The sequence below is a fragment of the Streptomyces olivaceus genome (assembly GCF_000721235.1).
Lineage (GTDB): Bacteria > Actinomycetota > Actinomycetes > Streptomycetales > Streptomycetaceae > Streptomyces > Streptomyces olivaceus.
In genome coordinates this window covers 114455-172125 of record NZ_JOFH01000023.1, presented here as the reverse complement: position 1 = coordinate 172125, position 57671 = coordinate 114455, and the positions used below count along the sequence as shown (strand labels likewise).

Annotated in this window: 51 protein-coding genes (2 of these 51 running past the window's edge); 38 read left to right on the top strand and 13 right to left on the bottom strand. The window is 73.8% G+C overall.

Features of this window, described 5'->3' with window-relative positions:
* Positions 1-201 carry the 3' end of a phosphoglucosamine mutase gene (glmM, locus tag IG94_RS0125235; protein ID WP_031041499.1) on the top strand. Its footprint begins 1158 nt before the window's first position, so only the last 201 of its 1359 coding nucleotides appear in the window; its start codon lies beyond the left edge, outside the window; its stop codon occupies positions 199-201.
* Positions 202-346: 145 nt separating this feature from the next.
* Here glmM and IG94_RS0125230 read toward each other — a convergent pair whose 3' ends face one another.
* Both IG94_RS0125230 and coaA read right to left on the bottom strand, forming a co-directional pair.
* Positions 347-1297, bottom strand: a complete 951-nt coding sequence (locus tag IG94_RS0125230) for a DUF389 domain-containing protein (RefSeq protein ID WP_031041496.1) — start codon at positions 1295-1297, stop codon at positions 347-349.
* Positions 1298-1329: 32 nt separating this feature from the next.
* Entirely contained in the window at positions 1330-2298 is a 969-nt protein-coding gene (gene coaA / locus IG94_RS0125225; protein WP_051159400.1) for a type I pantothenate kinase, read from the bottom strand.
* A 246-nt stretch (positions 2299-2544) separates the two neighbouring features.
* Here coaA and IG94_RS0125220 point away from each other — a divergent pair, with 246 nt between their 5' ends.
* Together IG94_RS0125220 and glmS are read left to right on the top strand one after the other, a co-directional pair.
* Positions 2545-3351: a hypothetical protein gene (locus tag IG94_RS0125220; protein ID WP_031041490.1), complete on the top strand. Its 807-nt coding sequence runs from the start codon at positions 2545-2547 to the stop codon at positions 3349-3351.
* A 109-nt stretch (positions 3352-3460) separates the two neighbouring features.
* The gene (gene glmS / locus IG94_RS0125215; protein ID WP_031041487.1) at positions 3461-5308 is read left to right on the top strand and encodes a glutamine--fructose-6-phosphate transaminase (isomerizing); all 1848 of its coding nucleotides are present in this window, start codon (positions 3461-3463) and stop codon (positions 5306-5308) included.
* Here the strand turns inward: glmS and IG94_RS0125210 are convergent.
* Positions 5269-5490, bottom strand: coding sequence for a DUF397 domain-containing protein (locus IG94_RS0125210; RefSeq protein ID WP_031041485.1), 222 nt, complete (start codon positions 5488-5490; stop codon positions 5269-5271). The two genes, glmS and IG94_RS0125210, sit on opposite strands and share 40 nt — an antisense overlap.
* 7 nt (positions 5491-5497) lie before the next feature.
* Positions 5498-6340, bottom strand: a complete 843-nt coding sequence (locus IG94_RS0125205; protein WP_031041483.1) for a helix-turn-helix domain-containing protein — start codon at positions 6338-6340, stop codon at positions 5498-5500.
* A 212-nt stretch (positions 6341-6552) separates the two neighbouring features.
* Here IG94_RS0125205 and IG94_RS0125200 point away from each other — a divergent pair, with 212 nt between their 5' ends.
* From IG94_RS0125200 to IG94_RS0125190, 3 genes are all read left to right on the top strand, one after another.
* Complete coding sequence (locus IG94_RS0125200; protein ID WP_031041481.1) at positions 6553-6975, top strand: ATP-binding protein; 423 nt, start codon at positions 6553-6555, stop codon at positions 6973-6975.
* A gap of 80 nt (positions 6976-7055) precedes the next feature.
* Entirely contained in the window at positions 7056-7979 is a 924-nt protein-coding gene (locus IG94_RS0125195; protein ID WP_031041476.1) for an RpnC/YadD family protein, read from the top strand.
* A gap of 64 nt (positions 7980-8043) precedes the next feature.
* Positions 8044-8394, top strand: coding sequence for a hypothetical protein (locus tag IG94_RS0125190; protein ID WP_063763409.1), 351 nt, complete (start codon positions 8044-8046; stop codon positions 8392-8394).
* Positions 8395-8435: 41 nt separating this feature from the next.
* Here the strand turns inward: IG94_RS0125190 and IG94_RS0125185 are convergent, their stop codons facing one another.
* Positions 8436-9884, bottom strand: coding sequence for an NAD(P)H-hydrate dehydratase (locus IG94_RS0125185; RefSeq protein ID WP_031041469.1), 1449 nt, complete (start codon positions 9882-9884; stop codon positions 8436-8438).
* A gap of 79 nt (positions 9885-9963) precedes the next feature.
* On the opposite strand from IG94_RS0125185, the gene IG94_RS0125180 reads away from it, so the two are divergent.
* Positions 9964-10572, top strand: coding sequence for a helix-turn-helix domain-containing protein (locus IG94_RS0125180; protein ID WP_031041466.1), 609 nt, complete (start codon positions 9964-9966; stop codon positions 10570-10572).
* A gap of 159 nt (positions 10573-10731) precedes the next feature.
* Here IG94_RS0125180 and IG94_RS0125175 read toward each other — a convergent pair whose 3' ends face one another.
* On the bottom strand, positions 10732-11103 hold the full coding sequence (locus IG94_RS0125175) for a holo-ACP synthase (RefSeq protein ID WP_031041463.1): 372 nt from the start codon (positions 11101-11103) through the stop codon (positions 10732-10734).
* 72 nt (positions 11104-11175) lie between these two features.
* On the opposite strand from IG94_RS0125175, the gene alr reads away from it, so the two are divergent.
* The 4 genes from alr (at position 11176) to IG94_RS0125155 (ending at position 14656) form a co-directional block, all read left to right on the top strand.
* Complete coding sequence (alr, locus tag IG94_RS0125170) at positions 11176-12342, top strand: alanine racemase (RefSeq protein WP_031041459.1); 1167 nt, start codon at positions 11176-11178, stop codon at positions 12340-12342.
* Positions 12343-12461: 119 nt separating this feature from the next.
* Positions 12462-13745 (top strand): alpha/beta fold hydrolase, encoded by a 1284-nt coding sequence (locus IG94_RS0125165; protein ID WP_031041456.1) that lies wholly within the window; start codon positions 12462-12464, stop codon positions 13743-13745.
* Entirely contained in the window at positions 13711-14310 is a 600-nt protein-coding gene (gene tsaE / locus IG94_RS0125160) for a tRNA (adenosine(37)-N6)-threonylcarbamoyltransferase complex ATPase subunit type 1 TsaE (protein ID WP_031041453.1), read from the top strand. The genes IG94_RS0125165 and tsaE overlap by 35 nt, the downstream gene beginning before the upstream one ends.
* Before the next feature lie 157 nt (positions 14311-14467).
* A complete protein-coding gene (locus IG94_RS0125155; RefSeq protein ID WP_031041450.1) occupies positions 14468-14656 on the top strand; it encodes a hypothetical protein in 189 nt (62 codons plus the stop codon).
* Positions 14657-14698: 42 nt separating this feature from the next.
* Here IG94_RS0125155 and IG94_RS0125150 read toward each other — a convergent pair whose 3' ends face one another.
* Positions 14699-15262 (bottom strand): hypothetical protein, encoded by a 564-nt coding sequence (locus tag IG94_RS0125150; RefSeq protein WP_031041447.1) that lies wholly within the window; start codon positions 15260-15262, stop codon positions 14699-14701.
* A 182-nt stretch (positions 15263-15444) separates the two neighbouring features.
* Between IG94_RS0125150 and tsaB the strand changes: the two genes are divergently transcribed.
* The 12 genes from tsaB (at position 15445) to IG94_RS0125090 (ending at position 29291) form a co-directional block, all read left to right on the top strand.
* Positions 15445-16098 (top strand): tRNA (adenosine(37)-N6)-threonylcarbamoyltransferase complex dimerization subunit type 1 TsaB, encoded by a 654-nt coding sequence (gene tsaB / locus IG94_RS0125145; RefSeq protein WP_031041443.1) that lies wholly within the window; start codon positions 15445-15447, stop codon positions 16096-16098.
* A complete protein-coding gene (gene rimI / locus IG94_RS0125140) occupies positions 16095-16652 on the top strand; it encodes a ribosomal protein S18-alanine N-acetyltransferase (RefSeq protein ID WP_031041441.1) in 558 nt (185 codons plus the stop codon). The genes tsaB and rimI overlap by 4 nt, the downstream gene beginning before the upstream one ends.
* A complete protein-coding gene (gene tsaD, locus IG94_RS0125135; protein ID WP_031041438.1) occupies positions 16645-17742 on the top strand; it encodes a tRNA (adenosine(37)-N6)-threonylcarbamoyltransferase complex transferase subunit TsaD in 1098 nt (365 codons plus the stop codon). The genes rimI and tsaD overlap by 8 nt, the downstream gene beginning before the upstream one ends.
* Positions 17739-17993, top strand: a complete 255-nt coding sequence (locus IG94_RS0125130) for a hypothetical protein (RefSeq protein WP_031041435.1) — start codon at positions 17739-17741, stop codon at positions 17991-17993. Before tsaD ends, IG94_RS0125130 begins: the two co-directional genes overlap by 4 nt.
* A gap of 81 nt (positions 17994-18074) precedes the next feature.
* Positions 18075-18503: a CU044_2847 family protein gene (locus IG94_RS0125125; protein WP_051159398.1), complete on the top strand. Its 429-nt coding sequence runs from the start codon at positions 18075-18077 to the stop codon at positions 18501-18503.
* 3 nt (positions 18504-18506) lie between these two features.
* Positions 18507-20651 (top strand): VMAP-C domain-containing protein, encoded by a 2145-nt coding sequence (locus tag IG94_RS0125120; RefSeq protein WP_031041428.1) that lies wholly within the window; start codon positions 18507-18509, stop codon positions 20649-20651.
* Positions 20648-21607 carry an AAA family ATPase gene (locus tag IG94_RS0125115; RefSeq protein ID WP_031041425.1) on the top strand — a complete coding sequence of 320 codons (960 nt, stop codon included), beginning with the start codon at positions 20648-20650 and terminating at the stop codon, positions 21605-21607. Before IG94_RS0125120 ends, IG94_RS0125115 begins: the two co-directional genes overlap by 4 nt.
* Positions 21608-21609: 2 nt before the next feature.
* Positions 21610-25056 carry an SAV_2336 N-terminal domain-related protein gene (locus IG94_RS0125110; RefSeq protein ID WP_157852305.1) on the top strand — a complete coding sequence of 1149 codons (3447 nt, stop codon included), beginning with the start codon at positions 21610-21612 and terminating at the stop codon, positions 25054-25056.
* A gap of 106 nt (positions 25057-25162) precedes the next feature.
* Entirely contained in the window at positions 25163-26224 is a 1062-nt protein-coding gene (locus IG94_RS0125105) for a LacI family DNA-binding transcriptional regulator (RefSeq protein WP_031041418.1), read from the top strand.
* Positions 26225-26414: 190 nt separating this feature from the next.
* Complete coding sequence (locus tag IG94_RS0125100; protein WP_031041414.1) at positions 26415-27452, top strand: LCP family protein; 1038 nt, start codon at positions 26415-26417, stop codon at positions 27450-27452.
* Between the two features lie 109 nt (positions 27453-27561).
* Complete coding sequence (locus IG94_RS0125095; RefSeq protein ID WP_031041412.1) at positions 27562-27918, top strand: YciI family protein; 357 nt, start codon at positions 27562-27564, stop codon at positions 27916-27918.
* 116 nt (positions 27919-28034) lie between these two features.
* A complete protein-coding gene (locus tag IG94_RS0125090; protein ID WP_031041407.1) occupies positions 28035-29291 on the top strand; it encodes an RNA polymerase sigma factor in 1257 nt (418 codons plus the stop codon).
* Here the strand turns inward: IG94_RS0125090 and IG94_RS0125085 are convergent.
* Positions 29288-30460, bottom strand: a complete 1173-nt coding sequence (locus IG94_RS0125085) for a class I SAM-dependent methyltransferase (protein ID WP_031041405.1) — start codon at positions 30458-30460, stop codon at positions 29288-29290. The genes IG94_RS0125090 and IG94_RS0125085 overlap by 4 nt on opposite strands.
* A 90-nt stretch (positions 30461-30550) precedes the next feature.
* On the opposite strand from IG94_RS0125085, the gene IG94_RS0125080 reads away from it, so the two are divergent.
* The 4 genes from IG94_RS0125080 (at position 30551) to groL (ending at position 34684) form a co-directional block, all read left to right on the top strand.
* Positions 30551-31525 carry a polysaccharide deacetylase family protein gene (locus IG94_RS0125080; protein WP_031041401.1) on the top strand — a complete coding sequence of 325 codons (975 nt, stop codon included), beginning with the start codon at positions 30551-30553 and terminating at the stop codon, positions 31523-31525.
* On the top strand, positions 31522-32250 hold the full coding sequence (locus tag IG94_RS0125075) for a polysaccharide deacetylase family protein (RefSeq protein ID WP_031041399.1): 729 nt from the start codon (positions 31522-31524) through the stop codon (positions 32248-32250). Before IG94_RS0125080 ends, IG94_RS0125075 begins: the two co-directional genes overlap by 4 nt.
* 379 nt (positions 32251-32629) lie before the next feature.
* Positions 32630-32938 carry a co-chaperone GroES gene (gene groES / locus IG94_RS0125070; RefSeq protein WP_014178834.1) on the top strand — a complete coding sequence of 103 codons (309 nt, stop codon included), beginning with the start codon at positions 32630-32632 and terminating at the stop codon, positions 32936-32938.
* Between the two features lie 120 nt (positions 32939-33058).
* On the top strand, positions 33059-34684 hold the full coding sequence (groL, locus tag IG94_RS0125065) for a chaperonin GroEL (protein ID WP_031041395.1): 1626 nt from the start codon (positions 33059-33061) through the stop codon (positions 34682-34684).
* A 99-nt stretch (positions 34685-34783) separates the two neighbouring features.
* Here groL and IG94_RS0125060 read toward each other — a convergent pair whose 3' ends face one another.
* From IG94_RS0125060 to IG94_RS0125050, 3 genes are all read right to left on the bottom strand, one after another.
* Complete coding sequence (locus IG94_RS0125060; protein WP_031041391.1) at positions 34784-36091, bottom strand: hypothetical protein; 1308 nt, start codon at positions 36089-36091, stop codon at positions 34784-34786.
* A 126-nt stretch (positions 36092-36217) separates the two neighbouring features.
* Entirely contained in the window at positions 36218-36991 is a 774-nt protein-coding gene (locus IG94_RS0125055; RefSeq protein ID WP_031041389.1) for an SDR family NAD(P)-dependent oxidoreductase, read from the bottom strand.
* 116 nt (positions 36992-37107) lie between these two features.
* The gene (locus IG94_RS0125050; protein ID WP_031041386.1) at positions 37108-37776 is read right to left on the bottom strand and encodes an MOSC domain-containing protein; all 669 of its coding nucleotides are present in this window, start codon (positions 37774-37776) and stop codon (positions 37108-37110) included.
* A 97-nt stretch (positions 37777-37873) separates the two neighbouring features.
* Here IG94_RS0125050 and IG94_RS0125045 point away from each other — a divergent pair, with 97 nt between their 5' ends.
* On the top strand, positions 37874-38794 hold the full coding sequence (locus tag IG94_RS0125045; RefSeq protein WP_031041383.1) for a LysR family transcriptional regulator: 921 nt from the start codon (positions 37874-37876) through the stop codon (positions 38792-38794).
* Between the two features lie 66 nt (positions 38795-38860).
* On the opposite strand, the gene IG94_RS0125040 is transcribed toward IG94_RS0125045, so the two are convergent.
* On the bottom strand, positions 38861-39205 hold the full coding sequence (locus tag IG94_RS0125040) for a WhiB family transcriptional regulator (RefSeq protein WP_031041381.1): 345 nt from the start codon (positions 39203-39205) through the stop codon (positions 38861-38863).
* A 389-nt stretch (positions 39206-39594) separates the two neighbouring features.
* On the opposite strand from IG94_RS0125040, the gene IG94_RS0125035 reads away from it, so the two are divergent.
* The 4 genes from IG94_RS0125035 to IG94_RS0125020 all read left to right on the top strand — a co-directional run bounded on the left by IG94_RS0125035 (position 39595) and on the right by IG94_RS0125020 (position 43998).
* Positions 39595-40206: a response regulator transcription factor gene (locus IG94_RS0125035; RefSeq protein WP_003948568.1), complete on the top strand. Its 612-nt coding sequence runs from the start codon at positions 39595-39597 to the stop codon at positions 40204-40206.
* A 277-nt stretch (positions 40207-40483) separates the two neighbouring features.
* Positions 40484-41071, top strand: coding sequence for a sigma-70 family RNA polymerase sigma factor (locus tag IG94_RS0125030; RefSeq protein WP_030400271.1), 588 nt, complete (start codon positions 40484-40486; stop codon positions 41069-41071).
* 173 nt (positions 41072-41244) lie between these two features.
* The gene (gene guaB, locus IG94_RS0125025; RefSeq protein WP_031041378.1) at positions 41245-42750 is read left to right on the top strand and encodes an IMP dehydrogenase; all 1506 of its coding nucleotides are present in this window, start codon (positions 41245-41247) and stop codon (positions 42748-42750) included.
* Positions 42751-42873: 123 nt separating this feature from the next.
* Complete coding sequence (locus tag IG94_RS0125020; protein ID WP_031041375.1) at positions 42874-43998, top strand: GuaB3 family IMP dehydrogenase-related protein; 1125 nt, start codon at positions 42874-42876, stop codon at positions 43996-43998.
* 545 nt (positions 43999-44543) lie between these two features.
* On the opposite strand, the gene IG94_RS0125010 is transcribed toward IG94_RS0125020, so the two are convergent.
* A complete protein-coding gene (locus tag IG94_RS0125010; RefSeq protein WP_031041372.1) occupies positions 44544-45752 on the bottom strand; it encodes a nucleotide sugar dehydrogenase in 1209 nt (402 codons plus the stop codon).
* 358 nt (positions 45753-46110) lie between these two features.
* Between IG94_RS0125010 and IG94_RS0125005 the strand changes: the two genes are divergently transcribed.
* The 6 genes from IG94_RS0125005 to IG94_RS0124980 form a co-directional block, all read left to right on the top strand.
* Positions 46111-47817: a glycerol-3-phosphate dehydrogenase/oxidase gene (locus IG94_RS0125005; RefSeq protein WP_031041369.1), complete on the top strand. Its 1707-nt coding sequence runs from the start codon at positions 46111-46113 to the stop codon at positions 47815-47817.
* Positions 47818-48094: 277 nt separating this feature from the next.
* Complete coding sequence (locus tag IG94_RS0125000; RefSeq protein ID WP_031041366.1) at positions 48095-50224, top strand: serine/threonine-protein kinase; 2130 nt, start codon at positions 48095-48097, stop codon at positions 50222-50224.
* A gap of 173 nt (positions 50225-50397) precedes the next feature.
* On the top strand, positions 50398-53196 hold the full coding sequence (locus IG94_RS0124995) for a protein kinase (RefSeq protein WP_031041363.1): 2799 nt from the start codon (positions 50398-50400) through the stop codon (positions 53194-53196).
* A 145-nt stretch (positions 53197-53341) separates the two neighbouring features.
* Positions 53342-55222, top strand: a complete 1881-nt coding sequence (locus IG94_RS0124990) for a serine/threonine-protein kinase (protein ID WP_031041361.1) — start codon at positions 53342-53344, stop codon at positions 55220-55222.
* A 154-nt stretch (positions 55223-55376) separates the two neighbouring features.
* Entirely contained in the window at positions 55377-56471 is a 1095-nt protein-coding gene (locus IG94_RS0124985; RefSeq protein WP_052410850.1) for a serine/threonine-protein kinase, read from the top strand.
* A gap of 81 nt (positions 56472-56552) precedes the next feature.
* Positions 56553-57671: the 5' portion of a serine/threonine-protein kinase gene (locus tag IG94_RS0124980; protein WP_043484467.1), read on the top strand. 705 nt of this gene lie beyond the right edge of the window; only the first 1119 of its 1824 coding nucleotides appear in the window; it begins with the start codon at positions 56553-56555; the stop codon falls past the right edge of the window.

Genomic DNA, 57671 nt, shown 5'->3' with positions numbered 1-57671 from the left:
AAGTCGCGGGTGACGAGCTCTGCCGAGCTGGCGACCGCCGTGGCCGAGGCGGAGCGGGAGCTGGGCAGCACCGGGCGGGTGCTGCTGCGGTCCTCGGGGACCGAGCCGCTCGTGCGGGTCATGGTGGAGGCCGCGGACATCGAGCAGGCTCGGTCTGTCGCCGGGCGGCTGGCCGATGTCGTGAAGTCTGCGTTGGGGTAGTTCGGCGGGATCGGGTCGGGGCCGGGCCGGGCCGGGTCGGGGACGGGGGTTCTGTGCTTCGCGGGCTGCGGGTTCGTCGTGGCTGGTCGCGTCCGCGCGGCGGAGCCGCACATCAGCAGCGCCCCGCGCCCCTGGGTTGGTGCCCTCACCCGGAGTCGTCGGGTTTGGTCAGTCGGTTGCGCCGGGTCGACCAGAGTGCCTTCTGGGCCAGCAGCGTCAGGGTGCCGGCCAGGACGATGCCGGCCAGGTTGAGGAGGAGCTGTTCGGTGGAGCCCACCGTCTGCTTCGTGTCGCCGAGGCTCAGGGCCACGGCCGCGTTCGCGGCGGCCGGGACCGTGGTGACCGAGATGGCGACGCCCACCAGGGCACCGGACTTCGCCGAGGTCAGGGAGAGCGTGCCCGCGACGCCGGCCAGGACCGCCACCACGAAGGAGAAGGCGTCCGGCGCGTAGACGAAGCCGGTGTTGGGCCGCTCGCCCTCCAGCTTGGCCTCGCTGAAGAGGCCGAACGCCGCCATGATCCAGCTGAAGCCCACCGTCACCGCCATCGCCGCCGCGAACCCCACCAGCAGGGCCGTCAGGGAGCGCAGGGCGAGGCGCGGGGCGCGCTGGACGATCGCCGTGCAGATGCCGGCGAGGGGGCCGAACTCCGGGCCGACCGCCATCGCGCCCACGATCAGGATGGCGTTGTCGAGGACGACACCGCAGGCCGCGATCATCGTGGCCAGCGTGATGAAGGCGACGTAGGTGACGGAGAGGGTCGACTCCTCGTGCGTCGCCTCCTCCAGCTGCTCCCACAGCACCGCGTCGGCCGCCTCGCCGGGCGCGTCCCGTTCCGCCCGGTCGGCGCGCTCCGACAGGGACAGGGCGATGTTCTCGGCGGTGATGGCGCCGCAGCTCTCCAGGCCAAGCCCGCGCAGGCCGTTGATGAGTTCGTCGCCGGCCTCGCGGGCCACGTCGCACATGACGACGTCGCCCTCGGGGTCGCGGGCGGCGCCCGGCAGGACGACGAGGTGGGTGGTGCCGACCGTGCGGCCGATCAGGTGGACCACCTCGTCGGTGCGGTCGGCCGGGGCGATCACGCGCAGCTGCAGCATCCGGTATTTCTACCGCCGGGGGGCGGCTCGCGTCACAACTTCCGCAGGCTGAGGCGCTGCACCTTGTGGTCCGGGCCCTTGCGCAGCACCAGGGTGGCCCGGCCCCGGGTGGGGGCCACGTTCTCCACCAGGTTCACCTTGTTGATGGTGCGCCAGGTGGTGCGGGCGTAGTCGAGGGCCTCCTCCTCCGACACCTGGGTGTACTTGCGGAAGTACGAGGACGGGTTCTGGAAGGCGGTCGCACGCAGCTTGCGGAAGCGGCTGAGGTACCAGCGCTCGATGTCCTCGGTGCGCGCGTCGACGTACACGCTGAAGTCGAAGTAGTCGGCGAGGCCGACCCTGGTGCGGCCGTCCTTGCCGGGCAGGGCGGGCTGGAGGACGTTGAGGCCCTCGACGATCAGGATGTCGGGGCGGCGGACGACGAGCCGCTGGTCCGGGACGATGTCGTAGATGAGGTGGGAGTAGACGGGCGCGGTCACCTCCGCCTTGCCCGCCTTGATGTCGGCGACGAAGCGGGTCAGGGCCCGGCGGTCGTACGACTCGGGGAACCCCTTCCGCGACATCAGGCCGCGCGCCTCCAGCTCCCGCGTCGGCAGCAGGAAGCCGTCGGTCGTGACCAGCTCCACGCGCGGGTGCTCGGGCCAGCGGGAGAGCAGCGCCTGGAGCAGGCGGGCGACGGTGGACTTGCCGACCGCGACCGAGCCGGCGACCCCTATCACGAAGGGGGTGCCGGACTGGGAGCCCTGCGCGCCGAGGAAGGTGTTCAGGGCGCCGCGCAGGCCGTCGGTGGCGCCGACGTAGAGGTTGAGGAGCCGGGAGAGCGGGAGGTAGATGTCCCGCACCTCGTCGAGGTCGATGACGTCGCCGAGGCCGCGCAGCTTCTCGACCTCCTCGGCGGTCAGCGGCAGCGGCGTCTTGTCGCGCAGCGCGCTCCACTCGGGGCGGGTGAGGTCGACGTAGGGAGTCGCCTCCGGCCGTTGCCGGTGGGCGCTCCGGGGCATCGAGGGGACCGGAGAGATCACAGTCCATTGTTAACGGGATTTGAACGGGGCGGCAGGTGGGCTGCGTCACGCCCGCCGGAGCGGACCCCGGACCCCGGAACCGATCACGGGATGGTCACGTCCGTGTACCGGCCGACTGATTATCGATCACCTGTGTGATTTCTGTGCGTACGGTTTACAAGATCGCGCGGAGCCCGGACCCGGGCCCCGGCGCCGTACCGGAACCCCTGATGAAAGAGTGCCGACGTGAGTTCGACCGCTGTCCGCCGCACCGCCCTCGCGGCGTCCGCCGCCGCCCTGGCCCTGCTTGCCACCGCCTGCGGCGGTTCGTCCGACGACGACGCCAAGGCCGGTGACGACAAGCCGGGGGCGGGTCAGTCGGCGTCCACGGGTGAGTCCGGCCGGTCCGCTCCGGCGGGCAAGGCCCTCACCGCGGCCGAACTGGAGAAGGTCGCTCTCGCGCAGGCCGACGTCAAGGACGGCGAGGTCACCACCGAGATCCCGGCGGAGGACGACGTCGCGAAGGACCAGATATCGACGAGCGACGAGGCCTGCGTACCGCTCGTGCACGCCCAGGGCGCGGTGGCCCAGGGCGAACCGGCGGCGGACGTGAAGCGCTCCTGGACGGGCCAGACGGAGGCGCCCTCCGAGAGCAAGGGCCCGGACGGGCAGGACATGACCACGCTCGACGTGAACCAGGTCATGCTGAACGTCGCCTCCTACGAGGACGGCGGCGCCGAGCAGGCGCTGAAGACGCTGAACGCCGCCGCCGAGAAGTGCGCGGGCGGCTTCGACGCCACCGTGGGCGGCGACAAGATGCGGGTCGCCGAGGTCACCGAGTCGGCCGCTCCCCAGGGTGGCGACGAGGGGTTCGCCGCCACCGTCGGCGTGGCCACCGGCCAGGACGCCAACGGGCTCATGAAGCTCGTCGTGATCCGCAAGGGCGCCACCGTCGCCTCCTTCGGCGTCGTCAACCTCTCCTCCGTGATGACCGGCGAGGACTTCGACGTCCCCTCGGACGTCATCGACGCGCAGGTCGCCAAGCTCGGCTGACGGCGGGGCGCGCAGGATGTTCGTACCCTGGTGGTAATTTCCGATTTCGGGCAGGGAACGCCCGCTTCGTACCCGCTTCACGGTCGATCTTGCTCGTAGGCTGCCGCTTATGTGCGGAATCGTGGGATACGTAGGGTCTCAGTCGGCGCTCGATGTCGTGATGGCCGGACTGAAGCGGCTCGAATACCGGGGCTACGACTCGGCGGGCGTCGCCGTGCCGGCGGACGGCGGCCTCGCCACCGCCAAGCGCGCCGGGAAGCTGGTCAACCTCGACAAGGAACTGTCCGAACACCCGCTGCCGGCCGCCGCGACCGGCATCGGCCACACCCGGTGGGCCACGCACGGAGGGCCCACCGACGCCAACGCCCACCCCCACCTCGACAACGCGGGCCGGGTGGCCGTGGTCCACAACGGCATCATCGAGAACTTCGCGCCGCTGCGGGCCGAACTCGCCGAGCGCGGCCACGACCTGCCCTCCGAGACCGACACCGAGGTCGTCGCCCACCTGCTCGCCGAGGAGTTCTCGGGCTGCGCCGACCTCGCCCAGGCGATGCGGCTGGTGTGCCGGCGCCTGGAGGGCGCGTTCACGCTGGTCGCGGTGCACGCCGACGCGCCGGACGTGGTCGTGGGCGCGCGCCGCAACTCGCCGCTCGTGGTGGGCGTGGGGGAGGGGGAGTACTTCCTCGCCTCCGACGTGGCGGCCTTCATCGCCCACACCCGGGACGCCGTCGAGCTGGGCCAGGACCAGGTCGTCGAGCTGAGCAGGGACGGCGTGACGGTCACCGGCTTCGACGGCACCCCGGCCGACGTGCGCTCCTACCACGTCGACTGGGACGCCTCGGCCGCCGAGAAGGCCGGCTACGCCTCCTTCATGCTCAAGGAGATCGCCGAGCAGCCGAAGGCCGTCGCCGACACCCTGCTCGGCCGCGTCGACGGCTCCGGCACGCTGAGCCTGGACGAGGTGCGCATCCCGCCGGGGGTGCTCCGGGAGACGAACAAGGTCGTCGTCATCGCCTGCGGTACGGCGTACCACGCGGGACTGATCGCCAAGTACGCCATCGAGCACTGGACGCGGATCCCCTGCGAGGTGGAGCTGGCCAGCGAGTTCCGCTACCGCGACCCCATCCTCGACCAGCAGACCCTGGTCGTCGCGATCTCCCAGTCCGGCGAGACCATGGACACCCTCATGGCCCTGCGCCACGCCCGTGAACAGGGCGCCAGGGTCCTGGCCATCTGCAACACCAACGGCTCGACGATCCCCCGCGAGTCCGACGCGGTCCTCTACACCCATGCCGGACCTGAGGTCGCCGTCGCCTCCACCAAGGCCTTCCTCACCCAACTGGTGGCCTGCTACCTGGTCGCCCTGTACCTCGGCCAGGCGCGCGGCACGAAGTACGGCGACGAGATCCGCGACGTCGTCCGCGACCTGGCGGGCATCTCCGGCGCCGTCGAGCGGGTCCTCGGGACCATGGAGCCGGTACGGGAACTGGCCCGCTCCCTCGCCCACAAGGACACGGTGCTCTTCCTCGGCCGGCACGTCGGCCACCCCGTCGCCCTCGAAGGCGCCCTGAAGCTCAAGGAACTGGCGTACATGCACGCCGAGGGCTTCGCGGCGGGCGAGCTGAAGCACGGGCCGATCGCGCTGATCGAGGAGGACCTGCCGGTCGTGGTCGTGGCGCCGTCCCCGCGCGGCCGCTCCGTCCTGCACGGCAAGATCGTGTCCAACATCCAGGAGATCCGCGCCCGCGGCGCCCGCACCGTCGTCATCGCCGAGGAGGGCGACGAGGCGGTCGTCCCGTACGCCGACCACCTGATCCGCGTCCCGGCCACCCCGACCCTGCTCCAGCCCCTGGTGGCCACGGTGCCCCTGCAGGTCTTCGCCTGCGAACTGGCGACGGCCCGCGGCAACGAGGTCGATCAGCCGCGCAACCTGGCGAAGTCGGTGACGGTGGAGTGAGCGGGCTTCAGGGCGTCGAGGAAGGTGATGAAGGCGGCGGGCGGGAAGGTGAGCGTCGCCGTCGCCGGGGTCTTGGAATCGCGGACGAAGGCGTGCGTGGGGGACTGGGCTATCTCCACGCAGGAATTGCCGTCGCCGGGACCTGAGTAGGACGACTTCCGCCAGTTGCCGGGGGTGTCCATGCGTATCTCACCGCTCCTTCGTCAATCTGTGGATGAAGTCGCGCGACTGGTCCGGGTCGAGCGACGCATCCTCCACCTTACGGAAGAGCGTTCGAAAAGCGCTGAGTTGATCCTCGGAGTCGATGAACGCCGTGCCGTGCGGTGCGTCGCGCGCGACCGTGTCCAGTCTCGGCACGGTGCCTCCCGCGTACACCATGGCGCTGGCGGCACCGGCGAACCCCTCAAGGTCGAGGGGAATGACCCGAACCGTGATGTTGTCCGCGTCCGCCAGATGCAGAAGGTGGTCGAGTTGCGCTCGTGAGGCGGCTCGATCGCTGACCATGATGCGCAGAGCGGCCTCGTGGACGACGGCCTCGTACGGGGTTTCGCGGAGGCACTCCTTCCTGCGCATGCGGTGCTGAACACGCAGCTCCAGTTCCTTCGGCGGCAACTCGGGGACGCGGTAGGAGAACACGGCGCGCGCGTAGTCCTCGGTCTGGAGAGGGCCGGGGACGAACAGGAACCCCACCTCCCGCAAGAAGGTGGCGTGATGTTCCAGTTCGGCGAGGTCGAGGAACGGGGTGGGCAGCAGCCAGCGGTACTCCTCCCACCAGCCGCGCGTCCGGTCGGTCGCCAACCTGACCAAAGCGTCGATCAAGTCCTCGTCCGTGCACCTGTAGTGGCCGGCGAGGCGGCGCAGACGGGCCTCGCTCACTCCCGCCAGGGCGATCTCGATCTGGCTGATCTGCACGGAGCTGACCCCGAGCAGCTCCCCAGCCTCGCGGGCCTTCAGCCCGGCGGCGTCGCGCAGCCTGCGCAGTTCGGTGCCCAACCGCTTCTGGCGTTCTGTTGGTTCGCGCCTCAGGGGCATCGACGGCTCCTCTCAACGCGCCTCGTTCGGGGTCAGATTACGCGATCCGCTTGCCCCGTATTGAAATAAAGGTCTACCGTCGGTGACGCATCGCACACTCTGCGAGACATCGGGGTGCCGGAAGCGCACCGCCCCGTCGTGCCCTGACGGCCGCGGCACTGCCACCCGCCCCGCGCGCACTCAACCACTTACTGCCGACGAGGAGTTGCCGCATGCCCGAAAGCGACCCGTGGGAGTACTCCCTCTATATCCCGAACGACCTCCGCGCCGTCACCGTCAGCCGCCGCACCCTCCGGCTCATCCTCACGATGCACGGCCTGATCGGCATGGTCGACCTCGCGGAACTCCTCGCCACGGAGCTGGTCGCCAACGCCGTACGGCACACCAAGGGCCCGGCCGCACTGCGGGTCCGCTGGACCGGCAACGGCGTACTCCGTATCGGCGCGTGGGACGCGGACCCGTCGCCGCCCGAACCGCCGCGGCCGTTCGACCGGGGGCCGAACGCGGAGGAGGGACGGGGGCTGGCGCTGGTGCGGGCCTGCGCCGATGTGTGGGGGTGGCAGCCGCTGGTCCGGGAGGGAAACCGGGGCAAGTACGTCTGGTGCGAACTCGGCTCTGCGGGGCCGGCGGCGTGAACGTTTCGTCGCCGCTCGAAAGAGTGAACGCATCGCGATCACCCGACAATCCGGTCCTCCTTCAGAAATAGATTGCGCGCATGGTCACATCCACCCACGAGACCTCGCACCGGATCTTCCAGGATCATCCGGAGGTTCTCGCCCCGATCTTCGAGGCGTTGGGGCTGCCGCCGCCCGCCAAGGCGGACATCGTGCCGCTGACCCCAGACGCCACGGAGCTCAAGCCGCTGGAGCGCCGTGTGGACACGGTGCTGCGGGTCGAGCCGTCGGAAGGGGAGCCGCCCTTCCTCCTGGCCGTCGAGGCCCAGACCCGCAGGGCGCCGGACAAGGGCGTCAACTGGGCGTACTACGTCGCCTACCTGCGGGCGAAGTTCGAGCTGCCGGTGCTGCTCGTGGCCGTCTGCCGCAGCAGGAAAACGGCACGCTGGGCCGCAGGTCCCTTCGAGTGCAAGGTCGGGCCCTGGTCGAGCCAGATCACCCGGCCCTTCGTCCTCGGCCCGGACAGTGTTCCGGAGATCACCGACGAGACGCTGGTGGCGGAGCAGCCGGCGCTGGCGACGTTCTCGGCGATCGTGCACAGCGAGAGCCGCGGAATCGACGCCATACTGAGTCTGCTGGCCCACGGAATGCGGGCGTTCGACGTGGCCACGGCCAAGTACTGGTCGGAAATGCTGGAAGTGGGCCTGGCGAACACCCCGGCCCGAGACAGGTGGAGGGAGCTGGAGAAGGTGGTTATTTCTTACTTCCCGGGCCGTGGAACGGTCTTCGAGGAGGCGTATTACGACGGGGAGGCCGCGGGCATGGCTGCGGGCAAGGCCGACGGCGTCCTGCGTGTCCTGGAGGGGCGTGGTCTCGCCGTTTCCGACGACGCGCGCACCCGCGTCAGCGACTGCACGGACCTCGACCGCCTCGACTTCTGGCTCGACCGGGCCGGGACGGTCGAGCAGGTGGAGGAGTTGTTCGACGGAATGCCGGACGAGCCGCAGGAAGAGCAGGGCTCGTAGCGAGCCGCTCGTCGGCCGAGTACAGCGCACTCCGACATCGGGTGTGCGGAGGGAGTCGGAGAAGGTGGTTATTTCTTACTTCCCGGGTCGTGGGACGGTCTTCGAAGAGGCCTACTACGACGGGGAAGCCAACGGGAAGGCCGCAGGGCTGACCCAGGGAATGGCCCAGGGCCTGGCCGAGGGGCTCGCCGAAGGCATGGTCAAGGGCATGGCCAGGGGCATGGCCGCGAGCATCGTGCGCGTCCTTGAAGCGCGCGGGCTCACCGTCTCCCACGAGGTGCGGGCCCGGGTCGTCGGGTGCACCGATCTCGCTCGCCTCGACTTCTGGCTCGGCCGCGTGGGGACGGTCGAGCAGGCGGAAGGGCTGTTCGCGATGCGGCCGGGCGAGCCGCCGGAGAAGCCCGCGTTGGAGTGAGCGGGGGGACTTCGTCCCCACCCACCGTTGGTCACCGTCGGTCAGTCCCCCCGTACGTCCCGCCAAGCCGCCGGGATTGCCTTCGCCACGTCGTGTGCCCCCGCGGGTGCGCCCCGGGCCGCCAGGCGGCCCGCCAGGCCGTGGAGGTACGCCGCCGTGCTCCCGGCGTCCAGGGCCGACAGGCCCGTCGCCAGCAGGGAGCCCGCGAGACCGGAGAGGACGTCCCCGCTTCCGGCGGTGGCCAGCCAGGACGTGCCCGTGGCGTTGACGCGGACCGGGCCTCCGTCCGGGGACGCGACCACCGTCGTCGAGCCCTTCAGCAGCACCGCCGCCCCGTACCGCGCCGCCAGTTCGCGGGCCGAGGACAGGCGGGCGCCCTCGACCTCCTCCCGGCTCACCCCCAGCAGCGCCGCCGCCTCGCCCGCGTGCGGGGTCATCAGGGTCGGGGCCGTGCGCGAGCGGACCGCCTCCGGATCGGCCAGGCGGAGGCCGTCCGCGTCGATCAGTACGGGTACCTCGGCCGCCAGGACCTCCGCCACCGTCGACGCGTCGTCACCGGCGCCCGGCCCGACCACCCACGCCTGCACCCGCCCCGCCCGCTTCGGACCCTCGTCGGACACCAGCGTCTCCGGGAAGCGGGCGATCACCGCGTCCCCCGCCGGACCGACATACCGCACCGCCCCCGCACCGCCCCGCAGCGCACCCGCGACGGCGAGCACGGCCGCGCCCGGATAACGGGCCGAACCGGCGGCGACGCCGACGACCCCGCGCCGGTACTTGTCGCTCTCCGCCCCCGGCACCGGCAGCAGCAGCGCCACGTCCGCGTGCTGCAACGCCTCCGCCTCGGCCGCCTCGGCGGGCAGGGCCAGGCCGATGTCCACCAGCCGCACCGCACCCGCGTACTCCCGCGCCGGATCGATCAGCAGCCCCGGCTTGTGTGCGCCGAACGTCACCGTCAGGTCGGCCCGGACCACCGCGCCCCGCACCTCCCCGGTGTCCGCGTCGACCCCGCTCGGCAGGTCGACGGCGACCACGGCGGCCCGCGAGCGCGCGGCGGCGTCCGCCAGCGGCACCGCCGCCTCCCGCAGCCCGCCCTTGCCGCCGATACCGACGATGCCGTCGAGGACGAGGTCGGCCCGCGCGATGTCCGCCGGCGCCGACTCGCCGCTCATCGTCCGGCCGCCCGCGCGGCGCAGCGCCGCCAGGCCGCCGCCGTGCGCCCGGTCCGGGGCGAGCAGCACCGCCGTCACGCCCGCCCCGCGCCGGGCCAGCCGCGCCCCGGCGTACAGGGCGTCGCCGCCGTTGTCACCGCTGCCGACCAGCAGCACGACCCGGCTGCCGTAGACCCGCCCGGCGACCCTTCCCAGCACCTGGGCGCAGGCGGCGGCCAGTCCGGCGGCCGCCCGTTGCATCAGCGCCCCCTCCGGCAGCCGGGCCATCAGCTCCCGTTCGGCGTTCCTGACCGTCTCCACGCTGTACGCAGTCCGCATGCCGTCGAGTCTTCCCCGTACGCCCGGAACACGCACGGCCCGCCGGACCCCGGGTCCGGGGATGGGGGACAGTTGACCCATGAGCGGCGGTGACGACGAGACGGCGCAGGTGATGACCTCGCTCGGGGCCCGCCTGCGCGCCATCCGGCAGGCCCGCGGGCTCACCCTGGCCCAGCTCGCCGCCGCCACCGGCATCTCCGTGAGCACGCTGTCCCGGCTGGAGTCGGGGCAGCGCGAGCCGGGGCTGCGCCACCTGCTGCCGCTCGCGCGGGCGCACCGGCTGCCGCTGGACGAACTCGTCGGCTCCCGGACCGGCGACCCCCGGGTCCACCCGCGGCCCTTCACCCGGCACGGGCAGACGTGGGTGCCGCTGACCCGGAACCCCAACGACGGGTTGCACGCCTACAAGCAGATCCTGCCCGCGCCCGCCGCTCCCCGGACCGAGCGGACGCCGCGCCCCGAGCAGGGGTCGCACGAGGGGCACGAGTGGCTGTACGTCCTCTCCGGCCGGCTGCTGCTCGCCCTCGGCGAGCACGACCTCGTCCTGACGGCCGGGCAGACGGCGGAGTTCGACACCCGCGTCCCGCACGGCATCGCCAACGCGGGGGACCGGCCCGTCGAGTGGCTCGCGCTGTACGGCGCCCAGGGCGAACGGATGCACATCCGGGTGCGGCCGACCGGCGGCTGACCGCCGTCGGACGCCGCGCCGGCCTCCGTGGGGTCCGACGGCCGTGCCTACGCGGCGGCCGTCCGGTGCGGCCGACCATCGTGCGGTCCGGTGTGCCCGGCCACCGGTTGCCCGGCGTTCACCGGCCGGCCGGCGATCGGCCGGCCTCCGCCCCGGGTGCTACCCCTCCGCGATCACCACCGCCGACGCGATCCCCGCGTCGTGGCTCAGCGACACGTGCCAGGACGCCACCCCCAGCTCCGCCGCCCGCTCCGCCACCGTCCCCGTCACCCGGAGCCTCGGCCGCCCGCCGTCCTCGACGTACACCTCGGCGTCCGTCCACAGCAGGCCGGCCGGTGCGCCCAGCGCCTTGGCCAGCGCCTCCTTCGCCGCGAAGCGGGCCGCGAGCGAGGCGGTGCCCCGGCGCTCCCCGCTCGGCAGCAGCAGCTCGCCCGGCAGGAAGAGCCGCCCCGCCAGCGCCGGTGTGCGCTCCAGCGACGCCCCGAACCGCTCGACCTCGGCCACGTCGATCCCGACCCCGATGATGCTCATGCCGGGAACCCTAGCCACCGCCGGGCGGCGCGGGGCGGGGGCGGGCGGGTGCTCTGAGAGACTGGGGGCACGATGAGTGAGACAGCTGCTCGGCGGGACGAGGTACTGCGCGCCCGGGCCGAGATCGACCTGGCCGCCCTGCGGGCCAACGTGCGCGTCCTGCGCGAACGGGCCCCCGGGGCGGCTCTCATGGCCGTCGTCAAGGCGGACGGCTACGGCCACGGCGCGATCCCCTGCGCCCGCGCGGCCGTCGGGGCCGGTGCGAGCTGGCTCGGTACCGCGACCCCGCAGGAGGCCCTCGCCCTGCGCGCCGGGGCCGGGCTGCCGGACGACGTACGGATCATGTGCTGGCTGTGGACGCCGGGCGGCCCCTGGCGGGAGGCGGTCGAGGCACGTCTCGACGTGTCCGTCAGCGGGATGTGGGCCATGGCGGAGGTCACCGCGGCGGCACGGGCGGCCGGGATGCCCGCACGGGTGCAGCTCAAGGCCGACACCGGGCTCGGCCGGGGCGGCTGCCAGCCCGGCGCGGACTGGGAGGAACTGGTCGGGGCCGCGCTGCGGGCCGAGGGGGAGGGGCTGCTGCGCGTCACCGGGCTCTGGTCCCACTTCGCCCGCGCCGACGAACCCGGCCACCCCTCCGTCGCCGCCCAGCTCACCCGCTTCCGGGAGATGACGGCCCGCGCCGAGCAGCGGGGCCTGCGCCCCGACGTGCGGCACATCGCCAACTCGCCGGCCACCCTCACCCTCCCCGACGCCCACTTCGACCTCGTACGCCCCGGCATCGCGATGTACGGCGTCTCGCCCAGCCCCGAGACCGGCACCTCCGCCGACTTCGGACTCCGCCCCGTGATGACGCTGGCCGCCTCCCTGGCCCTGGTCAAGCAGGTCCCCGGCGGCCACGGCGTCAGCTACGGGCACCACTACACGACCCCCGGCGAGACCACCCTCGGCCTCGTCCCGCTCGGCTACGCGGACGGCGTCCCGCGCCACGCCTCCTCCACCGGGCCCGTCCTCGTCGACGGCAAGTGGCGTACGGTCGCGGGACGGATCGCGATGGACCAGTTCGTCGTCGACCTGGGCGGGGACCGGCCCGAGCCCGGCGCGGAGGCGGTGCTGTTCGGACCCGGCGACCGCGGCGAGCCCACCGCCGAGGACTGGGCGCAGGCGGCGGGCACCATCGCGTACGAGATCGTCACCCGGATCGGCAGCCGCGTCCCGCGCGTCTACGTCAACGAGTGAGGCGTCGGTGGCGGGTGACGCGTCCGCGGCGATGCGCGTCCGGCTGAGACAGTGACCGGCATCGGGCATCCGTACGGCGACCCGGCCGCAGGCCGGCCCGGCGAAGAGGAGCGGGGTACGTGAGCGAGAGCAACGCGGAGGCCGTCGCGTCGGCCGTCGCCGCGGGCGGCTGGCGCCGCGCGACCGGCATCGCCGGTGTCGCGATAGGCGTGGTCGCGGCGGGCGCCGCGGCCGGTGTGGCGATAGAGCGGCTCACCGTCGGCCGCGGCATGCGCCAGAAGGCCCGGCTCGCCCTCGACTCGGCGGGCCCGTACGGCGGACTGCGCGGCACCCCCGGCACGGCGTACGCCGACGACGGCACCGAGCTGTACTACGAGGTCGACGACGCAGACGGTGGGGACGACGGGGACGGCGGTCCGGGCGGGGGCGGCGGAGACGGCGGGGGCACGGCGGGCCGGGCCGCGCTCACCGGGCGCCGCCGGCGGCTCTTCGGGCGCAGGGCACCCGCTCCCGTCACCGTCGTCTTCAGCCACGGTTACTGCCTCAACCAGGACTCCTGGCACTTCCAGCGGGCCGCCCTCAGGGGCGTCGTCCGCACCGTCCACTGGGACCAGCGCAGCCACGGCCGGTCCGGGCGGGGCGTGACCCAGGTGCGGGACGGCAGCCCCGTCACCATCGGGGAACTGGGCCGCGACCTGAAGGCCGTCATCGACGCCGCCGCGCCCGAGGGCCCGATCGTGCTGGTCGGGCACTCCATGGGCGGCATGACCGTGATGGCCCTCGCGGACGCGTTCCCCGAGCTGGTCCGCGAGCGGGTCGTCGGCGTCGCCCTCGTCGGCACGTCCTCCGGGCGGCTCGGCGAGGTCAACTTCGGGCTGCCGGTGGCCGGCGTCAACGCGGTGCGGCGAGTGCTGCCGGGCGTGCTCAAGGCGCTGGGGCAGCGGGCCGAACTGGTGGAGAAGGGGCGGCGGGCGACGGCCGACCTGTTCGCCGGAATCATCAAGCGGTACTCGTTCGCCTCCCGGGACGTCGATCCGGCCGTGGCCCGGTTCGCCGAGCGGATGATCGAGTCGACGCCGATCGACGTGGTCGCCGAGTACTACCCGGCGTTCAACGACCACGACAAGACCGACGCCCTCGCCGAGTTCGCCGACCTGCCGGTCCTCGTACTGGCGGGGGTGCGGGACCTGGTCACGCCGAGCGAGCACAGCGAGGAGATCGCCGGTCTGCTGCCGGACGCGGAGCTGGTGCTGGTGCCCGACGCGGGGCACCTGGTGATGCTGGAGCACCCGGAGCTGGTCACCGACCGGCTCGCCGACCTGCTCGCCCGCGCGGGCGCGGTGCCCGCAGCGACTACCGTGGGCGGCTATGGAAGCACCAGCAGCAGCGCGGGGCCCGGCTGAGCCCCCCTCCGGTTCCGTCTCGCCCGCCGACCACCCCGGTTCCGCCCCCGGCACCGGAATCACCGTCGCCTCTCCCGAGCGGATGCGGGACCTGGGCCGCCGGCTCGCCGGACTGCTGCGCGCCGGTGACCTGGTGATGCTCAGCGGCGAGCTGGGCGCGGGCAAGACGACGCTGACCCGCGGTCTCGGCGAGGGCCTGGGCGTGCGGGGCGCAGTTACCTCACCGACCTTCGTGATCGCCCGCGTGCACCCCTCGCTCGGCGACGGCCCGCCGCTCGTCCACGTGGACGCCTACCGGCTGTCCGGCGGCCTGGACGAGATGGAGGACCTCGACCTCGACGTCTCCCTGTCCGACTCGGTGATCGTGGTCGAGTGGGGCGAGGGGAAGGTCGAGGAGCTGACGGAGGACCGGCTGCAGCTCCGGATCGACCGGGCCGTGGGCGGGACCGGCCGGGCCGGGGACGACACCGCCGCCGGCGACACCACCGACGAGGTGCGGCACGTGACGCTGACCGGCTTCGGCGAGCGCTGGGCCGGGGCCGACCTGAGCGCCCTCGCGGGCTGAGCGCGGACGCCCGCGTCCCGTGGATTGTTCCGACAAGGCGTCGGCAAGATATTGCTTTCGGGGTCTTGCGCGTGGTCACATGGTATCCAGCTCGTAGTTAGGCATGCCTTACTAGGCTTGTATGGCTGCGCCCGCCCCCGACCTTCAGGAGGCGTCCATGTCGGAAGAGACCCGGCCGCAGGTCCGCCCCCGGCCCCACGCGCCCATGCCCGCCGGGGTGTCGATGCGCGACCTGCTCGCGTCCTGCGCCGCGGCGGCGGCCGTCTCGACGCCGCCGCGCGCGCCCGAGCCGCAGACCCCGCGGGCGGCCCGGCCCGTCGAACAGGAACACCGCGAGGCCGCCTGACCCCCGCGCTCGCCGACCGGGGCGCTCGGGTGCCCCAATCGGTCAGGGCACGACGACGACCTGCTGGCCGATCGTCGCGAACTGCCACATCGCGTCGCCGTCCGCCCGCGACTCCCGGATGCCGCCGGTGCGCTCGCCCGGATCCGGCTTGGCCGTCGAACCGTCCACCGCCGCGCTGAAGCCGACGGCCACGCCCTCACGGCCGGCGAAGCGCACGACGTGCTCGATCGGCACGCCGTCGGACCCGGTGACCCGGTTGGACCTGGACGTGACGGTGTAGGTGCCCGGCAGCGGGTCGACGGTGCTCGGTGTGACCCGGAAGGTGCGCCGCACCTCGCCGCCCGCGCCGACCAGCCACACCCGGTCGTCGTCCACCGAGTACACCACCCGTTCGCCCCGGCCCGACCCGGTGGGCAGCGCCTCCGGGTGCCGCCGGTCGCGCGGTGCCTTGGAGGCGCCCGGGGCACCGGGTGCGGGTGAGCCGGTCGCGTGGGTGCGGCCGAGATCGTGCGGGACGTGCGTCGATGCCTGGTGGGCGAGGACGCCGATGGCCGCGAGTGCCGCCGTGGTGAGGCCGGCGACGAAACCGGCGCTGCTGCTTGCCACTGGCGACCACCTCGTCGTCGTACGTCGTGCCGCGGGTCCCGGTCCCGCCCCGGCGACGGTAGCAGTACGTGAGCGGATGGATGCGGTGAGCGACACGGGGGTGGAGGCCGGGCGGCCGTCCACGGACCCGGGACTCGGGCCGGGCGTCCGGCCGGGGCCCGGCGGCGCCGTAGGCTGTTCGCGTGCTCTTGCTCGCTCTGGATACCGCCACGCCCGCCGTGACCGTCGCGCTGCACGACGGCACGGACGTCATCGCCTCGTCGAGCCAGGTGGACGCACGCCGCCACGGCGAGCTGCTGCTGCCCGCCGTCGACCGGGTGCTCGCGGAGGCCGGTCTGCGCCTCGACGCGGTCACCGGCATCGTCGCCGGCACCGGCCCCGGCCCGTACACGGGGCTGCGCGTGGGGCTGATGACCGCGGACACCTTCGGGCTCGCCCTCGGCGTGCCGGTGTACGGCGTGTGCACGCTGGACGGCCTCGCCCTCGCCGCCGACCTGGAGGAACCCTTCGTGGTGGCGACCGACGCCCGCCGCAAGGAGGTCTACTGGGCCCGGTACGCCGACTCCCGCACCCGTCTCACCGACCCGGCGGTCGACCGGCCCGCCGACATCGCCGGGCAGGTGGCCGGGGTCCCGGCCGTCGGCGCGGGCGCCCTGCTCTACCCGGACACCTTCCCCCGGGCCCACGGGCCCGAGCACGGGTCCGCCGCCGCCCTGGCCCGGCTGGCCGCCGAACGGCTCGCGGCGGGCGAGGAGCTGCCCGCACCCCGGCCGCTGTACCTGCGCCGCCCCGACGCCCAGGTCCCCAAGAACTACAAGGTGGTCACCCCCAAGTGACGGAGTCAGCCACTTCAGCCACTTCCGTGCTGCGCGAGATGCGCTGGTGGGACATCGACCCCGTGCTGCGCATGGAGCGGGAGCTGTTCCCGGAGGACGCCTGGTCGCGCGGCATGTTCTGGTCCGAGCTGGCCCACGCGCGCGGGCCCGGGGCGAGCAGGCGCTACCTCGTCGCCGAGCAGGACGGCCGCGTCGTCGGCTACGCCGGGCTCGTCGCCTCCGGCGAGCAGGCCGACGTGCAGACCATCGCCGTCGCCCGCGACCACTGGGGCACCGGGCTCGGCGCACGGCTGCTGACGGAGCTGCTGCGGGCGGCGACCGCCTTCGAGTGCACCGAGGTGCTGCTGGAGTGCCGCGTCGACAACACCCGCGCCCAGCGCCTGTACGAGCGCTTCGGCTTCGAGCCCATCGGCTTCCGGCGCGGCTACTACCAGCCGGGCAACGTCGACGCCCTGGTGATGCGCCTGACCGACCCTGCCACCCCCGTACCGGACACGTCCGCACCGGACCCCTCCGTACCGGGCACCGAACGAGGAACCGACAACCATGCCTGACGAACCTCTGGTCCTGGGGATCGAGACGTCCTGCGACGAGACCGGTGTCGGTGTCGTGCGGGGCACCACCCTGCTGGCCGACGCCGTCGCGTCCAGCGTCGACGAGCACGCCCGCTTCGGCGGCGTCGTACCCGAGGTGGCGAGCCGCGCCCACCTGGAGGCGATGGTCCCCACCATCGACCGCGCGCTGAAGGAGGCGGGCGTCGCCGCCCGCGACCTCGACGGCATCTCCGTCACCGCCGGCCCCGGCCTCGCCGGTGCCCTGCTGGTCGGCGTCTCGGCGGCCAAGGCGTACGCCTACGCCCTCGGCAAGCCCCTGTACGGCGTCAACCACCTGGCCTCGCACATCTGCGTCGACCAGCTGGAGCACGGGCCGCTGCCCGAGCCGACGATGGCCCTGCTGGTCTCCGGCGGGCACTCCTCCCTGCTGCTGTCCTCGGACATCACCTCCGACGTCCGCCCGCTGGGCGCCACCATCGACGACGCGGCCGGCGAGGCCTTCGACAAGATCGCCCGCGTGCTGAACCTGGGCTTCCCCGGCGGCCCGGTCATCGACCGCTACGCGCGCGAGGGCGACCCGGGCGCGATCGCCTTCCCGCGCGGCCTCACCGGTCCGCGCGACCCGGCGTACGACTTCTCCTTCTCCGGTCTGAAGACGGCCGTGGCCCGCTGGATCGAGGCCAGGCGCGCGGCGGGGGAGGAGGTGCCGGTGCGCGACGTGTCGGCGTCCTTCCAGGAGGCGGTCGTGGACGTACTGACCCGCAAGGCGGTACGGGCCTGCAAGGACGAGGGCGTGGACCACCTCATGATCGGCGGCGGTGTCGCCGCCAACTCCCGGCTGCGGGCCCTGGCCCAGGAGCGGTGCGAGGCGGCCGGCATCCGGCTGCGGGTGCCGCGTCCCAAGTTGTGCACGGACAACGGTGCGATGGTGGCCGCGCTCGGCGCCGAGATGGTGGCGCGGAACCGGGCCGCCTCCGACTGGGACCTGTCGGCGGACTCCTCGCTGCCGGTGACCGACCCGCACGTCCCCGGCCACGGCCACTCGCACGACCACGTCCACGAGGTCAGCAAGGAGAACCTGTACTCGTGACCGTCGCGCTGATGTGGGAGGCGCGGGCGCTCCCCGGCCGGGGCGAGGAGCTGCTGGCCTGGGCCCGCGCCCAGCCGCTCGCCGGTGCCCCGGTCCGCCGGGAGACCCTGCGGGCCCCGCAGGACCGGGTCCTCGTCATCACCTGGTGGGACGCCGCGTACGACGCCGAACTGCCGGAGCTGCCCGAACCCGACGGGGACCTGATCGCGCGGGCGGTGCACCGGTGGCGGTTCGAGTCGGTCGATGACTGATCCGATACGCAATGCGTCGATTGCGTAACCGAGTTGGCTAAGATCGATGTCAGAACGGGCGCGGCCCAAGACAATAGGGGCGTGTCCACTCCACCTGACGTCGCACTCGACGACGGCACCCCGGTCCGGTTCCTGCTCGCCCCCGCGGACGGCACGTTCCCGGCGCCCTCCGACGACGACCTGCCCGAGGGCATGGGCCGGGCGGTGCCCGTGGCACGGGGGTCCGGTTCCGTCGCCCGGTTCGCCACCGGAGCCCTGCGCGGTGCGCTGAGCCCGCTGGGACCGCTGATCCAGGAGGTCCACGACGCGGCCACGGCGGTACCCGATCCGCCCACCGAACTGAGCGTCACCTTCGGGGTCCAGGTCGGCCAGGACCTCAAGCTCGGGATCGTGGGCGGCACGGGCGCCGCCCACCTCACCGTCACCGCGAGCTGGAGCCCGGCCGCGCCCGGCCCCGCACCCGCGGGAGGCCCGGACCCGGCTCCCGCCCCCGCATCCTCGGGAGGATGACGCGTGGGATGGTTCGGAACCGCGGGGGACGGTGCCGGCGATCCCGCCCGCCATGTCGTGACCGTACGCGGCGCCGAGAACGGCAGGACCGTCGGCGCCGGCTTCGTACTCGGCGGCGACACCGTGCTGACCTGCGCCCACGTGGTCAACGCCGCTCTGGACAGACCCCTGCTGGAGGCACGGACACCCGCCCTGGACGAGGTCGTCGTCGAGATCGCCGACGACGCGGGCGGCGCACGGCGCTTCTTCGCCCGCGTCGCCCACTGGATCGCCCCGCGCGCCCCCGGCGGCGGTCCGGTGCCGCCGGAAGCCGGCGAATGGCTCGGCGACCTCGCCGTGCTCCGGGTCGACGGCCCGCCCGGTGGACTGCCCGCCGGCCCCCGGCTCACGGGCATGGCGGCGGGCCAGCAGGTGGTGGCCTGGCACGGCAGCGCCGAGGCGGCCACCTACGCCCGCCTCACCGTCCACGAGCCCGTCGGCGCCCGGGCCTACCTGGACGGCGCCCCCACCGGCATGGCGGTCGGCCCCGGCTACAGCGGTGGCCCGCTGTGGTGCGGCGCGGAGCACGCCGTGGTCGGACTGGTCGTGGCCCACTTCATGCCGCCCCGGCGCCGGGACAACGGCGCCCCGCTCCCGTACAGCCCCCAGCACCTGGTGCGGCGCAGCTGGGGCGTGCCCTGGCAGCGCGTCCAGGACGAACTGCGCCCACTGGGCCTGCTGGACGGCGCCGCACCGGCGTCGCCCGACCCGGACGACCCCGCCCTCCTGCTGCTGACGGAGGCGATCGAGGACATCTTCCCGTCGCCGAGCAGCCGCGTGGCGGGCGCCCAGCGGCTGGCCCGGTCCTGCGGGGTCGGGTCCGGCAGCGCCGTCACCCCGCCCACGCCGGACGAGTTCGCGACGTTCCTCCTCACCCACCCCAGGGCCCTCGCGGCGCTGGCGGGGAACCTGCGGCGCAGCGCCCCGCAGGAAGCCGACCGGGTGCTGGCCGCGGGCGGGCTGTCCCGCGTTCCCAAACTGCTGTCCCCGCAGGAGCACACGGCCCTGCGCAAGCACCTGCGCATGATGGAGCCCGCAGTGCTCGCACGGTTCCCCGAGGCGGTACGGGCCGCCCTCCCGCACCTGGCGGCCATGCCCGGCGGAGACACCCCGGAGGCCCTCCTCGACCACCTGGAGGCGCTGCCCGGCGACGGCCACGCGGCCGGCGGCGAGCGCAGGGTCCCGGCGCTGCTGCGGGTGATGGAGTACGTCGGCGCCCTGTGCGGTCCCCGACGGGCCGAGCTGCGGCTGTGGGCGGACGGCGTGGCGACCCGGCTCGGCATCGAACGCGCCGCGCTCGGCGAACGCCGCTCCGACGCCCAGGAGTGGATGCGGGCGCTGCGGGCTCGGGCGGCCCGCGTCCGTGTGCTGGTCCAGGTCAACCCCGCCGGACAGGGCCGCCACCGGCTGCGGATCTGGTGCGACGAGGGTGCCGGGCCGCGCCAGGTCTCCACGGACAGCGTGCGCTCGTACTCCGCGGCGGAGGCGGCCCGCGAGGTGCTGCGGGTGCTCGACTCCCTCACCCCGCCCGCCGAGGACGAACGCCCGCCCCTCGTCGAGGTCCTGGTGGACCGGGCCGGCCTCAACCTCCCCGTCGACGAGTGGACCGCGCGCGACCCGGACGCGCTGGTGCCCGGTGTCCTCGGCGTCGAGTTCCCCCTGGTCGTGCACTGCCCCGAACTCCTGCGCAGACACGGCCGTTTCACGAAGCACTGGCGCAGCCGCTGGAACCGGCTCGACTCGGGCAAGACCTTCGTCGTCTCCGAGACCATGGACCGGGACACCATCTACTCCCGGCTGGTCAACCAACTCGACACCGTGCGCGTCTGTGTGGACGTACCGCCCGGCACGCGGGACGGCATCGTGCAGACCTGCCTCGCGCTGGGCATACCGGTAGTGGTGTGGGACCGGGGCCGCGACGGTGCCGCACACACCGTCCGCCACCTGGCGGAGGTGGCCACCCGCGAGATGCCCGACGGCGTACGCGACTACCGCGCGGGCGCCAAGGCCAGCCCGCCCGACTACCCCGGACGCCCGGTACTCGCCTGGGCGGACGCCGACCGCACCGTGCCCCGCCTGCACCTGACCGAGCCCCAGGAGAGCACATGACATCCGCTGCCGACGCAGACAACGCGGAGTGGCGCCTGTTCCGCGGCGACGGCACGCCCCGGCCCGTCGCCCTCCCCTCGGCACCACCGTGGCGGCGCTTCGTCCCCACGCGGTCGCTGCGCCCGGAACTGCCCTACGTCATCGCCCCGCAGCACGCCGACGTCGTCAACGCGGCGCTGCACCTGCGCCGTCCGCTGCTGGTGACCGGGCCGGCCGGCACCGGCAAGTCCTCCCTCGCCCGCGCCGTCACCCACGAACTGAGCCTGGGCGAGCTGCTGCGCTGGCCCGTCAACAGCCGCTCCACCGTCAAGGACGCGCTGTACCAGTACGACGCCATCGGCCGGCTGCGCGAGACCACCCTCAGCCGGGACCGCGGCGAACGCGAGCCGTCCATCGGCACCTTCGTCCGGCTCGGCCCGCTCGGCACCGCCCTGGTGCCCTCGACCGTCCCCCGCTGCCTGCTCATCGACGAGATGGACAAGGGCGACGTCGACCTGCCGAACGACCTGCTCACCGTCTTCGAAGAGGGCTTCTTCGACATCCCCGAACTGACCCGGCTGCCCGAGGACATGGCCGACGTCGACGTGCAGACCCACGACCACCGGGGCACCGTGCACGTGCACCAGGGGCTCGTGCAGTGCGCCGAGTTCCCGGTCGTCGTCATCACCAGCAACGGCGAGCGCGACTTCCCGCCCGCCTTCCTCCGCCGCTGCCTGCGGCTCGACCTGCCGCTGCCCGACGAGGACCGGCTGCGCACCATCGTCGCCGCCCACCTCGGCGAGGAGGCGATGCGGGAGGCGGACGACCTGATAGAGGCGTTCCTGCGGCGCCGCGCCCTGGGTGAACTCGCCACCGACCAGCTGCTCAACGCGGTGTTCCTGCGCACCGGCGGCGTCGACCTGGACGCGGAGGGGCTGCTGGACGCCGTACTGCACCAGCTCACCGGGGCGATGTGACCGTGCCGGTCGGGGGAGAGGGGTTCACGGAGGGCGAGCGGCCCGCCGGGGGTGAACGGCCGGTCGGGGGCGAGCAGTTCGCCGAGGGAGGTGCGCCCTCCGGAGGCCGGCGGCCCGGCGGAGGCGAGCGACTCGGCGAGGTGCTGCGGCTGCTCGGCGGGTGCCGGGTGGATCTGGACGCCGGTCAGCTGCTCGACGTGCTGTGGCTCGCGCGGCGGCTGCCCGCGGGGGCCGAGGCGCCCCTGCACCGCCAGGTACCCGACCGTACGCAGCAGCCCCCGCCGGCCGACGGCCCCGACACGCCCGAGAGGCCCGTTCCGCAGCAGCGGACGTCCGAGCCCGGCGACCCCGACCTGCCGGACCTCACCAGCCCCACCACGCTGCACGCGGGGGCCCGGCACGCCCCCGAGCCCTCGCCACGGTTCGCGTCCGCCGGCCACGAGCCCCGGCGGGCCCTGCCGGTGCGCGTCCCGGAGGAGAAGGCGCTCGGCGGCGAGCTGGCACTCGGACGGTCGCTCAGACCGCTGCGCCGCCGCCACGACAGCCGTCACCGCACGGAGATCGACGAGGACCGCACGGCCGCCCAGCTCGCCGAGACCCATCTGCCCGACGTGGTGGAACGACCGGTGCGCGAACGCTGGCTCGATCTCGTGCTGCTCGTCGACGACGGCCTGTCGATGCTGCTCTGGCACCGCCTGGGCACCGAACTGCGGACCCTGCTCGAACGCCTGGGCGCCTTCGCGGTCACCCGCGTCCTCGGCCTGGACACGCGCAGCGCGTCGGGGCCCCGCCTGCACGCCAGGCCGTTCGGCTCCGGCAGCACCGAACTGCCGCTGAGTACCGTCAACGACCCCTCCGGCCGCACCCTGCTGCTCGTCGTCAGCGACGGCATGGGCCCGGCGTGGCGCTCCGGCGCGATGCACGCGCTGCTCGCCGAGCGGGCGGCGCGCGGTCCCGCCGCCGTCCTGCACACGCTGCCGCCGGACATGTGGGGGGCCTCCGGCATAGCGGCCGAACGCTGGCAGGCCACCACCCGGCGGGTCGGCGGCGCCAACACCTCCTGGAAGGTCGTCGACCCGGTGCTGCCGCCGGAGCTGAGCCACTTCGACGACATCCCGGTCCCCGTCCTCGAACCCACCGCCGGCTCCCTCGGCGTCTGGGCCCGGCTGCTCGCCTCGCCGGGCACCACCGTGGAACTGCCGCTGCTGGCCGGCCCCGACCGGTACGACGCCGTCGCCCCCGCGCGGGACCTGAGCAGCGCCCAGCACTTCCGGGACGCGGCGACCCCGGAGGCGTACCGCCTGGCCGCCCACCTCGCGGCGGTGGCCCCGCTGTCCGTGCCCGTGATGCGGCTGGTGCAGACGGCGGTGCCCTGGCCGGCCACGACCTCCCACCTCGCGGAGGTGTTCCTCGGCGGCCTGGTCCGCCCGCACCCGGCGCCCGTGTCGGGCCCGCTGCCCGCCAAACACCGGGTGTTCGACTTCTCCGACACCTCCAAGGCCGTACTGCTGGACGCGGTCCCGCAGGCCGAACTGCTGCGCACCGGCCGCCGGATCGGGCGCCGCCTGGAGGAACTGGCCGGAAACTCGCCGGACTTCCCGGCCTGGCTGCTCCATCCCGACGGCTCCGACACGCTGCCCGGCTCCCAGCAGCCGTTCACGCGGGTCGAGCGCAGGCTGCTCGCCCGGTTCGGGGTGTCGCTCGGCGGGGCGCCCTCCGCGACCGGTGCCGGTACGCGGAGCACCGCCGGCGCCGACGCCGGCACCGACGACTGGGACCCGCTCACCGAGGACGACCCGCGCCGCATCGGGGGGTACGAGCTGCGCGGCCGTCGGCGCGGGCGGCGCACGCTCGTCTACCGGGGCGTCGACGCCCGGGGCCAGGAGGCCGTGCTCCGGGTGCCGCGCCCGGACCTGCCCGCCGTCAACGCCGGGCTCGTCGCGGTGGAGGCCGAGGCGCTGGGCCGACTGCAGGGCCAGTACGCGCCGGTGCTGCTCGCCACCGGGCTCCAGGACTCCCCGCCCTGGCTCGCCATGACGCCGATCGCGGACGCGGCGGCGCCCGACGCGCAGCCGCCGAGGCTCGCGGAGATCTTCGGCCGGGCCCTGACCGACGGCAGGGCCCCCTTCGACATCCTGCAGGGCCTGCTCGTGTCCTGCTACCTCGCCAACGCGGTCGCCCTGTGCCACCTCGACAACCTCGTGCCCGCCACCCTGGACGCCGACAGCGTGTACGTCCTGCGCCGCACCGTCGTCCTCGGCGACCTGTCGGACTGCGCCGTCGACGGCGCGTACCTGGGCTCGGGCGCCGCCCCCACCCGCGAGGACAACGTACGGGCGCTGGGGGAGCTGCTCCAGGTCATCAGCAGCAAGGCGGGCTGGGACATGCCGGCCCTGCCGGAGGGCATGCACCTGTGGCAGGGCGACACCTGGGAGCAGCTGCGGCGCCTCGTGCTGCGCTGCGTGGACCCGGACCCGGCCGTGCGGCCCACCGCGGCCGAGGTCGCCGAACTCCTCGCCCGGTACGTGGCCCGCACCCGTCTCCACCTGGACGGGGCCCGCCCGCGCGCGGGCGGGGACGGCCCCGCCGCCCGCGTGCCGCTCACCCCGCCCCCGCCGGACGCCGGTGCCCCGCGCCCCGTCCTGCGGCTGCCGCGCTTCGGCGCCGCCCGCAAGGAGGCCCAGAACCGCCTGGAGCGGCTGCGGGCGCCCGTGCCGCACAGCAGGCGCCTCACCCTGATCGGCGCCTACCACTACAGCGGACGGGCCACGACCACGATGGTGCTCGGCTCGCTCCTGGCCGCCGCGCGCGGCGAACCCGTCCTGGCCCTCGACGGATCCGCCTCCGAGGGCTCGCTGGACGCCTTCCTCACCCGCCGCAACCCGGCCGTCGTACGGGACCTGGCGGCCCTGTCGCCCACCCCGGCCTACGAGGAGATCCGCGCCCGCACCACCCGGCTGCCGTCCGGCCTCGAAGTGGTGGCCCATCGCGGGGGGCACTTCAGCCCCAACCCGGCCCACCAGCAGGAGTACGCGCATGTCCTGGCGCAAACGGCGCACCACTACCCGTTCGTCCTCACCGACTGGGCGCCGCTGCGGCTCGACGGTTCGGCCACCGCCGTACTCGACCACACCGACCGGCTGATCCTGTGCTGCAGCACCGAGGAGTGGCTGCTCGACGCCGCCGTGCGCATCCTCGCCGTCCTCCGCGGCGACGGCCGTCAGGAGCTCGCGCGCCGGGCCCTCGTCGTCGCCACCGACCTCCGCGGGCCGATGGGGGGCGAGCTGCCGCAGACGTTCGCCGAGCGGCTGCGCGTCGAGCCCGAGCAGGTCGTGCGCGTGCCCTTCGACCCGGCCCTGCAGTCTCCCCACTGGGAGCTGCGCCGGCTGCGGCCGGCCACGACGGAGGCGTTCCTGCGGCTGGCCGAACAGACGATGCGGGACGACTGACCCCGACGGCGAGGTTCGAATATTTCGATCTCCATAGCGAATGTTTAGATGCTCTCGGCGGCCGAGGGCTTCAGCCCCGTCGGCCCGCAGGGTTACGATCGCCGTCATGACATCCCCGCAGCCCGCTGAAACCCGGACGCGAAAGCGGTCCGCGCAGACCGCGACCCTCGCCGAGATCGCGCGCGAGGCCGGTGTGTCGGCGCCGACTGTTTCGAAGGTGCTCAACGGACGCGCCGACGTCGCCCCGTCCACCCGGGCCCGCGTGGAGGACCTGCTGCGGACCCACGGCTACCGGCGCAGGCGGGCCGAGTCGACCCGCTCGCCCCTGATCGACCTCGTCTTCCACGAGCTGGAGAGCGCCTGGGCGATGGAGGTCATCCGGGGCGTGGAGAACGTGGCGCGCGACACCGGCCTCAGCGTCGTGCTCTCCGAGAGCGCGGGCCGCCTCACGCCCGGCCGGACCTGGGCCGACCAGGTCGCAGCCCGCCGCCCGCACGGCGTGATCCTGGTCCTGTCCGGCCTCGACGAGTCCCAGCGGGCCCTGCTCACCAGCCGCTCCATCCCCTTCGTCGTCCTGGACCCGGCCGGCGACCCGGGCGTCGACGTGCCGTCCATCGGCGCCACCAACTGGCAGGGCGGTCTCGCCGCCACCCGGCACCTGGTCGAACTCGGCCACACCCGCATCGGCGCGATCAGCGGACCCACCCGCATGATGTGCAGCCGCGCCCGTGTCGACGGCTACCGGGCCGCGCTGGAGACGGCCGGTCTGCCCGTCGACCCCGACCTGGTCCTGACCGGCGACTTCCACCACGAGGCCGGCTACCGGCAGGGCCTGGAGCTGCTGCGCCGCGCCGACCGGCCGACCGCCGTCTTCGCCGGCAACGACCTGCAGGCGCTCGGGCTGTACGAGGCCGCCCGCGAGCTGGGGCTGCGCATCCCGGACGACCTGAGCGTGGTCGGGTTCGACGACCTGCCGGTGGCCCGCTGGGTGGGGCCGCCGCTGACGACCGTACGGCAGCCGCTGATGGAGATGGCCGAGGCGGCAGCGCGGCTGGTCCTCGACCTCGGGCGGGAGAACGGCTCTTCGTCGGCGACCCGGGTGGAGCTGGCCACCAGCCTGGAGGTGCGCAGCAGCACGGCACCGCCGCGGGAGCGCCGCGCGTCCTGATCCGATCCGCCCGCCGCCTCCGGCCTGTTGCATCCGCCCCGCCGAGTCCGCCCCGTCGAGCGCGCCAGTCTGAGAATTTGGGCAGAAATCCGATCCGCCTGTTTCTGTTTCAACAAATCGGACTTACGTTCTTTCCGCCGGGGCATCCGGGTGGGGACGCGAACGGGACGGCACGGGCGGGGGCTGACGCATGGCGGCGCGGGGCGGGCGGGACGAGCGGAGCGGCCGTGCCAGGGGGCTGAGGGCGGCCGGCCTGGCCCTGGCCGGCGCCCTGCTGCTCGGGTGCGCGGCGGCGGGCTGGGCCTACTGGCACCTCAACGGCAACATCACGAGCGTCGACATCGACGGCGCGCTCGGTGACGACCGCCCCGCCCGTCCCGCCGCCGCCCCCTCCGCCTCGCCCTCCGCGTCCCCGGTGCCCACCGGCGCGCTCAACCTCCTGGTGCTCGGCTCCGACTCGCGCGGCGGCGAGGAGAACCAGGAGCTGGGCGGCGGAGACAGCGGCGGCGCCCGCTCCGACACGGCGATGGTCGTCCACCTCGACGCGGGCCGCACCGCCGCCACCGTCGTCAGCATCCCGCGCGACACCCTCGTCCACCGCCCGTCCTGCCCGCTGCCGTCCGGCGGTACGACCCGTCAGGCGAGCGGTGCGATGTTCAACACCGCCTACGAACTGGGCGGGCCGGTCTGCGCGGTGAAGACCGTCGAGTCGCTCACCGGCGTCCGCATGGACCACTACGTCGAGATCGACTTCTCCGGTTTCGCGAAGCTGGTCGACGCCCTCGGCGGGGTCACGGTCACCACGGACGTGGACATCGACGACGACCGGAGCCACCTGCACCTGGACGCCGGGACCCACCACCTCGACGGCACCGAGGCCCTCGGACTGGCCCGTACGCGCTACGGGCTCCAGGGCGGCAGCGACCTCGCCCGGATAGAGCTCCAGCACACCCTCGTCAAGGCGCTCCTCGAGCAGGTCTCCACCACCGACCTGCTGACCGACCCGGCACGGCTGTACCAGGTCGCCGACGCGGCCACCGGAAGCCTCACCACCGACACCGGCCTGGACTCGCTGGGCGAGCTGACGGACCTCGGCCGCAGCCTCGGGGGCCTCGCGGCGGACGACGTACGCACCCTGACGATGCCGGTGCTGCCCGCGCCCGCCGACCCCAACCGGGTGGTGGCGGACGAGCCGGACGCCGGTGACCTGTGGGAATCGCTGCGCTGAGAAGTTTCCGGGGAGATCCCGCCGCGGGTGTCGATCCGCGGCCCGCCCGTTCGACGCAGGGGTGAGAGGCCGGGAACGACCCGGCCACTGAGCACCCCGAGGAGCCATCATGCCCCGCTACCTGTCGATGATCCGCATCGAGGAGTCCGACGAGCTCTCCGGCGGCCCCAGCCCCGAGCTGGTGCAGCGGATGGAGAAGCTGATGGAGGAGATGACCAAGGCCGGCGTCCTGCTCGACACGGCCGGGCTGGCCCCGACCGCCCAGGGCGCCCGCGTCCACTACGAGGGCGGGCAGCTCTCCGTCACCGACGGGCCCTTCACCGAGTCCAAGGAGGTCGTCGGGGGGTACTCCCTCCTCCAGGCCAAGGACATGGCCGAGGCGGTCGAGTGGACCAAGCGCTTCCTGAAGGTGCACGAGGACTACTGGACGGTCACCTGCGAGGTGCGGGAGCTGATGGAGGGCTGAGGACGACGAGGCCCGGGGCCCGGGGAGGACGAGAACCGGTGCGGACGGGGAACTGAGAGGCAGGAGGCCCGAGTCCCGCTGTGCTTCGGCAGCCCGAGGGTGTTGCATGGTGGGCTGTGCAGCCGCAGCCCACCGCAGCCCTCGAAACCGTCTTCCGGCTGGAGTCGCCCCGCGTGATCGCCGGCGTCGCCCGGCTCGTCCGGGACGTCGGCATCGCCGAGGAACTCACGCAGGACGCCGTGGTCGCGGCCTTGGAGCAGTGGCCCCGGGACGGTGTGCCCGACAACCCGGGCGCCTGGCTCATGGCCACCGCCCGCCGCCGCGCCGTCGACCTGATCCGGCGCCGGGAGAACTACGCCCGCAAGCTCGCGGAGATCGGCCGCGACCTGCCCGCTTCGGCGCCCCCGCCCGAGGAGCCGGCCGACCCGGAGGACATCGACGACGACCTGCTGCGGCTGGTCTTCACCGCCTGCCACCCGGTGCTCTCCGCCGAGGCCCGCATCGCCCTCACCCTCCGCCTGCTCGGCGGCCTGACCACGCCCGAGATCGCCCGCGCCCGCCTCGTGCCCGAACCGACGGTCGCGCAGCGCATCGTGCGCGCCAAACGCACCCTGGCCCGCAAGAACGTCGCCTTCGAGGTCCCGTACGGACCGGACCGCGAGGCCCGCCTCGGCTCGGTCCTGGAGGTCATCTACCTGATCTTCAACGAGGGGTACGCGGCCACCGCCGGCGACGACTGGCTCCGCCCCGCCCTGTGCGAGGACGCCCTGCGCCTGGCCCGCGTCCTGGCCGCCCTGATGCCGAAGGAACCCGAGGTCCACGGCCTGGCCGCCCTGCTGGAGTTCCAGTCCTCGCGCACCGCGGCCCGCACCGCCCCCGACGGCGAGCCGGTGCTCCTGCGGGACCAGAACCGCCACCGCTGGAACCGCCTGCTCATCGCCCGCGGCATCACCGCCCTCGACCGGGCCGGTGCCGCCACCGGCGCCGCCGCCCCGGGCCCGTACGTCCTGCAGGCCGCGATCGCCGCCTGCCACGCGACGGCCCCCGTCTACGAGGAGACCGACTGGCCGCGCATCGCCGTGCTCTACGGCCTGCTCGCGGCCCGCGCCCCGTCCCCGGTCGTCGAACTCAACCGCGCGGTCGCCGTCTCGATGGCCGAGGGCCCGGCCCCCGCGCTGGCCCTCGTCGACGCCCTCGCCGCCGAACCGGCCCTGCGCGGCTACCACCTGTTGCCCAGCGTCCGGGGCGACCTCCTGTTCCGCCTGGGCCGCACGGCCGAGGCCCGCACGGAGTTCGAGCGGGCCGCCTCCCTGACCCGCAACGCCCGCGAACGCGCGCTCCTCCTGCGCCGGGCACGGGAGGCGACCGGTTAACGCGCCGGGTGCCCGATCAGCATCGTCGGCGCCCCCGCGACCCGGGTCAGGAACACGGTCGCCGCGTTCGGCCCCTGCGGCCTGACCTTCTTCCGCAGCTCCTCCGGCTCGACGGCCGAGCCCCGCTTCTTCACGGTCAGCGTCCCGACCCCGCGCTCGCGCAGCAGCGCCTTCAGCTTCTTGACGTTGAACGGCATCCGGTCGGTGATCTCGTACGCCGTGGCGTACGGCGTCGGCCGCAGTTCGTCCGCGGTGACGTACGCGATCGTTGCGTCGAGCAGTCCGCCGCCGACCTGCGCGGCGACCTCGGCGACCAGGTGGGCGCGGACGACGGCGCCGTCCGGCTCGTACAGGTACCGGCCGGGCGTACGCGCCTCGGGGTCGGGCAGGCCGGTGCCCGGCAGGGTGCGGGGTCCGGGCAGCAGCGTGGCCCGCACCGCCCCCGGTGCGGCACCCGCGCCGAACCACAGCACGGCCTCCTTCACGTCCCCGCCGTCGGAGATCCACTCGGCCTCGGCGTCCGCGGGCACCGCCTCGTGCGGGATGCCGGGCGCGACCTTCAGCGCGGCGGCACGAGAGGCCGTACGGGCGGCCGCCACGGCCCAGGACAGCGGCGGCGAGTACGCCTCGGGATCGAAGATCCGGCCCCGGCCACCGCGTCGCGCGGGGTCGACGAACACGGCGTCGTACGGGGCGGTGCCGACCTCCGTCACGTCGGCCTCGCGCACCTCGATCAGGTCGGCGAGACCGAGCGCGTCGGCGTTGGCACGGGCCGCCTCGCAGGTCAGCGGGTCCCGGTCGACGGCGAGGACCCTGATGCCGGCGCGGGCCAGCGCGATCGCGTCGCCGCCGATCCCGCAGCACAGATCGGCCACGGACCGCACCCCGAGCCCATGGAGGCGCTCGGCCCGGTACGCCGCCACGCTCGCCCGCGTCGACTGCTCCACCCCGTTCGGCGTGAAGAACATCCGCCCCGCGTCCGCGGCCCCGAACTTCGCCACCGCCCGCTGCCGCAGCCGCGCCTGCCCGAGTGCCGCCGACACCAGCGGGGCCGGGTGCGTGCGCCGCAGCCGGGTGGCGACCGCCAACTCCTGGGCGGGGTCGGTGTCGCGGACCTCGTCGAGGAGCGCGCGGCCTTCGGGGGTGCGGAGGAAGTCGAGGTCGTTCACCGGGTCATTGTGGGCCAGTCGGTGGACCGTGTGCCTCCGGCGCGGTGTCGGGCCGGGTCCGGCGGCCGGGGACTGCAAGGATCCGGCACCATGCGCACAGTCGTACAAAATGACAAAAGTCGGGCGTCGCGTGGCGTGTCCCGGGTCTCCCGTCCCGCACCGCGCAGAGCGCGTCGCCGAGCGCTCCGCAGACGCGCGGCGGCCGCCACCGCCGTCCTCGCCGTCACCGCCCTCGCCGCCGGATGCGCGCAGGACGACACCGCCGGGGTGCGGGGCGCCTCCGGCCAGCAGGCGCCCCCGGCCCGGGCCCTCGACGGCTACGCGGCCGAGCTGCGCGCGGCCCAGGCCGCCCGGGTCGCCGCCGCCAAGCGCTGGGAGCTCAAGAAGGTGCCGCTGACAGCCCCCTCGGCCCCCGCGAAGAAACCGCGGATCAAGGCCCGCGAGGGCTTCGAGGTCGACGGCCAGGAGACGGACGGCCTCCCGCCGGTCTTCACCACGGTCCCCACCAAGGAGAAGGTCGTCTTCCTCACCATCGACGACGGGGCCGAGAAGGACCCGGCGTTCCTGAAGATGATGAGCGAGCTGAAGATCCCGTACACCGTCTTCCTCACCGACGAGGAGATCAAGGACGACTACGGCTACTTCAAGAAGATGCAGGCCCGCGGCGTCACCCTCAACAACCACACCCTGAGCCACCCCTACCTCCCGGCCCTCTCCTACAAGGAGCAGAAGCGGGAGATCTGCGGCATGCAGGACGTGATGGAGAAGCACTACGGCAAGCGCCCCGTCCTCTTCCGGCCGCCCTTCGGCAACTACAACGGCGACACCCTGCGCGCCGCCAAGTCCTGCGGCATCAAGTACGCGCCGATCTGGAGCGAGGAGGTGTACGTCGACCACTGGGAGTACCGCGAGTGGGACCAGGACCTGCACCCCGGTGACATCGTCCTCACGCACTTCCGGGGCACCGAGGACTGGGACGGCTCGATGACCGACATGGTCCGCCGCTTCCTGGACCGGATCACCGCCGACGGATACGCGGTGGCCCGCCTGGAGGACTACCTGTGAGGCGGGGGCGGCTCCGGCCGGCCGCCGCCGCCCTGGCCGTCCTTCTGCTCCCGCTGGCCGGCTGCGACCGGACCGCCGCCCCCGCCGCACGCGCGGGGGCGGCCGGGGAACCCGCCCAGGGCGGCGACCGGGGCCGGCACCTGCCGCCCGTCGTGGACCACGTCCGCACCACCGACCGGGTCGTCTTCCTCACCTACGACGACAGCGCCGAGCGCGACCCCGCCTTCACCGGCCTGATCCGGGAACGGCGGCTCCCGGTCACCCTGTTCCTCACCGACACCGTGGCCGGCCCGGCGTACGGCGACTTCGCCCGGCTGCGTTCGGTCGGCGCGAGCCTGCAGAACCACACCCTCGACCACCGCGCCCTGAGCGGCCTGCCCTACGCAGGGCAGCGCGCCGAGATCTGCGGCCAGCAGACCAAGCTCACGTCCCGCTTCGGCGTCCGCGCCCACCTCTTCCGCCCGCCGCACGGCGCGTACGACACCACCACCCTGCGCGCCGCCGCCGACTGCGGCATCACGGCCCTGGTCCTGTGGCGCGCCGCCCTGAACGCCGACGGCGCCCTCACCTACACCCGCGGCGACCACCGCCTCCACCCCGGCGACGTCATCGCCGTCGACCCGGACCACCCGACGGCCACCGACCTGACGTCCCGCACGGAACGCCTGCTCAAGACGGTCGCGGAGCAGGGACTGAGGGTGGGCAACCTGGAGGACTACCTGTGAACGCCGGACGGACCGGTGGGCGCCGGACCGGCCGGTGACCTCTTGAGGCCGGCCGGCATCGTCCAGCCCGTCCGGCGTTTGAGGACGAGGCCGTCCAGGCCGAAAAGCGGGGGTCCGGGGGCGGCGGCCCCCGGCGACGCCCGCACCCGCGCAGGGTGCCGAACCAACCGGCGTCGACCCCAAAACCCCCCGACGCGCCGCCGGCATTGGCACTCCGCTTGACCGAGTGCTAATCGCGGTCATAGTCTCAGGTCTGGCACTCCCCACTGGAGAGTGCCAACACAGCGACGGGCAGGTCCGGCACCCGCGACGACGGATCGACCTGGTCGCCACCTCAGACAGTTAACCCCGTGAGATCTCCGAAGGGGGAGGTCGGATCGTGACGACCGCCAGCTCCAAGGTTGCCATCAAGCCGCTCGAGGACCGCATTGTGGTCCAGCCGCTCGACGCCGAGCAGACCACGGCTTCGGGCCTGGTCATTCCGGACACCGCCAAGGAGAAGCCCCAGGAGGGCGTCGTCCTGGCCGTGGGCCCGGGCCGCTTCGAGGACGGCAACCGTCTTCCGCTCGACGTCAGCGTCGGCGACGTCGTGCTCTACAGCAAGTACGGCGGCACCGAGGTGAAGTACAACGGCGAGGAGTACCTCGTCCTCTCGGCCCGCGACGTCCTCGCGATCATCGAGAAGTAGTTCACCCGAAGCACCCTGTTTCACAGCTGCGCCCCTGGCTCCCGCGACCATAAAAAGCCGGGCGCCCGGGGCGCAGTTGCCGTATAACCCCAAGATTTCCGGAAGAGGGCTCACGCTCCCATGGCGAAGATCCTGAAGTTCGACGAGGACGCCCGTCGCGCCCTCGAGCGCGGCGTCAACAAGCTCGCCGACACGGTGAAGGTGACCATCGGCCCCAAGGGCCGCAACGTCGTCATCGACAAGAAGTTCGGCGCCCCGACCATCACCAACGACGGCGTCACCATCGCCCGTGAGGTCGAGGTCGAGGACCCGTACGAGAACCTCGGCGCCCAGCTGGTGAAGGAGGTGGCGACCAAGACCAACGACATCGCGGGTGACGGCACCACCACCGCCACCGTGCTCGCCCAGGCGCTGGTGCGCGAGGGGCTGAAGAACGTCGCCGCCGGTGCCTCCCCGGCGCTGCTGAAGAAGGGCATCGACGCGGCCGTCGCCGCCGTGTCGGAGGACCTTCTCGCCACGGCCCGTCCGATCGACGAGAAGTCCGACATCGCCGCCGTGGCCGCGCTGTCCGCCCAGGACCAGCAGGTCGGCGAGCTGATCGCCGAGGCGATGGACAAGGTCGGCAAGGACGGTGTCATCACCGTCGAGGAGTCCAACACCTTCGGTCTCGAACTGGACTTCACCGAGGGCATGGCCTTCGACAAGGGCTACCTGTCGCCGTACTTCGTGACGGACCAGGAGCGCATGGAAGCCGTCCTGGACGACCCGTACATCCTGATCCACCAGGGCAAGATCTCCTCCATCGCGGACCTGCTGCCGCTGCTGGAGAAGGTCATCCAGGCCAACGCCTCCAAGCCGCTGCTGATCATCGCCGAGGACCTGGAGGGCGACGCCCTCTCCACCCTCGTCCTCAACAAGATCCGCGGCATCTTCAACGCGGTGGCCGTCAAGGCCCCCGGCTTCGGCGACCGCCGCAAGGCGATGCTGCAGGACATGGCGGTCCTCACCGGCGCCACGGTCATCTCCGAGGAGGTCGGCCTCAAGCTCGACCAGGTCGGTCTCGACGTGCTCGGCACCGCCCGCCGCGTCACCGTCACCAAGGACGACACCACGCTCGTCGACGGTGCCGGCCAGCGCGACGAGGTCGACGGCCGCATCGCCCAGATCAAGGCCGAGATCGAGACCACGGACTCCGACTGGGACCGCGAGAAGCTCCAGGAGCGCCTCGCGAAGCTGGCCGGCGGCGTGTGCGTGATCAAGGTCGGCGCCGCCACCGAGGTGGAGCTGAAGGAGCGCAAGCACCGTCTGGAGGACGCCATCTCCGCGACCCGCGCCGCGGTCGAGGAGGGCATCGTCTCCGGTGGCGGCTCCGCGCTGGTCCACGCCGTCAAGGTGCTGGACGGCAACCTCGGCAAGTCCGGCGACGAGGCCACCGGTGTCGCGGTCGTCCGCCGCGCCGCCGTCGAGCCGCTGCGCTGGATCGCCGAGAACGCCGGTCTGGAGGGCTACGTCATCACCTCCAAGGTCGCCGAGCTCGACAAGGGCCAGGGCTTCAACGCCGCCACCGGCGAGTACGGCGACCTGGTCAAGGCCGGCGTCATCGACCCGGTCAAGGTCACCCGCTCCGCCCTGGAGAACGCCGCCTCCATCGCCTCCCTCCTGCTGACGACCGAGACCCTGGTCGTCGAGAAGCAGGAAGAGGAAGAGCCGGCCGCCGCGGGCCACGGCCACGGCCACGCCCACTGAGGCCAGCGCCGAACTGACCCGAACCGCCAGTGCCCGGTACCCCCTCAGGGGGTGCCGGGCACTGTGCGTCGCGGGCGCGCGTGACGGCCGGGGTCCGCGTCAGAGCAGGCCGCTCAGCGGCAGCACCCGCTCGGCGAGCCGCCCCCGCAGCCTCCCCTCGACGACCTCGCCGTCCGCGAGCCAGTCGGCGGCGACCAGCAGCCCGGCGTGCTCGGCGACGTCCCCGGGCGGCAGACCGCAGAGACCGGCGACCGCGTCGAGGCCGAGCCCCTCGTCCTCCCCGGCGCCGCCCAGACGGCCGTCGGGACGGCTGTGGGCGGCGGTGTACACGGCGAGCAGCCGGGTGGCGGCGCCCGACTTCTTCTTCCGGAGCTTCCGGTCGCCCACCGCCCGCTGCGCCCACCCCGAGAGCCTCGCCCGGGTGACCTTGCCGAAGGAGAACGGTCGCGGCGCGTCCAGCAGCAGCGACGGGACGGTGACCTGGACGGGCTCCTCGGGCCGGGCGTCCAGCACGTCGGCGGCGCCGACCTCGTCCGGCAGCCGCAGCCAGCCGGCGTCGACGAGTTGCTCCAGTACGCGCTCGGCGTCTCCCTGCAGCCAGCCGCCCAGGTCCTGCCCGGTGACGTTGCCGGTGCCGGCGCGCGCGGACCGCAGGGTGAGCATGAGCACCGCGAGCCGCGCCTGCGCGGTGGGAAGCGGTGCGTGGACCCGGACGTACTCCAGAACGCTGCGGCCGTGGGCGCCCTGGACCCGGGTCAGCAGCCGCTCGATCACCGGCCCGTCCCCGTCCGGCGCGAGGCCGAGGCGGTTCGCGTTCATCTCCCGGGTGGTCCGCGCGGCCGCCTCCGCCCGTTCCGCCTCCTCGCGCAGGGACGCGTCGTCGGCCACGGTGGCCCACGCGGCGAAGGCGCGGGCCTTGCGGTCGTGCAGTTCCGCGAGGACGGCGAGATCGGGTTCGGGGCTCCGCTGGTAGGCGCGGAACTCGTTCCCCAGGTCGACCAGTTCCTGCCGCAGGACGTCGGGCTGAAGGTCGTACGGCACGATCCGCTGCGCGATCTTCCCCCACGGCTTCTTCTCGCGCCCGCGCTCCCGGCCCTGCTCCCGGCGGCGCGGTGCGGCACCCGGGGCGGCGGTCCGGGCGCGCGGCACCGGCGCGGACCCGTCCCTCCGGGGCGGTGCGCCGGGCGGGACGGGGGAGGCGGGGGCGGCCGCAGGGGAGGGGCCGGGGGCGCGGTCGGAGAACGTCACCGCTGTCACACGTCCGCCGGTCGTCCCCCGGCCCGCCCCGGCGGCCGCCGCCCGCCGCGTACCGCCGCCTGTCCCTGCCGCCGCCGCTGCCGCCGCCGTACGGTCGCCGTCGGTGCCGTCGGCGAACAACTCGCCCCGGCCACCCGTGCCCGCGCTCACCCGATGCCGCCCTCTCCCTCGCCGACCTGCGATCTCCCGCACGCTACGTCGCGCCGTCGCACGGCTGGGGGTGTGCGCGGGGGTAGACCACACGTTCGGGTGACGATCCGCCCTCCGGCCCGGTCCCTACCTCGGCCCGTACTTCCGCCCCGTCCGCGAGGTGACCCCGCCCAGCAGCCCCCGCGGCACCAGCTTCGCGGCGCCCATCAGGGCCTTGTAGCGCGGGTCGGGGACGGAGACGGACCTGCCGCGGGAGAGGTCGGCGAGGGCCGCCGCGACGACGTTGTCCGCGTCGAGCCACATCCACTTCGGGATGTTGTCCGTGCCCATGCCGGCCCGCTCGTGGAACTCGGTGCGCACGAAACCGGGGCACAGGGCCATCAGCCGTACGCCGCTGCCGGCCAGGTCCTGCGCCACGCCCTGGGTGAACTGCACGACCCACGCCTTGGAGGCGCCGTACGTGCCGCGCGGGACGAAGGCGGCGGTCGAGGCGACGTTGACGACGCCGCCGCGGCCGCGTCGCCGCATGGCCTCCGCCGCCGCCGAGGTCAGCCGGAGCACCGCCTCGCAGTGCACCTTGAGCATGGTCAGCTCGTCGGCCGTGGAGACCTCCAGGAAACGGCCCTTGTTGCCGAAGCCGGCGTTGTTGATCAGCAGGTCGACGGGGTTCCTGCGGTCGTCCAGGCGGGCCGCCACCGCCTCGATGCCGGCGTCGGTGGCGAGGTCGGCCCTCAGTACCTCGGCCTCGATGCCGTGCCGGTCGTGCAACTCGGTCGCCTGTTCGCGCAGCCGCTCGGTGTCCCGGGCCACGAGGACCAGGTCGTGGCCGTCGGCCGCCAGCCGACGCGCGAACGCGGCGCCGATGCCCGCCGTCGATCCCGTAATCAGTGCCGTTGTCATGGCGCTAGGTTATGGGCCCGGAGCGGGCGGGCCCGCTTCGCTCACCGGTACCGGCGATCGTGCGGAACCGGTGAAGAAAGCGCTGGTGGCGGCTGGTGGAACGCCGTTCGGGACGGTCAGGCGCCGTACTGCCGCACGTACTTCCGTGCCTGCGCCAGCGCCTCCGGGTGCAGCGCCTCGCCCGCCGCGAGCAGGCGGGGGAGCAGATCGCGCTGGATCGTCACCGCCTTGAACTGCAGGGCCACGGTCACCTCGTGGTCGGGCCGGTGCACGATGCGCACCGGGTCGCCCGCGCGGATCTCGCCGGGCTCCACGACCCGGAAGTAGGCGCCCGGCGCGGCCTTCGCCATGAAGCGCTTCATCCACTGCCGCTCACCCATGTGGCCCTGGAAGGTCCGGCAGGGGATGCGGCCCGACGTCGCTTCGAGCAGCAGCTCGGGGCCGACCCGCCAGCGCTCGCCGATCAGGGTGCCGGAAACGTCCAGGCCCGTGGTGGTGAGGTTCTCGCCGAAGGTGCCGTTCGGCAGCGGGCGGCCCAGCTCGCGCTCCCAGGCGTCCAGGTCCTCGCGGGCCACCGCGTACACGGCCTGGTCCTCGCCGCCGTGGTGGCGGGTGTCGCAGACGGCGTCGCCGGCCAGTCCACTGCCTCCGGCGCCCTTCGCCCCGGGCGCCGCCACCCGCACGGGCCCGTCCGCGGGCCGCTTGTCGATGCCGGTGACCCCCTCGGGCTGGTCCGTGTACGGCACGGCCGTCGGACGGCCCAGATTGACGGAGAGGAGCTTCATGGCGGCACGGGTCATGAGCGAAACGGTAGAACAGGCGCGGTCAAAGCGGCTACGCGATATTCGCGGTCCGGTCAAAGGGCCGCTTATCCTCGGTGCCGTGATCGAGGCTCGTCATCTCCGCGTGCTGCGCGCCGTGGCATCGACCGGTTCCTTCTCCGCCGCCGGGCGCGAGCTGGGCTGCACCCAGCCCGCCGTCAGCCAGCAGATGAAGGCGCTGGAGTCCTCCGTCGGCACCCCGCTGCTGGTGCGCACCGGCCGCGAGATGCGGCTGACCCAGGCCGGGGAGGCGCTGGTGCGGCACGCCGCCGGGATCATCGCCGGGCTGACCGCGGCCGAGGAGGAGGTCGCCGCCATCGCCGGGCTGCGCGCCGGACGGGTGCGGCTGGTGTCCTTCCCCAGCGGCAGCTCCGCCCTCGTGCCCACCGCCCTGGCCGCGCTGCGCGCCGCGCACCCCGGCACCCGCGTCTCGCTGGAGGAGGCCGAGCCGCCCAACTCCGTCGAGCTGCTGCGCGAGGGCGACTGCGACGTGGCGCTCGCCTTCCGCTACGAGGACGCGGCGGGCGCGGAGGAATGGGACGACCTCGTCGTACGGCCGTTGCTGAGCGACCGGCTGGTGGCGCTGGTGCCCGAGGGGCACCGGCTCGCCCGTACGGACGGGGCCGGGTCCGTGGCCATCGGGGAGCTGGCCCGGGAGTCCTGGATCGCCGGCTGCCCGCGCTGCCGCGGCCAGCTGGTCGAGGTCTGCGAGGGCGCCGGCTTCACGCCCCGCATCGACTTCGCGACCGACGACTACCCGGCGGTGGTCGGCCTCGTCGGCGCCGGACTGGGCGTGGCCGTCCTGCCCCAGCTCGCCGTCGACTCCGTACGGCCCCGGGGCGTACGGACGGTGGCGCTGGAGCCGGCGGTGCGGCGGGAGATCGTCGCGCTCACCCTGCCCGACCTGGCCCAGGTGCCGGCGGTGGCGGCGACCCTGGACGAGCTGACCCGGGCGGGCGCCCGGCAGCCGGCGGCGCGCTGACCGTGCCGGAGGGCCGGCCGGCGGCCACGTCCGGAGAAACGTTCCTTCTGTGAGGTTCGGTCAGGTTCAGTGAGGTGAGCCCGCAGGCGCGACCGCCTCCCCGCCGGACGGTGCCGACGCCGCCACCAGGCGGTGCCGGGCGCGGCCCATCAGCTCTTCGCGCTCGTCCTCGGTCAGCCCGCCCCAGACGCCGTACGGCTCGCGCACCGCCAGCGCGTGGGCCGCGCACTCGGCGCGGACCGGGCACCTCATGCAGACCTCCTTGGCCGAGTTCTCGCGAGCACTCCGTGCCGCACCGCGTTCGCCTTCCGGATGGAAGAAGAGCGAGCTGTCCACCCCACGGCACGCAGCCAGGAGCTGCCAGTCCCACAGGTCCGCGTTCGGTCCGGGAAGGCGGGAGAAATCTGCCATTGCGTGACCCCTTGTTGCCGATATGAGTGGTTACGGGGATACAGCGTTCGCAACCGTACAACTACGATCTAAGGAGATGAAAATATGACTCATTGCGAATCTAGCCGCAGACACTGCCGAAGTGGAAGAAAAGCGGCTGAATGGGGCACTGGTTGTGATGAATCGGCGCGGGTCCGCCGCGCGTGTCTGCTGCGTGGCCGCCCCCTCACGTAGAGTGCCGAAGACGACACACAGCCCCGTAACTCTTTCGAGTGACCATCGTTAGGAGTGCGGAGGCGGTTGAAGGAACAAGTGCTCGGGCGGGCGTCCGGGACGGTCGACCGCACAGGTGACGATTTCGTACCAGCCTGGAGGCTCAACGTGACGCGCAAGAGCTGCGGAGGACGGCCATGACTTCCGTCCTCGTCTGCGACGACTCCCCGCTTGCCCGAGAGGCGCTGCGCCGGGCGGTCGCGACCGTGCCCGGCGTCGAACGCGTGACGACCGCCGCCAACGGCGAGGAAGTCCTCCGCCGCTGGGGCGCCGACCGCTCCGACCTGATCCTGATGGACGTGCGCATGCCCGGCCTGGGCGGCGTCGAGACCGTCCGGCGGCTGCTGTCCGCCGACCCCGGTGCGCGCATCATCATGCTCACGGTCGCCGAGGACCTGGACGGCGTGGCCCTCGCGGTCGCCGCAGGGGCCCGCGGCTACCTGCACAAGGACGCCTCGCGCGCCGAGCTGCGCGCCACGGTGACCCAGGCCCTGGCCGACCCGACCTGGCGGCTCGCCCCGCGCCGGCTGCGCTCGGCCGAGATGGGCGCCGCGCCCACGCTCACCGCGCGCGAGATCCAGGTCCTGGAGGGCATGAGCCACGGCCGCTCCAACGCGGAGATCGGCCGCGAGCTGTTCCTCTCCGAGGACACCGTCAAGACCCACGCCCGGCGGCTCTTCAAGAAGCTCGGCGCCTCGGACCGGGCGCACGCCGTGGCGCTCGGCTTCCGATGGGGCCTGGTCCGCTAGGAGCACCCCGTGTGGAGGCCGGTAAGGCCCGCCGGGGACGCGAGGATCCCCGCTTACCGCGAGGTGAGCGGGGGTGACAAGACGCCCCGCCGGGTGCCCGCTGCTCGTTTCGCCGCGGATGGCGCATCCTTGAGGTGTGGAGTTCCTCGGGGACGAGTCGGTCGAGCGGGAGGGGAGGGCGCAGGGGATGAGTGCCGGCGCACCTGCTCATAACGCTTCGGTGCACAACAACGGGCGCGGAGCCACGGATCGGACGGCCGCAGGGCACGATGGACCGATGCGTGACGACGAGGCGCCCCCCGACCAGGGGACGGTCGGTGGGCTCGTGCACCGCGCCGTCGACGGGGACGAGCAGGCCACGCACGACCTGCTCGCCCATGTCCACCCCCTGGCCCTGCGCTACTGCCGCACACGCCTGTCCCGGCTGCCCGGCGACGCCCGGCACTTCGTCGAGGACCTGGCCCAGGAGGTCTGCGTCGCGGTGCTCCTCGCGCTGCCCCGCTACAAGGACACCGGCCGCCCCTTCGAGGCGTTCGTCTTCGCCATCGCCGCCCACAAGGTCGCCGACCTGCAGCGCGCGGCGATGCGGCACCCCGGCTCGACCGCCGTCCCCTCCGACGAGATGCCCGAGCGGCCGGACGACTCCCTCGGTCCCGAGGAGCGCGCGCTGCTCAACAGCGACGCCGCCTGGGCCAAGAAACTGCTGGCCAACCTGCCCCAGAACCAGCGCGAGCTGCTGCTGCTGCGCATCGCCGTCGGCCTGACCGCCGAGGAGACCGGGCAGATGTTGGGAATGTCACCCGGCGCCGTGCGGGTCGCCCAGCATCGCGCGCTGAGCCGGCTGCGGGCGCTCGCGGAGCAGTAGCCGCCCGCCGCGCACGGCGCGACCGGGCGGTGAGCCGCCGCCGTGAACGGGCGGCGACCGCCGCCCGTACGAAGCTACGAAGAGTGCGGGCCGTCCCCGTCGTGGAATGAGCCACCTCCAGTTCCCGTTAGCATGGACATCCGCACCGATCAAGGCCATTTGGGGAAGGTGTCATGACTGCCAACGTCGACGGAGTGCCTGAGAAATTCGCGACCCTCGGGCTGACCTACGACGACGTGCTGCTGCTGCCGGGAGCGTCAGAGGTGCTCCCGAACGTGGTCGACACCTCGTCCCGCATCTCCCGCAACGTCGGGGTCAACATCCCGCTGCTCTCGGCGGCGATGGACAAGGTGACCGAGTCGCGCATGGCGATCGCCATGGCCCGCCAGGGCGGCGTCGGCGTGCTGCACCGCAACCTCTCCGTCGAGGACCAGGTCAACCAGGTGGACCTCGTCAAGCGGTCCGAGTCCGGCATGGTCACCGACCCGATCACGGTGCACCCCGAGGCGACCCTCGGCGAGGCGGACGCCCTGTGTGCCAAGTTCCGCATCAGCGGCGTCCCGGTCACCGACCCGGCCGGCAAGCTGCTCGGCATCGTCACCAACCGCGACATGGCCTTCGAGTCCGACCGCACGCGCCAGGTGCGCGAGGTCATGACGCCGATGCCGCTGGTCACCGGCAAGGTCGGCATCTCCGGCGTGGACGCCATGGAGCTGCTGCGCCGCCACAAGATCGAGAAGCTCCCGCTGGTCGACGACGAGGGCGTCCTCGAAGGCCTCATCACGGTCAAGGACTTCGTCAAGGCCGAGCAGTACCCGAACGCCGCCAAGGACTCCGAGGGCCGGCTGCTGGTCGGTGCCGCCGTCGGCGCCAGCCCCGAGGCGCTGGAGCGCGCCCAGGCCCTGGCCGCCGCGGGCGTGGACTTCCTGGTCGTCGACACCTCGCACGGCCACAACAGCAACGCCCTGAGCTGGATGGCGAAGATCAAGTCCAGCGTCGGCATCGACGTGATCGGCGGCAACGTCGCCACCCGTGACGGGGCCCAGGCCCTGATCGACGCGGGCGTCGACGGCATCAAGGTCGGCGTCGGCCCCGGTTCCATCTGTACGACCCGCGTCGTCGCCGGCATCGGCGTCCCGCAGGTCACCGCGATCTACGAGGCATCCCTCGCCGCCCGCGCCGCCGGGGTGCCGCTGATCGGCGACGGCGGCCTGCAGTACTCCGGCGACATCGGCAAGGCGCTCGCCGCCGGCGCCGACACCGTGATGCTGGGCAGCCTCCTCGCGGGCTGCGAGGAGTCGCCGGGCGAGCTGCAGTTCATCAACGGCAAGCAGTTCAAGTCGTACCGCGGCATGGGCTCGCTGGGCGCCATGCAGTCCCGCGGCCAGGGCCGGTCGTTCTCCAAGGACCGCTACTTCCAGGCCGAGGTCGCCTCCGACGACAAGCTCGTGCCCGAGGGCATCGAGGGCCAGGTCCCCTACCGCGGCCCGCTCGCCAACGTCCTGCACCAGCTCGTCGGCGGCCTGCGCCAGACCATGGGGTACGTCGGCGCCGCCACCATCGAGGAGATGGAGTCCAAGGGCCGCTTCGTGCGGATCACCTCCGCGGGCCTCAAGGAGAGCCACCCGCACGACATCCAGATGACGGTCGAGGCGCCGAACTACAGCCGCAGCAAGTAACCACGCAGGCAGCAGCCTCCCGAGGGCGGCTCCGGACCATCCGGGGCCGCCCTCAGCAGTGCCCCGGCGCACCCGTCGGGGATACTGGAAGGCGCCGCAACGCATCAGGGAAAGGCCACACACGTGACTGAGATCGAGATCGGGCGCGGCAAGCGCGGCCGCCGGGCGTACGCCTTCGACGACATCGCCGTCGTCCCCAGCCGCCGTACGCGGGACCCGAAGGAGGTCTCGATCGCCTGGCAGATCGACGCCTACCGTTTCGAGCTGCCGTTCCTGGCCGCTCCCATGGACTCGGTCGTCTCCCCGGCCACCGCCATCCGCATCGGCGAGCTGGGCGGCCTCGGCGTCCTCAACCTGGAAGGGCTCTGGACCCGGCACGAGGACCCGCAGGCGCTGCTCGACGAGGTCGTCGGCCTCGACGCGGACACCGCGACCCGCCGCCTCCAGGAGATCTACGCCGCTCCCATCAGGGAGGAGCTGATCGGGCAGCGCATCAAGGAGGTGCGCGACTCGGGCGTGGTCACCGCCGCCGCGCTCTCCCCGCAGCGCACCGCCCAGTTCTCCAAGGCCGTCGTGGACGCGGGCGTGGACATCTTCGTCATCCGCGGCACCACCGTCTCCGCGGAGCACGTCTCGGGCTCGCACGAGCCGCTGAACCTGAAGCAGTTCATCTACGAACTCGACGTCCCGGTGATCGTCGGCGGCTGCGCCACCTACACCGCCGCCCTGCACCTGATGCGCACCGGCGCCGCGGGCGTCCTCGTCGGCTTCGGCGGCGGCGCCGCCCACACCACGCGCAACGTGCTCGGCATCCAGGTGCCCATGGCCACCGCGGTCGCCGACGTGGCGGCGGCCCGCCGGGACTACATGGACGAGTCCGGCGGCCGGTACGTCCACGTCATCGCCGACGGCGGCGTCGGCTGGTCCGGCGACCTGCCCAAGGCCATCGCCTGCGGCGCGGACTCCGTGATGATGGGCTCCCCGCTGGCCCGGGCGACCGACGCGCCGGGCCAGGGCCACCACTGGGGCATGGAGGCCGTCAACGAGGAGCTGCCGCGAGGGCAGAAGGTCGACCTCGGCACGGTCGGCACCATCGAGGAGGTCCTCACCGGCCCGTCCCGCACCCCCGACGGCTCCATGAACTTCTTCGGCGCCCTGCGCCGCGCGATGGCGACCACCGGGTACAGCGAGCTGAAGGAGTTCCAGCGCGTCGAGGTGACGGTCGCGGACTCGCAGCACCGGCGGTAGTCCCTACGGGAAGTGCAGGGGCCGGTCACCCAGGCGGGGTGACCGGCCCCCTTCGCGCGCTCGGGGGCTCTTGAGGGGGCGCGCGACGTGGCGCGGGGGCGTGCGGTGGCGTTCGGGGCGAATACGCGGGGGAGGGCCGTGCCGGATCGGTAATGTCCCTGCTCGGCGACCCCGTTCTTTGGGGCGCCCCCTTCCAAGGAACCGTTCCGGACCCCGCTCCTCGGGGCCCGGCCCGAATTCCAGACGGACCGCCTCACCGGGACATGGGCGGCATCGTGGAAGGGGGCGCCCCATGGGCCGTCACCGCAAGCCCACTCGCTGGGACCTGATCCGTCTGCGGATGGTGAAGTTCCGGAGGAGGTGCATCTTGTGGATCTACGGGAAGTGAGCGGCCGCCCCCACGAGAACTAGGGGCGGACACTCCGATCACTTCTCTGGAGCCTGCCGCATTCCCAGTGCGGTGGGCTCCACCCGCCCCACCGTACCGGCGCAGCCGCCCTCCCACCAGCAGCACCGTGGCACGGTCGCTCCCGTGCGCCCCCGGCTCACAACCGGTGCGCTGCCCCCGTGGGTGTGGCTCCCCGGGTGTCCAGGAGGAGCTGGGCCTTGACCGAGAGGCCCTGGAGGTCGTACGTGCGGTGCTGCTGGAGGAGGATCGTGAGGTCGGCGTCGGCGGCGGCCTCGTAGAGGGAGTCGGCGCGGGGGACGGGGCGGTCGGCGACGTTCCAGGACGGGATGTGCGGGTCGTGGTAGCTCACCGCGGCGCCCATCGTCATCAGGCGGGTCGCGATCTCCTCGGCCGGGGTGGCCTGCTGGTCGGCGAGGTCGGCCTTGTAGGTGACTCCGAGGAGGAGGACGCGGGCGCCGCGCGCGGACTTGCCGTGCTCGTTGAGGAGGGCGGCGGCGCGCTGGACGACGTAGCGGGGCATCTGGGAGTTGACCTGCTGGGCCAGCTCCACCATGCGCAGGCTGTGCGGGGCCCGGCCGGTGAGGTCCTGGGCGACGGAGTGGCCGCCGACGCCGGGGCCCGGGCGGAAGGCCTGGAACCCGAACGGCTTGGTCTCCGCGCAGCGCAGGACGTCCCAGAGGTCGACGCCGAGGTCGTCGCAGAGCACGGCCATCTCGTTGACCAGGGCGATGTTCACGTGCCGGAAGTTGGTCTCCAGGAGCTGGACCGTCTCCGCCTCGCGGGGTCCCCGCGCGCGGACCACCTTGTCGGTGAGGCGGCTGTAGAAGGCGGCGGCCGACTCGGTGCAGGCCGGGGTGACGCCGCCGATGACCTTCGGGGTGTTGGCCGGGGTGAAGTCGCGGTTGCCGGGGTCGACACGGCTGGGGGAGTAGGCGAGGTGGAAGTCGCGGCCGGCGCGCAGCCCCGAGCCCTGCTCCAGGATCGGACGCAGGAACTCCTCCGTCGTCCCGGGCCGTACCGGCGACTCCAGGATCACCGTGGTGTGCGGGCGCATGTGGGCGGCCAGGGTGCGGGCCGCGGCCTCCACCTGGCCGAGGTCCAGGCCGCCGTCGGGGGCGGCCGGGGTGGGCGCGCAGATGACGGCGGTGCGGACGCGGCCCAGCTCGGCCGGTCCGGGCGGGGTGCGGAAGCCCGTGGCGAGCATCCGGCGCACCTCGGCGGGGGTGAGCGGATCGGCCTCGGGGCCGGTGCGGTAGCCGAGGGTGGGGATGCCGGCGGCGACGGCGGCCTGGGCCAGGGGCAGGCCGTACGGGCCGAGTCCGATGACGGCGAGATCTGCGGGCATGGCGTGGGCCGTCCTTCCCAGTAGCCGGAGCGGGACAGGTGCGCAAGCCCGGTGGACAGGATGGGCGAGCACAACGTCAGACTAGGAGTAAATATGACCGATATGTGGGATTGATTCGCGGGGTTTTGCCGAGTTTCCGCGAGTTCTGAGGCGGGTCGACGGGCCGACCCGGGGCCGGTGCGGAGTGAACGGGCGAGTTGTCCACAGGCGTGGGCGGCTCCGGGGCCCGGGTTGTCCACAGGTTGGGGCGTGCGGCTGCCGATCTCGGGCAGGCGGGTCAGAATCTGGGCATGGTGGGTACCAGGAACCGGGCTCGCCCGACGGGTGCGGCCGAGGCGACCGACAGCGGGAGGCAGCAGTGAGGACAGCGACCCTGGGGCCGGCGCAGCGCGCCGAGTCGCTCGCGGCCATGGCCGAGCGCGAACTGGACGTACTGGTGGTGGGCGCCGGCGTGGTCGGTGCGGGCACCGCGCTCGACGCCGTGACACGCGGCCTGTCCGTGGGCCTGGTGGAGGCCCGGGACTGGGCGTCCGGCACCTCCAGCAGGTCCAGCAAGCTGATCCACGGCGGCCTGCGCTACCTGGAGATGCTCGACTTCGCGCTCGTCCGGGAGGCGCTGAAGGAGCGCGGGCTGCTGCTCGAGCGGCTCGCACCGCACCTGGTGAAGCCGGTGCCGTTCCTGTACCCGCTGCAGCACAAGGGCTGGGAGCGGCTCTACGCGGGCTCGGGCGTCGCGCTCTACGACGCCATGTCCATGGCCCGCGGTCACGGCCGGGGTCTGCCGATGCACCGCCACCTGAGCCGCGGCCGCGCCCTGCGGGTGGCGCCCGCCCTGAAGAAGGACGCGCTGGTCGGCGCGCTCCAGTACTACGACGCACAGGTGGACGACGCCCGCTTCGTGGCCACCCTGGTGCGCACGGCGGCGGCGTACGGCGCCCAGGTCGCCAACCACGCGCGGGTCACCTCCTTCCTGCGCGAGGGCGAGCGGGTGGTCGGCGCGCGGGTGCAGGACGTCGAGGCGGGCGGGGAGTACGAGGTCCGCGCCAAACAGGTGGTGAACGCGTCCGGGGTCTGGACCGACGACACCCAGTCGCTGGTCGGGGAGCGCGGCCAGTTCCACGTCCGCGCCTCCAAGGGCATCCACCTGGTCGTGCCCAAGGACCGCATCCACTCCAGCACCGGCCTGATCCTGCGCACCGAGAAGTCCGTGCTGTTCGTCATCCCCTGGGGCCGGCACTGGATCATCGGCACCACGGACACCGACTGGGACCTGGACAAGGCCCACCCGGCCGCGTCCAGCGCCGACATCGACTACCTCCTGGAGCACGTCAACGCGGTGCTGTCGGTGCCGCTCACCCGCGACGACGTCGAGGGCGTGTACGCGGGGCTGCGCCCGCTGCTGGCCGGCGAGTCCGACGCCACCAGCAAGCTGTCGCGCGAGCACACCGTCGCGCACCCGGTGCCCGGCCTGGTCGTCGTGGCGGGCGGCAAGTACACGACGTACCGGGTGATGGCCAAGGACGCCGTGGACGAGGCGGTGCACGGGCTCGACCTGCGGGTCGCCGACAGCGTCACCGAGGAGACGCCGCTGCTGGGCGCCGAGGGCTACCAGGCGCTGTGGAACGCGCGGGCGCGGATCGCCGCCCGCACCGGCCTGCACGTGGTGCGCGTGGAGCACCTGCTCAACCGGTACGGGGCGCTGGCCGAGGAAGTGCTGCAACTCGTCGCGGAGGACCCGTCGCTGGGCGCGCCGCTGCAGGCCGCCGACGACTACCTGCGCGCCGAGGTCGTCTACGCCGCCTCGCACGAGGGTGCCCGGCACCTGGACGACGTGCTGACCCGGCGCACCCGCATCTCCATCGAGACCTTCGACCGCGGCACGCGCAGCGCCCGCGAGGCCGCCGAACTGATGGCACCGGTGCTGGGCTGGGACAAGAACCAGATCGAACGGGAAGTGCAGCACTACGAGAAGCGGGTCGAGGCCGAACGGGAGTCGCAGCGCCAGCCGGACGACCTGACGGCCGACGCGGCGAGGCTGGGGGCGCCGGACATCGCGGCGCGCTAGGGCCCGTCCGGCCCTGCTCGTCCGCCGCGCGACGCCATGCGCGCGGTCTTGCCGTGCCGGGCTCCGCGAGGCCGCCCTCCGGGCGACGACGGGAAGGGGCGGGCAGGTCCCGGGTGCGCGGTCCCTGAGGGGCCGTCGGGGCGGGTGTGGCACGGTGTCGGGGCCGCGCGGTGCCCGGCACCGCCTCCGGCCGCCGCCCGTGGCACCCTGGGCGTCGAGCACTTGTCGCGTGAGGGACAATGGAGGCTCTGTCAGGGCGGGTTGCATGAGGGGACGCATGTCGGAGGCGGAGCGGGCGGGGACATCCCGTACGGACAAGAGCGCACGTCTCCTCGCCGGGCGGTACCGGCTGGGAGACGTGCTCGGCCGCGGCGGCATGGGGACGGTGTGGCGGGCCGAGGACGAAACCCTCGGACGCACGGTCGCCGTCAAGGAGCTGCGGTTTCCGGGCAACATCGACGAGGAGGAGAAGCGGCGCCTGATCACGCGCACACTGCGCGAGGCCAAGGCGATCGCGCGGATCCGCAACAACAGCGCCGTCACCGTCTACGACGTGGTCGAGGAGGACGACCGGCCGTGGATCGTGATGGAACTCGTCGAGGGCAAGTCGCTCGCCGAGGCCATCCGCGAGGACGGCCTGCTGGAGCCGAAGCGCGCCGCCGAGGTCGGGCTCGCCGTCCTAGACGTGCTGCGCTCCGCGCACCGCGAGGGCATTCTGCACCGTGACGTGAAGCCCTCGAACGTGCTGATCGCCGAGGACGGCCGGGTCGTGCTCACCGACTTCGGCATCGCCCAGGTGGAGGGCGACCCGTCCATCACCTCCACCGGCATGCTCGTCGGCGCCCCCTCCTACATCTCCCCGGAGCGCGCCCGCGGCCACAAGCCGGGCCCGGCCGCCGACCTCTGGTCGCTGGGCGGGCTGCTGTACGCCGCCGTGGAGGGCACCCCGCCCTACGACAAGGGTTCCGCGATCGCCACGCTCACCGCGGTGATGACGGAGAACCTGGAGGAGCCGAAGAACGCCGGCCCGCTGCGGGACGTCATCTACGGGCTGCTCAACAAGGACCCCGCCCTGCGGCTGGACGACGCGGGCGCCCGCGCGATGCTCAACAAGGTCATCCACGCGCCGGAGCCCGAGCCCGTGGACGCCACCAAGGTCGTGCCGCTGCCCGCGCAACCGGACGAGCGGACGCGCCGGGGCGGCGCGGCGGGCGCCGGGGGCAAGCGGACCGAGGAGGCCGGGGAGCGGCTGCGCGGAGCGCTGCGCTCCGTGCGCAAGGCCGCCGTCGGGGCGGGCGCGGCCGGCGCCGCGGCCGCCGCGCGGACCAAGCAGGGCCGGGGCGACGCGAACACGACGGGTACGTCGGGTGCCGCGGGAGCGGCCGCCGCCTCCGGTGCCGCCGGGACGACCGCCCCGCCGGGACCGGCGAGGGGCGCGGCGTCCGGTGCGGACGCACGGTCCGGAGTGGGCGCGGGGGCCCGGGCCGGCGGAGGCGCAGGCGCCGGTACCGGGTCCGGAGGCAGCGGCTCGGGGGGCGGCGCGGCGAACGCACCCGCGGGTACGCGCAGCTCGGGCTGGCCGGTCATGCCGCCGCCGGACCTGCCGGCCCGGTCCGCGCCCCGCGCCCCGCTGACCGACGTGGTGCCCCGCCGCACGCTGATCATCATCGCGGTGGTCGTCGCGCTCGCGGTGCTCGGCACCGTACTGGCCCTCACGCTCGGTGGCGGCGACGACGAGAAGGGCGCCGAGGGCGGCGGTGGCGGGCCGGTGGCCTCCGCCGGGGCGAGCGGCGACACCAGGCAGGACGAGGAGAGCGGTACCGGCACCGACGGTTCCGCCTCCGACCCGGCGGCGGGCGGTGACGCGTCCGGCGCTCCGGACGCCGGCGGCGACGCGTCCGGCGACGCCGGCAGCGGGTCGCAGGACGACGGCACCGGGAAGTCCGGCGACTCCGACGACTCCGACGACAAGGAGGACGCGGCCGCCACCCACAAGGGCAGCCAGGGCTACCGCATCGGGCTGCCCGAGGGCTGGAAGTACGCCTCCACGGGCTCCGCCGGCGACCGGTTCACCGGACCGAGCGGGCAGAAGCTGCTCGTCGCCTGGACCTCCACGCCCAAGGGCGACCCGGTCTCCGACTGGGAGAACCAGGAGAAGTACATGGTCCGCTCGCAGTACAAGAAGATCCGCATAGAGAAGGTGGACTACCGGGGCTGGAACGCGGCCGACTGGGAGTTCACCTACACCGACGGCGGCACCGGGTACCGCACCGTGGACCGGGGATTCGTGGTCGACGACCACCAGGGCTACGCCCTGATGTACACCGCGAAGGCGGCCGACTGGGACGGTGATCTGCGCCGGAACACCTGGCAGACCCTGTCGAAGACCTTCGAACCCAAGTCCTGAGCGCGCGAGCCCGGGGCATGAGTGGGCGGGGCCCGGGTTTGAGCCGCCCGATATCTGGCATCAGCTCATTGCGGGTTGCCTCCGGCACGTATCGTGAGTGCTTGCGGACCGTACGCAGCCGGAACGGCCCGCAGGACGAACGGAATTGACCGAGGGCCGACGGGGGTGGCGACGTGGACGACTATGCGGGACGGGTACTCGCCGACCGCTACCGCCTGCCCCTGCCGCCGTCCGACGAGTACGAACTCACCGAGACCCGGGCCTTCGACACGTACAGCGGACAGGAAGTGCTGGTCCGGCAGGTGCCGTTGCCGGAGGTCGTCGAGGCGGAGGTGCTCGACGCGGAGGGCCTGCCTGACGGGTTCACGGCCCGGGACGGCGGCCTGCGGCACTCCGGTGTCCGGCACCCCGGCAGGCCGTCGCAGGGCGCGGGCGGGTCCACGCGGCGGCCGGCCGACCCCGTCGTACGGCGGGCCGTCGAGGCCGCCCAGGCCGCGGCCGCGGTGCCCGACCATCCGCGCCTGGACCAGGTCTTCGACGTGTTCGCCGAGGGCGGTTCGCTGTGGATCGTCAGCGAGCTGGTGGCCGCGAGGCCGCTGGCCGCGCTGCTCGCCGAGCAGACCCTGACGCCGTACCGGGCCGCCGAGGTGGCCTCCGACGTCCTGCTGGCGCTGCGCGTGCTGCACACGTACGGCTGGGTGCACCGCAACATCACCGCGCGCACCGTGCTCGTCTGCGACGACGGGCGCGTGATGCTGACGGGCCTGGCGGTCGGGGCGGCGGAGGAAGCACTGTGCGGGTACGACCCCGTACCCCCGCCCGACGAGGAGCCGGCCCCCGCGACCGGCCCCGGGGGGACGTTCGGCCCGGGCAGCGGCCCGTCCGGCGTTTCCGGCGGCCCGCGTGCCGGGATCCTCGGCCCCGTCTCGGGCCCGGGACCGGGCGACGCCGACCCCGAGGCCGCCCGGCGGGCCGCCATAGAGGCGCGGGGCGTCGGGGAGCTTCCGGTGCCCGGCAGCCGCACGCCGGGCCCCCCGGGGCTCGCGCCCGCGGCGCTGGACCCGGCCGGCGAGGCCCGCGCCGCGCGCGCCGGTGCGATCGCCGCGTACCGCGCCGGCGCCCGGGCCGCCGCCCGGGTCCAGGAGGCGCAGAACGGCCGCGCGGCCCTGCCCGGCGCCCGCCCCGCCGCCGACAGCGGTGCCGGGAACGGCGCCGGCGGCGGCGTGCCGCAGGGCCCCGGAGCCGCCGACGGGCGCCCGGGGCACGGCATCGAGCGTGCGGTCGGAGCCGGTTCGGGCGAGGCGGGGCCCGTACGCGGGCCCGACGCCGGCCGGGACGGCTACGGAGTCGGCCCCGGGTTCGAGACCGGGCCGGTCGACTACGGGACCGGTCCGGGCAGGCGGCCGTACGCGGCCGGGACCGCGGGCGCGGAGTTCGACGACGAGCCCGGGTTCGAGGCCCCCGGCACCGCGGAACCCGGTCATGCCGCCGCGCCCGGAGCCGCCGCCCCGCCCGGGCAGATCGCCGACCCCTACGGCGTGCGCACCGCAGGCTCCTGGCCCGGCGCCGCAGCCCGGGACACCGCGACTCCGCAGCCGGCCCCGCCCGCCCCCGTGCGGAACACGGCCCCGCCCGCAGCCGCACGGGAAGCGGCCCCCGTGGAAAGCCGCGCCGGGGACGCCGGAAGCTGGGACGGGCCGGCCGCCCGGACGCCCGCGCCCCGCGGCCCCGCCACCGCACTCGACGCCGAGCGGGCCCGGCAGACGCGGATGGCCGTGGTCGGGCCGGTGACCGAGCGATGGGCGCCGGAACAGGCCGGGCCGGTGCACGAGAACTGGCAGCTGGCCGCGCCCATCGGCCCCGCGACCGACCTGTGGGCCCTGGGCGCGCTGCTCTTCCGTGCCGTGCAGGGGCACGCGCCCTACCCGGAGGAGTCGACCGCCGAGCTGGTGCAGATCGTGTGCGCGGAACCGCCGGCCTTCGCCGAGGAGTGCGGGCCGCTGCGGCCGGTCGTGGAGTCGCTGCTGCGTCAGGACCCCACCGAGCGCATCGACTTCGAGGAACTGCGCGGCTGGCTGCGTTCCCTCGTGCGTTCCGCGCCCGAACCCGAGGCCGGCCTCAACGTGATCCCGGCACCGCCCGCCGAGACCAGCCGACTGCCCATCGTGCGCCGCCGCGGCGAGCTCGTGCGCAGGCGGCGCGCCGGGCTGCCCGCGCACCACGGCCGGCACAAGCGGGGCCGGGAGCCGGCCCGTTCCCCGCGCAGCCTCGGCCGGACGCTGCTCCTGCTGATACTGCTCGCCCTGGCCGGAGCCGTCGCGTACGCCATCTTCTTCATGCCGAAGAGCGACACGGCCGACTCCGGCGCCGAACGGACCGGTGCCGCCGGCGGGGCGAGCCGTGCGCCGACCGAGGGCGCGCCGGACGACGGCGGCGAGCCACGCCCCGAGGAGACCTCCCCGTCGGCCGGCCCCGGCGCCTCGCGGACGGCGGGCGGCTCCACCGAGCCGCAGTCCGACGTCGCCGACGGATTCACCCTGCGCAAGGACGAGGAGGGCTTCAGCGTCGCCGTCGCCGAGGGCTGGAACCGCACGCCGCGCAACGGCAGCGGCCAGGTCGTCTACGGCAAGGGCGACTTCGAGCTCCTCGTCGTACCGGGCCGGGACCGCGCCTCCGAGTTCGGCGACGATCCGATGGCCTACCAGCGCGACAGCGAGCCCGAGCTGGCGTCGTACCGCGCCTCCAGCTGGGCCACCTCCAGCGGGCTGAAGACCATCGAGGTCGGCGGACGGACCTCGGCGGAGGGGCAGTTCACCTGGACCGGTGCGAACGGCGAGCTGTTCGTGCGCAACGCCGCCGTGCTGATCGACGGCCGCTACCACGTGGTGCAGGTCCGCGGCCCGGAGGCGGAACGGGACGAGGTGAACCGGATCTTCGAACAGGCCTCGGCGACCTACCGGTACGTGCCCTGACCGCAGTTCGGCCCGATGGTTGACTCCCGTCACAGAAAGCGACAACCGTCACAGAGCGGTTTCCATCCGACCCCGCCCGTTCCCCGAAGGGGCGCCGGTCCCTAGTCTGACCCTGACAAGACCATTGCGGGGCAACGTGAATCAGATGCAGGGCCGGCTCGTCGCAGACCGTTACCGGCTCGAGGACACCATCGGCAGCGGTGGCATGGGCCGGGTGTGGCGCGCCCACGACGAGGTGCTGCACCGGGTCGTCGCCATCAAGGAGTTGACCGCCGCGCTCTACGTCTCCGAGAGCGACCAGGCCATCCTGCTGGCGCGCACCCGGGGCGAGGCGCGCGCCGCGGCGCGGATCAACCACTCGGCCGTCGTCACCGTGCACGACGTACTCGAGCACGACGGCCGGCCGTGGATCGTGATGGAGCTGGTCGAGGGCCGCTCGCTGGCCGACGCCGTCAAGGAGGAGGAGCGGGTCGAACCGCGGGAGGCGGCCCGTATCGGCCTGTGGGTGCTGCGTGCCCTGCGCGCCGCGCACACCGCCGGTGTCCTGCACCGGGACGTCAAGCCGGGCAACGTGCTGCTCGGCGACGACGGCCGGGTCCTGCTCACCGACTTCGGCATCGCGCAGATCGAGGGCGACTCCACCATCACCCGGACCGGCGAGGTCGTCGGCTCCGTCGACTATCTCGCGCCCGAGCGGGTGCGCGGCCACGACCCAGGCCCCGCCTCCGACCTGTGGGCCCTCGGCGCGACGCTGTACACGGCGGTGGAGGGCAGGTCGCCGTTCCGGCGCACCTCGCCGCTCACCACCATGCAGGCGGTCGTCGAGGAGGACGCGGGCGAGCCCCGGTACGCCGGTCCGCTGGCGCCCGTCATCAGCGCCCTGCTGTGCAAGGACCCCCAGGCGCGGCCCGACGCGACCGAGGCGGAGCACCTGCTCGCCCAGGCGGCTGAGGGACGGCGCCCGGACGCGGCCCAGGCGTACGTGCCGACCACCCAGTACACGGGCCCGCCGCAGCACGGCGACGCCCTCCACCGGGACCCGTCGGGTGCGGACACGGGGACGCCGTATCGGTCGGGTGCGGAGACGGGTACGCCGTATCCGCCGGGCATGGACACCGGGACGCCCTACCCGCCGGTCACCGGTCCGCCCGGCGCGGGCTCGTCGGCCACCGGTCCGACGGCCACCGGTCCCACGGCGGTCGGCGCCGCGGCCGGCGGGTACGCGGGGGCGGGGTACACGGGATCCGGGTACCCGGGCTCGGGATCCGCCGTCGCGGGGGCCACTTCCGGGGGCCACGTACCGCCGGGCCACTTCACCGCCGGTCACACACCGCCCGTGTCGGGCGCTCTCCCTCCTCGGCGTACCCGACGCGGCCGCCTGCGCACCCTCGCCCTGGTCGTCGCCGTGGCCGCCCTCATCGGCGCGGGCACCGCCGTACTGCTGCAGCGGCAGAACGGGGCGGACGACTCCGAGGCCGGTCCCTTCCCCGGCCGCTCGACCTCCCCCCTCCCCAACCCGTCCGCCGACGGCAAGGGCCCCGGCGGCTCCGTCCCGGCCGACTGGGTACGCCGCGACGACCCGGTGGGTTTCAGCCTCTACCTGCCCAAGGACTGGAAGCGGGACGATTCGCTCGACGAAAAGGAAGAACTCCGGCAGATCGACTACACCCCCGACGGCGGCAACCATTTCGTACGCATCTCCGTCGACACCGATCCCGACTTCAACGACCCCTATGCCCACCAGCTCGACCTGGAGGTACAGCTCCAGCGGCTGGTCGACTACCGGCGCGTCACCCTGGAACACACCACCTACCGCGATCACAAGAGCGCCCGGTGGGAGTACACGTGGACCGCGTTGGCGAAGGACACGTCCTTCCCCGGCCCGCGCCACGCCGTCGAGGAGACGTACATGTCCCGGGACGGCGTCGAGTACGCCCTCTATCTGTCGGGGCCCGCGGACGACTGGCCGGCCACGGAGAAGAAGTTCAAAGCGGTGCTCCAGAGCTGGCAGGAGAAGAGCGGCTGACTCCCGCCGCAGGGGCCGGGGCCCTCCCGCCGTACGGGCCGGAGCCCGGCCACCGTACGACGGCCCGGCGGTGCCGCGACGGCGCTCGCACACCCGTCGGTTGTCGGCCACCCGTGTGACGGCGACCCGGAGCCGGTGCGTCCGGTGGGGCATGATGGGACGCATGGTGACCGAGGGGGCGGGCGGGCGTGTCATCGCGGGCCGGTACCGGCTCCACGAACGGCTCGGACGCGGCGGCATGGGCATCGTGTGGCGGGCCACCGACCGACTGCTCGCCCGCGAAGTGGCAGTGAAGGCGCTGCCCCTCGACGAGACCCTCTCCGCGGCCGAGGCCCGGCGGCGCCGTGAGCGCACCCTGCGCGAGGCCCGCGCGGTCGCGCAGCTGCGCCATCCGCACGTCATCGTCGTGCACGACGTCGTCGAGGACGACGAACGCGCGTACATGGTCATGGAGTTCGTCAACGGCGGCTCGCTCGCCGACCGGGTCGTCACCCACGGTCCGGTCGGCCACGGGGAGGCCGCCCGGATCGGCGTCGCCCTGCTCGACGCCCTGCGCACCGCGCACGCGGCCGGCATCCTGCACCGGGACGTCAAACCGTCCAACGTGCTCATCGCCGACGACGGCCGGGTCGTCCTCACCGACTTCGGCGTCGCCCAGGTCGCGGGCGCCACCACGCTCACCGAGAGCGGCAGCTTCGTCGGTTCCCCCGAGTACACCGCGCCGGAACGGATGTCCGGTGCCGGAACCGGCCCCGAGTCCGACCTGTGGTCGCTGGGGGTGCTGCTGTGCGCGGTGCTCAGCGGCGCGAGCCCCTTCCACCGCGACTCGCTGGGCGGCGTCCTGCACGCCGTGGTCACCGACGAGATCCGCCCGCCCGAACAGGCCGGACCGCTCCTGCCGGTCGTACGGGGCCTGCTCGAACGGGACCCCGGGCGGCGGCTGGACGCCGCGTCGGCCGACCTGATGCTGCGCGCCTTCCTCAGCACGGGCCGCACGCCCGCGACCCCGTGGGAGGCCGGAGACGGCGGGCCCCTGCGGGTGAGGCGGAGCGTGCTGACGGCGGTGCTGCTCGTCCTCGCGGCCGGCGCCGGCATCTCGGTGGCCGCCCTGCTGGCGGACGGCGACGACGACGGGAGCGGTACGCCGACGACCTCGGCGCCCGCGACCCCGACCACCGCGACGCTCGCACCGTCCTCCTCACCGTCGGCGCCCGCCGGGTCCACCCCATCCGGCGTAAACGGGAGATAAGCGGCAACCCGCGTCACGGGTCTGTGACCGCCGGACACCGGCGGTGGAAACGGCCGAGCCCGACGCGGTATGGATGGACCCATGAGCAGCAACGGGGGGCCCCGCGCAGGGGCGGACGAGCCGACGAGTTATGGCCTGCAGCCACCGAACCAGCCGGTCGCGGTGCCGCATCCCGGCAACCCGTACGCGGCACCCACCGAGGTCGTACCGCCGCGAGCATCGTCGCCCGAGCCGCCCGCGTCGCCGTCGCCCGAGCCGTCCGCGTCGCCCTCGGCCGAGCCGTCCGGGCTGTCGTCGTCCGCTCCGGCGGCGGCCGCGTCTCCTGCGGTGGGGGCGGCCTCCGGCGGCCCCGCGGGAGGCGCCGCGGATGCGGGCGCCGGGCGCCTCGTCGCCGGTCGGTACCGGCTGCTCGGCCGGCTCGGACACGGCGGCATGGGCACGGTGTGGCGGGCGAAGGACGAGACCGTGGACCGCGAGGTGGCCGTCAAGGAGCCCCGCGTTCCCGACCATCTTCCCGAACGGGAACGGGACAACGCCTACGAGCGGATGCGCCGCGAGGCGCGCGCCGCGGCCCGGCTCGACCACCCCGCCGTGGTCGACGTGCACGACGTGGCGGTCGTGGACGGCCGGCCGTGGATCGTGATGGAGCTGGTGCGGGGGCGTTCCCTGGGCGACGCCCTCCAGGAGGGCACCATGGGCGCGCGCGAGGCGGCCCGGATCGGTCTGGAGGTGCTCGGCGCGCTGGAGGCCGCCCACGAGGACGGCATCCTGCACCGCGACGTGAAGCCGGACAACGTACTGCTCGGACGGCACGGCCGGGTCGTCCTCACCGACTTCGGCATCGCACAGATCGAGGGCGAGACGAATCTGACCGACACCGGCGGCTTCGTGGGCTCGCCCGAGTACATCGCCCCGGAACGGGTGCTGGGCCAGCGCCCGGGACCGGCGAGCGACCTGTGGTCGCTGGGCGTGGTCCTGTACGCGGCGACGGAGGGGGTCTCGCCCTTCCGCCGCAGCAACACGCCCGCCACGCTCCAGTCGGTGCTCAACGCCGTGCCCGCGCCGCCTGCCTCCGCGCGGGGACCGCTGGCCGAGGCAATCACGGGCCTGCTGGACAAGGACCCGGCGCGCCGCCCGGACGCCGCCCGGGTCCGCACGCTGCTCGACGCCGCCGCCAACCCGCCCGCGCCGCCGCCCACC

Coding starts and splice junctions, on each gene's coding strand:
- IG94_RS0125230 (WP_031041496.1), bottom strand. CDS start 1,297: ATGCTGCAGCTGCGCGTGATCGCCCCGGCCGACCGCACCGACGAGGTG.
- coaA (WP_051159400.1), bottom strand. CDS start 2,298: ATGCCCCGGAGCGCCCACCGGCAACGGCCGGAGGCGACTCCCTACGTC.
- glmS (WP_031041487.1), top strand. CDS start 3,461: ATGTGCGGAATCGTGGGATACGTAGGGTCTCAGTCGGCGCTCGATGTC.
- IG94_RS0125210 (WP_031041485.1), bottom strand. CDS start 5,490: ATGGACACCCCCGGCAACTGGCGGAAGTCGTCCTACTCAGGTCCCGGC.
- IG94_RS0125205 (WP_031041483.1), bottom strand. CDS start 6,340: ATGCCCCTGAGGCGCGAACCAACAGAACGCCAGAAGCGGTTGGGCACC.
- IG94_RS0125200 (WP_031041481.1), top strand. CDS start 6,553: ATGCCCGAAAGCGACCCGTGGGAGTACTCCCTCTATATCCCGAACGAC.
- IG94_RS0125195 (WP_031041476.1), top strand. CDS start 7,056: ATGGTCACATCCACCCACGAGACCTCGCACCGGATCTTCCAGGATCAT.
- IG94_RS0125185 (WP_031041469.1), bottom strand. CDS start 9,884: ATGCGGACTGCGTACAGCGTGGAGACGGTCAGGAACGCCGAACGGGAG.
- IG94_RS0125180 (WP_031041466.1), top strand. CDS start 9,964: ATGAGCGGCGGTGACGACGAGACGGCGCAGGTGATGACCTCGCTCGGG.
- IG94_RS0125175 (WP_031041463.1), bottom strand. CDS start 11,103: ATGAGCATCATCGGGGTCGGGATCGACGTGGCCGAGGTCGAGCGGTTC.
- alr (WP_031041459.1), top strand. CDS start 11,176: ATGAGTGAGACAGCTGCTCGGCGGGACGAGGTACTGCGCGCCCGGGCC.
- tsaE (WP_031041453.1), top strand. CDS start 13,711: ATGGAAGCACCAGCAGCAGCGCGGGGCCCGGCTGAGCCCCCCTCCGGT.
- IG94_RS0125155 (WP_031041450.1), top strand. CDS start 14,468: ATGTCGGAAGAGACCCGGCCGCAGGTCCGCCCCCGGCCCCACGCGCCC.
- tsaD (WP_031041438.1), top strand. CDS start 16,645: ATGCCTGACGAACCTCTGGTCCTGGGGATCGAGACGTCCTGCGACGAG.
- IG94_RS0125115 (WP_031041425.1), top strand. CDS start 20,648: ATGACATCCGCTGCCGACGCAGACAACGCGGAGTGGCGCCTGTTCCGC.
- IG94_RS0125105 (WP_031041418.1), top strand. CDS start 25,163: ATGACATCCCCGCAGCCCGCTGAAACCCGGACGCGAAAGCGGTCCGCG.
- IG94_RS0125100 (WP_031041414.1), top strand. CDS start 26,415: ATGGCGGCGCGGGGCGGGCGGGACGAGCGGAGCGGCCGTGCCAGGGGG.
- IG94_RS0125095 (WP_031041412.1), top strand. CDS start 27,562: ATGCCCCGCTACCTGTCGATGATCCGCATCGAGGAGTCCGACGAGCTC.
- IG94_RS0125080 (WP_031041401.1), top strand. CDS start 30,551: ATGCGCACAGTCGTACAAAATGACAAAAGTCGGGCGTCGCGTGGCGTG.
- groL (WP_031041395.1), top strand. CDS start 33,059: ATGGCGAAGATCCTGAAGTTCGACGAGGACGCCCGTCGCGCCCTCGAG.
- IG94_RS0125055 (WP_031041389.1), bottom strand. CDS start 36,991: ATGACAACGGCACTGATTACGGGATCGACGGCGGGCATCGGCGCCGCG.
- IG94_RS0125050 (WP_031041386.1), bottom strand. CDS start 37,776: ATGAAGCTCCTCTCCGTCAATCTGGGCCGTCCGACGGCCGTGCCGTAC.
- IG94_RS0125040 (WP_031041381.1), bottom strand. CDS start 39,205: ATGGCAGATTTCTCCCGCCTTCCCGGACCGAACGCGGACCTGTGGGAC.
- IG94_RS0125035 (WP_003948568.1), top strand. CDS start 39,595: ATGACTTCCGTCCTCGTCTGCGACGACTCCCCGCTTGCCCGAGAGGCG.
- IG94_RS0125030 (WP_030400271.1), top strand. CDS start 40,484: ATGCGTGACGACGAGGCGCCCCCCGACCAGGGGACGGTCGGTGGGCTC.
- guaB (WP_031041378.1), top strand. CDS start 41,245: ATGACTGCCAACGTCGACGGAGTGCCTGAGAAATTCGCGACCCTCGGG.
- IG94_RS0125010 (WP_031041372.1), bottom strand. CDS start 45,752: ATGCCCGCAGATCTCGCCGTCATCGGACTCGGCCCGTACGGCCTGCCC.
- IG94_RS0125000 (WP_031041366.1), top strand. CDS start 48,095: ATGTCGGAGGCGGAGCGGGCGGGGACATCCCGTACGGACAAGAGCGCA.
- IG94_RS0124990 (WP_031041361.1), top strand. CDS start 53,342: ATGCAGGGCCGGCTCGTCGCAGACCGTTACCGGCTCGAGGACACCATC.
- IG94_RS0124985 (WP_052410850.1), top strand. CDS start 55,377: ATGGGACGCATGGTGACCGAGGGGGCGGGCGGGCGTGTCATCGCGGGC.